Source organism: Bifidobacterium merycicum DSM 6492 (assembly GCF_900129045.1).
Lineage (GTDB): Bacteria > Actinomycetota > Actinomycetes > Actinomycetales > Bifidobacteriaceae > Bifidobacterium > Bifidobacterium merycicum.
Window position 1 is genome coordinate 1 of sequence record NZ_FQTX01000004.1, and the last position, 57671, is coordinate 57671.

Annotated in this window: 48 protein-coding genes, 3 tRNA genes and 1 other RNA gene (1 of these 52 running past the window's edge); 43 read left to right on the forward strand and 9 right to left on the reverse strand. The window is 62.2% G+C overall.

Annotation, left to right across the window (positions count from 1 at the left end):
- From BUB29_RS09840 to BUB29_RS06700, 4 genes are all read left to right on the forward strand, one after another.
- A partial coding sequence (locus tag BUB29_RS09840) for a hypothetical protein (protein ID WP_200784150.1) occupies positions 1–357 on the forward strand: 357 nt, incomplete at its 5' end.
- A gap of 251 nt (positions 358–608) precedes the next feature.
- On the forward strand, positions 609–1043 hold the full coding sequence (locus BUB29_RS06690) for a hypothetical protein (RefSeq protein WP_193349165.1): 435 nt from the start codon (positions 609–611) through the stop codon (positions 1041–1043).
- Between the two features lie 150 nt (positions 1044–1193).
- Positions 1194–2624 (forward strand): tyrosine-protein kinase domain-containing protein, encoded by a 1431-nt coding sequence (locus BUB29_RS06695; protein WP_033523871.1) that lies wholly within the window; start codon positions 1194–1196, stop codon positions 2622–2624.
- A 202-nt stretch (positions 2625–2826) separates the two neighbouring features.
- On the forward strand, positions 2827–4377 hold the full coding sequence (locus BUB29_RS06700; RefSeq protein WP_052109198.1) for an FIVAR domain-containing protein: 1551 nt from the start codon (positions 2827–2829) through the stop codon (positions 4375–4377).
- 201 nt (positions 4378–4578) lie between these two features.
- Here the strand turns inward: BUB29_RS06700 and BUB29_RS06705 are convergent, their stop codons facing one another.
- Positions 4579–6402: an AMP-dependent synthetase/ligase gene (locus BUB29_RS06705; RefSeq protein WP_034249896.1), complete on the reverse strand. Its 1824-nt coding sequence runs from the start codon at positions 6400–6402 to the stop codon at positions 4579–4581.
- 300 nt (positions 6403–6702) lie between these two features.
- On the opposite strand from BUB29_RS06705, the gene pdxS reads away from it, so the two are divergent.
- The 17 genes from pdxS (at position 6703) to BUB29_RS06790 (ending at position 29364) form a co-directional block, all read left to right on the forward strand.
- Complete coding sequence (pdxS, locus tag BUB29_RS06710) at positions 6703–7578, forward strand: pyridoxal 5'-phosphate synthase lyase subunit PdxS (RefSeq protein ID WP_033523875.1); 876 nt, start codon at positions 6703–6705, stop codon at positions 7576–7578.
- 83 nt (positions 7579–7661) lie between these two features.
- On the forward strand, positions 7662–8282 hold the full coding sequence (gene pdxT / locus BUB29_RS06715) for a pyridoxal 5'-phosphate synthase glutaminase subunit PdxT (RefSeq protein ID WP_033523876.1): 621 nt from the start codon (positions 7662–7664) through the stop codon (positions 8280–8282).
- 137 nt (positions 8283–8419) lie between these two features.
- Positions 8420–12013, forward strand: coding sequence for a thiol reductant ABC exporter subunit CydD/CydC (locus BUB29_RS06720; protein WP_033523877.1), 3594 nt, complete (start codon positions 8420–8422; stop codon positions 12011–12013).
- Between the two features lie 163 nt (positions 12014–12176).
- A complete protein-coding gene (locus tag BUB29_RS06725) occupies positions 12177–14294 on the forward strand; it encodes a beta-galactosidase (protein ID WP_033523878.1) in 2118 nt (705 codons plus the stop codon).
- Positions 14295–14368: 74 nt separating this feature from the next.
- Complete coding sequence (locus BUB29_RS06730; RefSeq protein ID WP_033523879.1) at positions 14369–15421, forward strand: LacI family DNA-binding transcriptional regulator; 1053 nt, start codon at positions 14369–14371, stop codon at positions 15419–15421.
- A 114-nt stretch (positions 15422–15535) separates the two neighbouring features.
- On the forward strand, positions 15536–16405 hold the full coding sequence (locus BUB29_RS06735) for an aldo/keto reductase (protein WP_033523880.1): 870 nt from the start codon (positions 15536–15538) through the stop codon (positions 16403–16405).
- A 70-nt stretch (positions 16406–16475) separates the two neighbouring features.
- Positions 16476–17216: an HNH endonuclease family protein gene (locus BUB29_RS06740; protein WP_033523881.1), complete on the forward strand. Its 741-nt coding sequence runs from the start codon at positions 16476–16478 to the stop codon at positions 17214–17216.
- 89 nt (positions 17217–17305) lie between these two features.
- Entirely contained in the window at positions 17306–18685 is a 1380-nt protein-coding gene (locus BUB29_RS06745) for an Nramp family divalent metal transporter (RefSeq protein ID WP_234356059.1), read from the forward strand.
- A gap of 97 nt (positions 18686–18782) precedes the next feature.
- Positions 18783–20012 (forward strand): 3-deoxy-7-phosphoheptulonate synthase, encoded by a 1230-nt coding sequence (locus tag BUB29_RS06750; RefSeq protein ID WP_033523882.1) that lies wholly within the window; start codon positions 18783–18785, stop codon positions 20010–20012.
- 131 nt (positions 20013–20143) lie between these two features.
- Entirely contained in the window at positions 20144–20854 is a 711-nt protein-coding gene (gene mtnN, locus BUB29_RS06755; protein WP_033523883.1) for a 5'-methylthioadenosine/S-adenosylhomocysteine nucleosidase, read from the forward strand.
- A 187-nt stretch (positions 20855–21041) separates the two neighbouring features.
- Positions 21042–22379 carry a sensor histidine kinase gene (locus BUB29_RS06760; protein WP_081888444.1) on the forward strand — a complete coding sequence of 446 codons (1338 nt, stop codon included), beginning with the start codon at positions 21042–21044 and terminating at the stop codon, positions 22377–22379.
- Positions 22380–22402: 23 nt separating this feature from the next.
- The gene (locus tag BUB29_RS06765) at positions 22403–23107 is read left to right on the forward strand and encodes a response regulator transcription factor (protein ID WP_033523884.1); all 705 of its coding nucleotides are present in this window, start codon (positions 22403–22405) and stop codon (positions 23105–23107) included.
- A gap of 232 nt (positions 23108–23339) precedes the next feature.
- A complete protein-coding gene (gene pstS / locus BUB29_RS06770; protein ID WP_033523885.1) occupies positions 23340–24461 on the forward strand; it encodes a phosphate ABC transporter substrate-binding protein PstS in 1122 nt (373 codons plus the stop codon).
- A 116-nt stretch (positions 24462–24577) separates the two neighbouring features.
- Entirely contained in the window at positions 24578–25528 is a 951-nt protein-coding gene (pstC, locus tag BUB29_RS06775; protein WP_033523886.1) for a phosphate ABC transporter permease subunit PstC, read from the forward strand.
- Entirely contained in the window at positions 25528–26517 is a 990-nt protein-coding gene (pstA, locus tag BUB29_RS06780; RefSeq protein ID WP_033523887.1) for a phosphate ABC transporter permease PstA, read from the forward strand. The genes pstC and pstA overlap by 1 nt, the downstream gene beginning before the upstream one ends.
- Before the next feature lie 41 nt (positions 26518–26558).
- The gene (pstB, locus tag BUB29_RS06785; protein ID WP_003827576.1) at positions 26559–27338 is read left to right on the forward strand and encodes a phosphate ABC transporter ATP-binding protein PstB; all 780 of its coding nucleotides are present in this window, start codon (positions 26559–26561) and stop codon (positions 27336–27338) included.
- A 637-nt stretch (positions 27339–27975) separates the two neighbouring features.
- Positions 27976–29364, forward strand: coding sequence for an NCS2 family permease (locus BUB29_RS06790; RefSeq protein WP_033523888.1), 1389 nt, complete (start codon positions 27976–27978; stop codon positions 29362–29364).
- A gap of 255 nt (positions 29365–29619) precedes the next feature.
- Here the strand turns inward: BUB29_RS06790 and BUB29_RS06795 are convergent, their stop codons facing one another.
- Entirely contained in the window at positions 29620–30537 is a 918-nt protein-coding gene (locus BUB29_RS06795; RefSeq protein WP_033523290.1) for a metal ABC transporter solute-binding protein, Zn/Mn family, read from the reverse strand.
- Between the two features lie 215 nt (positions 30538–30752).
- Between BUB29_RS06795 and BUB29_RS06800 the strand changes: the two genes are divergently transcribed.
- From BUB29_RS06800 to BUB29_RS06830, 6 genes are all read left to right on the forward strand, one after another.
- Complete coding sequence (locus BUB29_RS06800) at positions 30753–31394, forward strand: alpha/beta hydrolase (protein ID WP_033523289.1); 642 nt, start codon at positions 30753–30755, stop codon at positions 31392–31394.
- A 296-nt stretch (positions 31395–31690) separates the two neighbouring features.
- The gene (rplJ, locus tag BUB29_RS06810; protein WP_033523288.1) at positions 31691–32212 is read left to right on the forward strand and encodes a 50S ribosomal protein L10; all 522 of its coding nucleotides are present in this window, start codon (positions 31691–31693) and stop codon (positions 32210–32212) included.
- A 107-nt stretch (positions 32213–32319) separates the two neighbouring features.
- A complete protein-coding gene (gene rplL, locus BUB29_RS06815) occupies positions 32320–32700 on the forward strand; it encodes a 50S ribosomal protein L7/L12 (RefSeq protein ID WP_003827592.1) in 381 nt (126 codons plus the stop codon).
- A 178-nt stretch (positions 32701–32878) separates the two neighbouring features.
- Positions 32879–34396: an FHA domain-containing protein gene (locus BUB29_RS06820; RefSeq protein ID WP_033523286.1), complete on the forward strand. Its 1518-nt coding sequence runs from the start codon at positions 32879–32881 to the stop codon at positions 34394–34396.
- A gap of 8 nt (positions 34397–34404) precedes the next feature.
- A complete protein-coding gene (locus BUB29_RS06825; protein ID WP_033523297.1) occupies positions 34405–38004 on the forward strand; it encodes a helicase in 3600 nt (1199 codons plus the stop codon).
- Complete coding sequence (locus tag BUB29_RS06830; protein WP_167332715.1) at positions 38001–38237, forward strand: hypothetical protein; 237 nt, start codon at positions 38001–38003, stop codon at positions 38235–38237. The genes BUB29_RS06825 and BUB29_RS06830 overlap by 4 nt, the downstream gene beginning before the upstream one ends.
- Before the next feature lie 225 nt (positions 38238–38462).
- On the opposite strand, the gene BUB29_RS06835 is transcribed toward BUB29_RS06830, so the two are convergent.
- The 7 genes from BUB29_RS06835 to BUB29_RS06860 form a co-directional block, all read right to left on the reverse strand.
- On the reverse strand, positions 38463–39833 hold the full coding sequence (locus BUB29_RS06835; RefSeq protein ID WP_159430616.1) for a hypothetical protein: 1371 nt from the start codon (positions 39831–39833) through the stop codon (positions 38463–38465).
- Entirely contained in the window at positions 39773–40681 is a 909-nt protein-coding gene (locus BUB29_RS06840; protein WP_143155176.1) for a hypothetical protein, read from the reverse strand. The genes BUB29_RS06835 and BUB29_RS06840 overlap by 61 nt, the downstream gene beginning before the upstream one ends.
- Positions 40682–40759: 78 nt before the next feature.
- Positions 40760–40936 (reverse strand): hypothetical protein, encoded by a 177-nt coding sequence (locus BUB29_RS09845; RefSeq protein ID WP_159430617.1) that lies wholly within the window; start codon positions 40934–40936, stop codon positions 40760–40762.
- Positions 40906–41790, reverse strand: a complete 885-nt coding sequence (locus tag BUB29_RS06845) for a metallopeptidase domain-containing protein (protein WP_052109192.1) — start codon at positions 41788–41790, stop codon at positions 40906–40908. The genes BUB29_RS09845 and BUB29_RS06845 overlap by 31 nt, the downstream gene beginning before the upstream one ends.
- Positions 41791–41897: 107 nt before the next feature.
- Positions 41898–42563, reverse strand: coding sequence for a flagella basal body P-ring formation protein FlgA (locus BUB29_RS06850; RefSeq protein WP_051915192.1), 666 nt, complete (start codon positions 42561–42563; stop codon positions 41898–41900).
- A 164-nt stretch (positions 42564–42727) separates the two neighbouring features.
- Positions 42728–42907 (reverse strand): FmdB family zinc ribbon protein, encoded by a 180-nt coding sequence (locus tag BUB29_RS06855; RefSeq protein WP_033523282.1) that lies wholly within the window; start codon positions 42905–42907, stop codon positions 42728–42730.
- Between the two features lie 109 nt (positions 42908–43016).
- Entirely contained in the window at positions 43017–43610 is a 594-nt protein-coding gene (locus tag BUB29_RS06860; RefSeq protein ID WP_081888448.1) for a 5-formyltetrahydrofolate cyclo-ligase, read from the reverse strand.
- A 100-nt stretch (positions 43611–43710) separates the two neighbouring features.
- Here BUB29_RS06860 and BUB29_RS06865 point away from each other — a divergent pair, with 100 nt between their 5' ends.
- The 16 genes from BUB29_RS06865 to BUB29_RS06940 all read left to right on the forward strand — a co-directional run.
- The gene (locus BUB29_RS06865; RefSeq protein WP_033523281.1) at positions 43711–44391 is read left to right on the forward strand and encodes a GNAT family N-acetyltransferase; all 681 of its coding nucleotides are present in this window, start codon (positions 43711–43713) and stop codon (positions 44389–44391) included.
- A 229-nt stretch (positions 44392–44620) separates the two neighbouring features.
- A complete protein-coding gene (locus BUB29_RS06870; RefSeq protein ID WP_143155177.1) occupies positions 44621–45622 on the forward strand; it encodes a hypothetical protein in 1002 nt (333 codons plus the stop codon).
- Positions 45623–45844: 222 nt separating this feature from the next.
- The gene (gene groES, locus BUB29_RS06875) at positions 45845–46138 is read left to right on the forward strand and encodes a co-chaperone GroES (protein WP_003827611.1); all 294 of its coding nucleotides are present in this window, start codon (positions 45845–45847) and stop codon (positions 46136–46138) included.
- Between the two features lie 194 nt (positions 46139–46332).
- A tRNA-Tyr gene (locus tag BUB29_RS06880) sits at positions 46333–46414 on the forward strand.
- Between the two features lies 1 nt (position 46415).
- A tRNA-Thr gene (locus BUB29_RS06885) sits at positions 46416–46487 on the forward strand.
- Positions 46488–46491: 4 nt separating this feature from the next.
- Positions 46492–46565: transfer RNA gene (locus BUB29_RS06890), tRNA-Met, on the forward strand.
- A gap of 55 nt (positions 46566–46620) precedes the next feature.
- Positions 46621–46788, forward strand: a complete 168-nt coding sequence (gene rpmG / locus BUB29_RS06895; protein WP_033508889.1) for a 50S ribosomal protein L33 — start codon at positions 46621–46623, stop codon at positions 46786–46788.
- 64 nt (positions 46789–46852) lie between these two features.
- On the forward strand, positions 46853–48046 hold the full coding sequence (locus BUB29_RS06900; protein WP_267895164.1) for a UDP-N-acetylmuramate dehydrogenase: 1194 nt from the start codon (positions 46853–46855) through the stop codon (positions 48044–48046).
- A 185-nt stretch (positions 48047–48231) separates the two neighbouring features.
- Positions 48232–49797: an APC family permease gene (locus tag BUB29_RS06905; protein WP_033523279.1), complete on the forward strand. Its 1566-nt coding sequence runs from the start codon at positions 48232–48234 to the stop codon at positions 49795–49797.
- A gap of 33 nt (positions 49798–49830) precedes the next feature.
- Entirely contained in the window at positions 49831–50148 is a 318-nt protein-coding gene (gene fdxA / locus BUB29_RS06910; RefSeq protein WP_033523278.1) for a ferredoxin, read from the forward strand.
- 68 nt (positions 50149–50216) lie between these two features.
- The gene (dapC, locus tag BUB29_RS06915; RefSeq protein WP_033523277.1) at positions 50217–51407 is read left to right on the forward strand and encodes a succinyldiaminopimelate transaminase; all 1191 of its coding nucleotides are present in this window, start codon (positions 50217–50219) and stop codon (positions 51405–51407) included.
- Between the two features lie 78 nt (positions 51408–51485).
- An RNA gene (gene ffs / locus BUB29_RS06920) (signal recognition particle sRNA small type) lies at positions 51486–51582 on the forward strand.
- Between the two features lie 82 nt (positions 51583–51664).
- A complete protein-coding gene (locus BUB29_RS06925; RefSeq protein WP_033523276.1) occupies positions 51665–52789 on the forward strand; it encodes a phosphatase PAP2 family protein in 1125 nt (374 codons plus the stop codon).
- Positions 52790–52899: 110 nt separating this feature from the next.
- Entirely contained in the window at positions 52900–55929 is a 3030-nt protein-coding gene (topA, locus tag BUB29_RS06930) for a type I DNA topoisomerase (RefSeq protein ID WP_033523275.1), read from the forward strand.
- 14 nt (positions 55930–55943) lie between these two features.
- Positions 55944–56600, forward strand: coding sequence for a dTMP kinase (gene tmk / locus BUB29_RS06935; RefSeq protein ID WP_033523294.1), 657 nt, complete (start codon positions 55944–55946; stop codon positions 56598–56600).
- 13 nt (positions 56601–56613) lie between these two features.
- Positions 56614–57671, forward strand: the 5' portion of a protein-coding gene (locus BUB29_RS06940) for a DNA polymerase III subunit delta' (RefSeq protein ID WP_033523293.1). Its footprint extends 94 nt past the window's final position; only the first 1058 of its 1152 coding nucleotides appear in the window; it begins with the start codon at positions 56614–56616; its stop codon lies beyond the right edge, outside the window.

Consider the following 57671-nt stretch of genomic DNA (forward strand, 5'->3'; position numbering starts at 1 on the left):
GACACCGTGACCGTGACCGTGGCGGGCGCCGCGGCCCAGCCGATGACGGTGTGGTACAGGCCGTCGTCCGTGTGGAAGAGCGCGAGGGTGTACTACAAGGTCGCCACGTACCCGGCCACGTCGGGCAACGCGTCCATGACGGAGGTGTGCGGCGGCTGGTACCGGTTCACGATCCCGGACACGAAGGGCAAGGCCGTGAAGGCCTCGTTCACGAACGGCACGTCCTGGGACGGCAACGGCAAGGCCGCGGACGGCACGCTGCGCGGGTACTGGGCGTCCGGCTCGAGCATGGCCGTTGCCAGCGGCCAGGTCATCTCAGGAGTCATGCCTGGCTGCGCGGTAACCACCAAGCAGTAGCCGATGTGTGCGTATAGGGGGCTTGTACTCGTTCCATGGGACTGGTGCAAGCCCCCTATGCATATCATCGGTAATTTCTCGTCGAATTCATGCATTGTGATGAATGCGAGAATGTACTGTGAATTTCACAAGTAGAGAATTTGATTTATCTACCCATGATGTTGTTAAATGCAGACGGAAAAAGTTGTGTAAAACTGCGCTATGCGGCTGCATAACGTGATGCAAAAAGTTATACGTCAAGGTAAGGAATAATCATGGCATTGCTCCAGGGATTTGAGGAAATCAATATGTCCGTGCCGACCGGAAAGTCGATTATGACGGTTACCGATTCCGTCGTCCGCTTCAATAAAGCCACCGCCGCCGATCTGGGCTACCCGGCATACGTCAAGATTCTCATCAACGACAAGACCAGGCAGATCGCGCTGCAAGTCTGCACCGCGAAGAACGGCAACGCCGTGAAGTTCAGCAAGCCGGAAGGTAAGCAGACCACCTCTGTGAACATCAAGGATGCCGTGGTGCTTGATGCACTGCACAAGTATTTCACGCTGCCGGAAGCCCCCGAAGGTGAGGTCGCCTACCAGTCCGTGCCCGGTGTCGTGTATGTCGAGGAGAAGACCATCATCTTCAATGCGGATGCGGCGACGTCCGGCACCATGAAGAAGCGCGGTCGCAAGAAGAACGCTTGAGTGTTCGTTCTATGAACAGGCAATGCCCCCCCGAACTGTTATAGTTCGGGGGGCATTGCTATGCTCGTTTGCAGAAGAAGACGCCACTAAGGGGGAAGAGTGAGTTCTGAAGAGATGACGGAAGGCCAGCCTTCCTCCTCTGATAATCAAATGAGAAAAGTGTACACCTTTGCGGATTTGCTGGCGACCATCCGGAAACATCTCATAGCGGCTCTTGTCGCGTGTGCGGTAGTAATCGCCTGCGTGGGTGCCTATGTTTTCCTGGCGCCTCCTGAGTACACTTCGACGGCGCAGGTCATCGCCACGTTCAACGCAGCACAGGAGAACGGTGAATCGACCGATATCTCTCAGCAGAATACCGGTGGTACGTATATCTCGAGCCAGATCAAGTCCTATCCGACGCTGACGACGACCGAGAAGGTGCTAAGTCCGGTTATCAGCAAGTTGGGATTGAACGAGTCCGTTTCGGAGTTGGCAAAGCAGCTGGTCGTCACTAATCCAAGCAATACGGCATTCGTCAATATTTCGGCAAAGAGTGGAGACGCCCAGAGATCCGCTGACATCGCCAATGCGGTCGCCGAATCACTGCGAACCGTCGTGCAACAGGATCTGTACGGCGGAAGCAAAGGGCAGTCGCCCATCAAGCTCACCGTTGTGCAGAAGGCCACGGTTCCGCAAAGCCCAAGTTCCCCGAAGAAAGGACTGTACTTCGCCATCGGCGTGGTACTCGGCATCATCGTTGGCGTATTCGCCGCGGTACTGAAGGAACTGCTGAGCACCAAGGTCGAGGAGACCTCCGACGTGCGTGGCATCGTCAAGGCATCGGCCCTCGGTTCCGTGCCGAAGAACGAAGTCCTGTCGGGAACCAGACCGATTATCATCACCGAGCCAAACGGCCCGGTGGCCGAAGAGTATCGCCGTATTCGCGCGAACATCAAATTCCTGCAGGCCGATAAGGTCCCCGATCGCGGCCAGCTGCTGGTGATCTCCTCCACTTCGCCCAGCGAAGGCAAGACCACCACGGTCATCAACGTCGCGGCGGTGCTGGCCGAGAATGGTGCGAAGGTGTTGCTCGTCGATGCTGATCTTCGGCATCCTTCCGTGGCCCATCATCTGGGCATCGAAGGCAGTGTGGGGTTGGCGCATGTGTTGTCCGGCCAGATGTCGCCGGTCGATGTGGTGCAGAGCTATTGGAAGCCGAACCTGCATATCCTGCCCGCGGGCAAACGCCCAGCCAACGCCAGTCTGCTGCTGAACTCCGACATGATGAAAATGCTGATTGAGCAGGCGCTCATGCAATACGATTACGTGCTTATCGATACCGCGCCGCTTGCGGTTTCCAATGATGGCATCGTATTCGGCAGCTGGGCCAAGGGCGTGGTGCTTGTCGCTGCGAACGGTATTTGCCGGAAGAAGGATCTTGAGGAGTCAATGGACGCGTTGCGCACGGCCAAGGTACCTGTGCTGGGATTTGTGTTCAACTTCGCCAACCCGAAGAAGGAACACAAGAACGCGTACTACTACTATTACGAGGACGGTGCGAGACGCAGTACCCCTCGAAGGAACGGACGAAAGCACTGATTCCGCTACAGGCATAAGACGACGCCCGCCCGCGCGAGCGTCGTCTTCGCATTACAAGGGGCTTTTCGGGCAATCGCCGGGACCCGTATGTTTCGATATGTGAAGAGAATGCCGTGAGGTGGGAAAAGGGCGTGGTCTTCAAGTAGACTGTTCCACGCTATATGCCATGAGGTGTGATTGAGAAGAGGGTGTGAAGCGATATATGGACGAGCAGAAATTCACGGGCGATTCCTCGAATCTCAGTTTTCCGGCGGCGCAGGGGCGTGAAGCGTCCGCCGATGCTCCCGGCGAGCGCAAGTCTTCCCCCATTTTCCCCGGCGATATCGTCGATGGTTCCTGGGATTTCGAGCCGCTTACCTTCCCGGATTTCGCGGCGGAAGCGGAGAAAGGACCTCGTCATGCCGCTCCGAAGCGCAATATTCTGAGCGTGATTGGCGGGGACGCCTCGGATTCGTCGGAGACGGGCGAATCGGCGGCACAGCAGGGCGCAACGGGGGAGTCCGCTTCGCAGGAAAGCCCCACCGTGTTCCTGCCGGAAGGGGCATCTTCGGAAGGGGCGCATCCCCTCGATCACATGTCTGCGGCACCGGTGGCCGTGGATCAGCCATCGACTCGGACGGAAACCGCTGGCGGCGAACAGACCGTTACCTTGCCGCCGGTGAGCGGTAATGCCGAGAACCCGTTGGACTTGGATGAGTTGGCGGATTCCGATTCGGACTCACGACGTTCCGCTTCCGGCAAACGCGCCGGTACTGCCGGAAAGAAGAGAATCATCATCATTGCCGTGGTTTTGGCGGTTGTGCTGGTGGCGGGTATCGGCGGCTTCATGCTATGGAAAGGCAGCCAGTCCGGAAAGCGTGACGATGCCGTGGCAGCCTGCTCCAGGGCCGCCGAACAATACAATAAGGCGAGGAAGGCGTTGGATGCCGCGTTGAAGGATGCCAAGAGCGCCCAGACGATCACCTCGGCGCAGGTCACGGATGCCGCGACCGTGCAGCAGCTGAAGCAGCAGGTGGACAACGCCGGGCGGTTCGGTGAAGCGCAAAGCTGTGCCACAAGCCGTTCACTGACCGATCTGAAGAACGGTGCCAAATTCATGCAGACGAAGTCCGACGATATGAGTAGGAGCGCCGCGGCAATCCGCAAGGCGGCTTCCGCGGTGAACGTCAGCAAGACCGCCAAGGACTTCGATTCGCTCAAGGATGCGGTCGCCACGGCGCAGGACCTGCTGGATAGCAGCAACGGGAACGTGGGCGACGAATCCGTGCGTGACGCGCTGCAGCAGGCCATCGATGCCGCGAACACGCTGATTGACGGGAACAGTGCGGATGACAAGGCCATTACGAACGCGCTTTCCGTGCTTGAATCCGCAAGCGGCAAGGTGCAGGATGCGATGAACGCCGCTTCGTCGAATACGGGTGATGATTCCGGCGCATCCGATACGAACGGCATCTATAATTCGACGAACGGCTACTCGAATGGTTATCCGTACGGTTATCAGAATACGAACCAGTATGGCGGCACGCAGGCGACGCCCAACAGCGACTCGAATGCCGATAACCAGCAGCAGGACAACAGCGATGCGAACGCATCCGGCTCCAACGGCGGTTCCGCGAATCAACAGCCGTCGAATCAGCCGTCATCCGGCGGTTCCACGGGCACCGGCGACAGCGGTTCCACAGGTAACGGCGGAAGCAATGGAACCGGTGCAGGGGCTTCCTCCAGTAACCAGCAGCAGAACAACGGCCAATAACGGTCTGAACGGTCCGAACGGTCCGAACGGGGCGCATGATGGCGTGCCGGCGCATCCGGTCGAGCGGCCATCCTGCGGCTATCCGCGGCCATTCCGGTGAGCCCTTCGCCCCGAAGTCTTCCAACGCAAGCGCCCCGCCTCGTATCCATGTGATCGGATACGAGGCAGGGCACCTTGTTATGCGCTGACGCTAAGCCAGCTTCAGCGCTTGCCGCCGTACAGATCGCGGTCGATCACGTCGGCGAACACGCGGTTCACCGCCGGGCGTACGATCTTCAGACTCGGCGTCAGGCACTTGTTCTCCTGCGTGAACTGCGTATCAAGCACCACGAACTTGCGCACCGATTCGGCGCGGGAAACCGTGGCGTTCGCCTTGTCTACATACGCTTGGATCTCATCATGCACGGCCGCGTTCAACGCCAGGCGGTCCAACGGCGTATCCGCGGAGAGATCATGCTTCGGCAGCCACTGCGCCAACGCCTCGGGGTCGAGTGTGATCAGAGCGCCGATGAACGGACGCTGATCACCCACCACCACGGCATGCTCCACGATCGGGCACTTGGAGATCTCCTCCTCCAGTGGAATGGGGGAGACGTTCTTGCCGCCCGCGGTGATGATGATGTCCTTCTTGCGACCGGTGATGCTGATGCGGCCGGCATCGTCGATATTCGCCAGATCGCCGGTGCGCAGCCAGCCGTCCTCGGTGAACACCTCGGCGGTCTTCTCCGGCAGATTGTGATACCCGCGGAACACGTTCGGCCCCTTGACCTGCAGCTCGCCGTCCTCGGCGATACGCACCGAGGAACCCGGTGCTGGCTGGCCGACCGTGCCGATCGCATTGTCGTTGACGCGGGTTGCTGCGAACGGCGCGGCGGTTTCCGTCATGCCGTAGCCCTGGATCATCGGCAGTCCGATGCCTGTGTAGAAGTGCGCCAGGTCGAGGGAGAGAGGAGCGCCGCCGCAAGCCACATAGCGGATGTTCGGGCCCAGTGCGCTACGCACGGTGCGGTATACGAGCGCCTCGTACTTGGCATGTTCGGCGATCTCGCCAATGGTGTGCGATTCGCCGGCCTGCTCCTTGCGGCTCCATACGCGCGCCGCCTCGGCGGCTTTGAGGAACAGGCGCCCCTTGAAGCCCATGCCGGCCTTATGCGAGGCGGCGTTGTACACCTTCTCGAACACGCGTGGAACGCCCAGCAGGTAGGTCGGGCCGAAGCTGCGCAGATCGGGCAGCAGCGTCTTCGTGTCCGGCAGGTAGCCGACCACGCCGTCATCGGAGGCGATGGAAGCGTACTGAATAAAACGGGCGAAGCAGTGGGCGAGCGGCAGGAACAGCAGCAGGCGCGGATGATCGTCGAGGACTATCTCGTGCAATGCTTCGCTTGCGGAAATCGTGATGCTGACGAAGTTGCGGTGCGTGAGCTCAACGCCTTTTGGCAGGCCGGTGGAGCCGGAGGTGTACACGATGGTCGCCAGATCGTCTACATGCACCGAGGCGACACGTTCGGCAAGCTCCTCGTCGGACACCGCCACGCCAAGTCCTTCCAATGCGCCCAAGGCGTTGCCGTCGATCATGAGGATCTGACGCAGGCTCGGGCAGTTGTCCTTGACGGAATCGAGGCGGTCATAACGTTCGCGGTTGTCGGCGATGGCAAGTTTGACCGCGGAATCGTTCATGATGCGCTGGGCCTGGGGGGCGGAATCGGTGTCGTAGATCGGCACGTTCACCGCGCCGACGGCGGCCAGTGCGAAATCGAGGATGCCCCATTCGAGGCGGGTGGAGGAGAACAGCGTCACCGCGTCGCCTTTGGCGATGCCCAGCGCGATCAGGCCTTTCGCGGCGGAGACGACGGATGCATGGAATTCGCCGGCGGTGATGTCCTGCCAGCGGCCGGGACCGAGCTTCTTCGCCGCGATCACCGTGTCCGTGCCGGTGCGTTCGATACGCCGGGTGAGGAGGGAGTAGATGGTCTGATTGTCGTCCAATTCGATGGAGACGCCGGGGGTGGTGTATTCGGAGAGCATAGATAGCCGCACTTTCTTTGTGTCATAGGCGATTTTGCCGCACTTCCTTCAAGGTTACGCTCGCGTAGGTTGCGACACGTTGTAGGGCACTCCAAAAACCGGCTGTTTCTTTTGTGCGGCGCGGCATGGACCGCGCGTTCCACGACCTTGGCAATGAGGAGGCCCGTATGACTCGGAGAGAGGAAGTACGTAACACAACGGTGCCTTTGCGAATTACAATGTGGTCGTGATGCTTGCTAGGGGCGTCGTTTCCCCTAGCATGAGGAAGGAACAGCCATTCAGGAATCGAAGGGAACGATTGTGGCCGAAAACCGAACCGAACTGAACAAGAATCTTGCCCAGATGCTCAAGGGCGGCGTGATCATGGACGTCACCACCCCCGAGCAGGCGCATATCGCCGAAGACGCCGGTGCCTGTGCGGTCATGGCTCTGGAACGCATCCCCGCCGACATTCGCGCGGCCGGTGGCGTGAGCCGTATGAGCGATCCCGCGATGATCCGCGGCATCCAGGAAGCCGTGTCCATCCCGGTGATGGCCAAGGTTCGTATCGGCCACATCGCCGAAGCCCGCATCCTGCAGGCTATCGACATCGACTACATCGATGAGTCCGAAGTGCTTTCCCCGGCCGATGATGTGTACCACATTGACAAGAACCAGTTCGACGTGCCGTTCGTGTGCGGTGCCAAGAACCTGGGCGAGGCTTTGCGCCGTATCGCCGAAGGCGCCGCGATGATCCGCACCAAGGGCGAGCCGGGTACCGGCGACGTGATCCAGGCCGTGCGCCACATGCGCACCATGAACAAGCAGATCCGTGAACTCGTCTCCCTGCGCGACGACGAGGTGTACGAGGCCGCCAAGCAGCTGGCCGTTCCGTACGATCTGGCCAAGTACGTGCACGACAACGGACGTCTGCCCGTCGTGAACTTCGCCGCCGGTGGCGTCGCCACCCCGGCCGACGCCGCCCTGATGATGGAACTCGGTGCCGAAGGCGTGTTCGTCGGCTCCGGCATCTTCAAGTCCGGCGATCCGGCCAAGCGCGCCGCCGCCATCGTCAAGGCCACCGCCAACTGGCAGGACGCCGATCTGCTGGCCGAGCTGTCCGCCAACCTGGGTGAGGCCATGGTCGGCATCAACGAGGACGAGATCGAAACCATCATGGCCGCACGCGGCGAGTGACGCGTCGTCCACGGCAATTCTCGCTAGGACGGGCAGCGGAAACGCTGCCCGCTCGTTTTACTTAGCAACATCGGGAGCGACTTATGGTTGTAGCTGTTGAATACATTTCCAAGGAACAATCCGAAAACGTGGAGTCCGTCAAGCATGGCGTGACCGGCATCCTCGCGGTGCAGGGCGCCTTCGCCGAGCATGCGGCCATGCTCGACAAGCTGGGTGCACCGTGGAAGCTGCTGCGAGCGGCCGAGGATTTCGACGAATCCGTCGATCGTGTGATCCTGCCCGGCGGTGAAAGCACCACGCAGGGCAAACTGCTGCGCTCCACCGGCCTGTTCGACCCCATCGCGAAGCATATCGCCGAAGGCAAGCCGGTGTTCGGCACCTGCGCCGGCATGATTCTGCTGGCGAAGAAGCTTGATAACGACAGCAACGTCTACTTCGGCGCGCTTGACGCCGTGGTGCGTCGCAACGCGTACGGTCGCCAGCTGGGATCGTTCGCTGCCAACGCCGATTTCGGCGACGTCAAGGATTTCCCGCTGGTGTTCATCCGCGGACCGTTCGTGGTGTCCGTCGGGCCGGACGCCACCGTCGAAACCGAAGTCGACGGCAATGTGGTCGGCTTGCGCCAAGGCAAGATCCTCGCCACGGCGTTCCATCCGGAGCTCACCGAGGACACCCGCATCCACGAGCTGTTCCTCAGCTTATGAGATGCTTGTGAATCCAAAAGCGGATTCTTGCTCGCAGCGCCCGTCTTCATTACAGTCAGAGACGGGCGCTGCGTTTTTCATGACGATGCGGCTGCCGGCCATCATGGATGGCGCCGTCACAACAGAAATAGGTTGATATGTTCGATAAGCGGTTGTTTCGACTGGTACCGGGTATCGGCCGGCTGATCGCCGGCAAGGTTGCCTGCCTATGGATCGGCCTGCTGTGCAATGTCGTGTTCATGGTCACGGTGGTGGCATTGTTCGGCGACGTGCTCGCCCCTTGGCTGCAAGGTGCGGATAATCCGCCTTTCGCCTGGATCCTCACGATCTGCGTCGTGTTGCGGTATATCTCCACGACCGTCGCCGCGCATTTGGGCACCGAGGCCTCCGAACGCGTCAAACTCGCCCTGCGCGGCAAGCTGTATCGCAAAATGCTCAAACTCGGCCCCTCATACTCCACGCGCGTGAGCACTTCGGACATCGTGCAATCCGCCGGTGAGGGCATCGAACAGATACAAAGCTTCTTCGAACTGTTCCTGCCGCAACTGTTCTATGCGGTGCTGGCACCCATCACCCTGTTCTGCTTCGTCTCCCCGCTGAATACGCCGGCGGCGTTGACGCTGCTCATATGCGCGCCGCTCATCGTGCTCATCGTCGGCATGGTGGCGATGAGCGCATCACGCGCCTTCAAACAATACTGGGGCAAATACACCGATATGGGCGCCGCCTTCCTCGATGATCTGCAGGGCCTGGAGACGTTGAAGGCCTTCGATGCCGACGATCGCGCCGCCCGCGATCTGGATGAGAAGGCGGAACGATTCCGCGTCATGACCATGAAGGTGCTGCAGATCCAGCTGCGTTCGCTGTCCGCGATGGATCTGGTGGCGTATGGCGGCGCGGCGACCGGCATCGGCGTGGCGTTGTGGCAGTTCGCGACCACCAAATCGTTGAGCGTGGCATCGGTGGTGCTGATCGCATTGCTGTCCGCCGAATTCTTCATCCCGTTGCGACAGCTGGGATCGTATTTCCACGTGGCCATGAACGGCATGACCTCCAGCAAACGTATTTTCGCGCTGCTCGACGCCCCGGAGCCCAAGCATGGCGAGGGGACGCTCGCCGGTGTGGGCAAATCCATCGTCGCCATCGCCTTCGATTCCGTGAGCTACACCTATGACGGTGATCGGCGCGGCGTGAAACGTGCGCTCGACGAAACGTCCTTTTATGCGGCCCCAGGCCAGCTCACCACCATCGTGGGCGCATCCGGCTCCGGAAAATCCACGGCAGCGGCGCTGCTTGCCGGGGCGCGTTCCGGTTACACGGGTTCGATCATCATCAACGGCACCGAACTCGCCGACCTGTCCGCGGAGACGCTGTCGCGTACGGTCACTCTGGTCGGCGCTCACAGCCACCTGTTCGCGGGCACGTTGCGCGAGAATCTGCTTATGGGTAATCCAAAGGCCGATGACGCGGCGATGTGGCGTGCGCTGGTCGAGGCGCGTGTGGCCGCGTTCGTGCACGGGCAGCCGGGCGAACTCGATATGGTCATCGAACCGGATGCGGCGAACCTGTCGGGCGGGCAGCGCCAACGCATCGCGATTGCGCGTGCGCTGCTGCATGACAGCCCGGTGTATGTTTTCGACGAGGCGACCAGCAGCGTGGATGTGGAAAGCGAGAATCTGATTCTCCAAACCATCTACGATCTGGCGCACGGGCAGCATAAGACGGTGATCATGATCACGCATCGCATGGTCAACGCCGAGCGTGCGGATCATGTGGTCGTGTTCGAGCGCGGCCATGCCGTGGAATCGGGAAGCCATGTCGGATTGATGGCCGTCGGCGGCGCGTATGCGAAGCTGCATGAGGCGCAGCGTTCGGTGGAACGGTTCGCGGATGTGAGCTCCGTCGCGAACGATGCCATCGCCGCGCCATCCGATTTCGAAAGCGCCGGATCGCGCAGGCGTGCCGGCGGCGCTCCTGCGGACAAACGCGACGGGTCGGATGAATCGAAGGCCGAGGGGTTGTCCACGTCGAGGGTCGTGCAGCGTCTGCTGCACGAGGCCCGTCCGCTCGCCGGTCTGATGGCCGCCGCCTCCGCCGCCGGAACGGTCGGGCATCTTGCGGCGACTTTCATGCCGGTGTTCGGCGTGGTCGCCCTGTCCGATCTTGCGGGCAAACCCGTCTGGGGCGTGAACGCGACGGTTGCGGTCATCGCCATGGCGGTGTGCGCGTTGACGCGAGGCGTGCTCAGGTATGTGGAACAGTATCTCAACCACAACGTCGCTTTCCGGCTGCTCGCGCTGTTCCGTTCCAGGGCGTTCGCCGCGCTGCGCAGGCTCGCCCCCGCGAAGCTCGCCGGACGTGGCAAGGGTGGGCTGATCGCCATGCTCACCACGGACGTGGAACTGCTGGAGATCTTCTTCGCCCACACCATTTCGCCGGTGGTGATCGCGGTGGTCATCACCATCGTGACCGTGGGCGTGGCCCTTACGTTGAGCTCGTGGATGGCGTTGCTGCTGCTCGCCGCGCATCTGGTCATCGGTGTGGCGGTGCCGAGGTTCTTCGCGGTCGGCGTACGCAATCTCGGGCCGAGCATCCGCGGCCAGGCAGGCGAACTTGACGAGGCGATGCTGGACGATATGCGCGGACTGGGCGAGATCATCCGCTTCGGCCGTGGCGAGGAGCGCGCCGCACGCATCGAGGAACGCACACGGAACCTGTGGCGCGAACATGCGAAGCTCAGCAGGAAGAACGGCATGTTCTCCGGCATCGGCGAGGCTCTGGTCATGCTGTTCACGTTGGCTGCGGCCGGTGTGGCGCTGATGCTGATCTCCCAAGGAACGGGCACCCAACTGATGCTGACCGCGTTCGTGCTCATCGCCAGCTCCTTCGGACCGACGCTGGCACTCGCCGCATTGCCGGCGAACCTCAGCCAGACCTTCGCCTCCGCCCGTCGCCTGTTCGCGCTGATGGACGAGACCCCGGCCGTGGTGGAGGAGGGAACCGAGAAGCCGAAGTACAAGGGCATGAGCATGCGGAACGTCACCTTCGCGTATACGCAGGATGCGGGGCCGGTGCTCAACGGGCTGTCGCTCACCGTGCCGAGGCATGGCGTGCTCGGCGTGCAGGGCGCTTCCGGCAGGGGCAAGTCGACGATGGTCAAACTGCTGATGCGGTATTGGGATCCGCAGTCCGGTTCCGTACGGCTGTCCGACTGCGATCTGCCGCAGGTGGACGCGCGTCATCGCCGTCGCGTGCAGGCGCTGATGAGCCAGGAGACGCATCTGTTCGACGGAACGATTCGCGACAACCTGCTTATGGCGCTTCTCGACGGCGTGGCGGTACCCGATGCGAACGATCATCCGTCCGACGCGTTGGAACATCGATTGCGCGAGGCGTGCCGCAAGGCGTCCGTGCTTGGTTTCATCGACTCGCTGCCCGAAGGGCTCGATACGCCGGTCGGTGAGCTTGGCGACCGGCTGTCCGAAGGCGAGCGCCAGCGTATCGGATTGGCCCGCGTGTTCCTGCGCGAAGCCGATGTGGTGCTGTTCGATGAGCCGACCAGCAGGCTTGATGCGTTGAACGAGGCGATCATCCTCCGCTCCATCGATGAGCTCGCTCATGGTGGTCGGCATTCCTCCAAGCGTGGGCATTCGGGTGGTGGCAAGGCCGTGGTGCTTGTGTCCCATCGCGCGTCCGCCATGCGTATCGCCGACAGGGTGCTCAGGATGTAGACGCGGGCGGCGCCGTTTGGCGGTTTTGCGTATGTGGGCCGGTTCCGACGGGATGTCGGGGTCGGCCCGCGTCGTTTGACACCAAGTGGTACAACTGTGTATCATTGCCGATTGATACACAGTTGTACCACTTGGGCGCAATGAGATTGCAAAGGACGTACTCATGGCAAATCGCAGAACTTTCCGCTGGCCGTCGCTGCTGACCGAAGGAGGCCGAGGCATTGCGTTCGGCGGCGACTACAATCCCGACCAGTGGTCGGAGGATATATGGGACGAGGACATCCGACTGATGAAGCAGGCCGGTGTCAACACCGTCGCCCTCGCCATCTTCAGCTGGGACCGCATCCAGCCGGAGGAGCACCGTTGGGAATTCGGCTGGCTCGACCGCATCATCGATAAGCTCGGCAAGGCCGGCATCGCCGTCGATCTGGCATCCGCCACGGCGACCGCGCCGCTATGGCTGTACGAAACCCATTCGGAGGTATTGCCGCACGACAAGTTCGGGCACCCCATCAACGCCGGTTCGCGCCAGTCGTGGAGTCCGACCAGCCCGGTGTTCAAGGAATACGCGCTTACGCTGTGCCGCAAACTGGCCGAACGTTATGGCGACAACCCCACCGTCACCGCCTGGCATATGGGCAACGAATACGGCTGGAACAACCGTTACGACTACTGCGACAACGCTTTGCACGCCTTCCGTGCGTGGTGCGAGCGCAAGTACGGCACCATCGGGGCGCTCAACCAGGCGTGGGGCACCACGTTCTGGGGGCAGGAGATGAACGGCTTCGACGAAGTGCTCATCCCACGCTTCATGGGCGCCGACTCCATGGTGAACCCCGGCCAGAAGCTTGATTTCGAACGTTTCGGCAACGATATGCTGCTCGACTTCTACAAAGCCGAGCGTGACGCCATCGCCGAAATCTGCCCCGACAAGCCGTTCACCACCAATTTCATGGTCTCCACCGACCAGTGCTGCATGGATTACGCCGATTGGGCCGGGGAAGTGGACTTCGTCTCCAACGACCACTACTTCCACGAAGGCGAATCGCATATCGACGAACTGTTCTGCTCCGACGCGCTCATGGATGCGCTGGCGCTCGGCAAGCCCTGGTATGTGATGGAGCATTCCACCTCCGCCGTGCAGTGGAAGGATCTCAACACCCGCAAGCGCAAGGGTGAAACCGTGCGAGACTCCATCGCCCACGTGGCCATGGGCGCCGATGCGATCAACTTCTTCCAATGGCGTGCCTCCGCGTTCGGCGCGGAATCGTTCCACTCCGCGATGGTGCCCCACGCCGGCGAGGACACGCGCCTCTACCGCCAGGTGTGCGAATTGGGCGCGGCATTGAAAACCCTCGGCGACGCGGGCGTGCAAGGCACCGAACTGGTGCCCTCCGGCACGGCGATCCTGTTCAGCGCCGAATCCGAATGGGCCACGCGCAGCGAAACCCTGCCGAGCAAGAAACTCAACCATTGGCATGATGTGCGCGACTGGTACCGTGCGTTCCTCGACGCCGGCACGCGTGCCGACATCGTGCCCCTGAAATACGACTGGAGCGGCTACCGGACCGTGGTGCTGCCGACCGTGCTGATACTGAGCGGCGAGGACGTTAATCGGCTGGAACGGTTCGTGCGCGGCGGCGGAACCGTGGTGGTCGGCTACGCGACCGGCCTGATCGATGAGAACTTCCACACGTGGCTCGGCGGATACCCGGGTGCCGGTGACGGCGTGCTGCGCGGCATGCTCGGCATCCGCGGCGAGGAATTCAACATTCTCGGCGCCGAAGCGGCGGGGGAGCCGTGCGAGATCCACCTGTCCAACGGCATGACCACGCGCCTGTGGCAGAACGATATCAACGTGGACGACGACGGCGTGGACGTGCTGGCGACCTACGCCGGCGAGGAAGCCGACGAGTGGGATCTGGACGGCACCGCCGCGATCACGCGAAACGCGTACGGTGAAGGCAGCGCCTATTTCGTCGGCTGCGATTTGGACGTCGCCGACCTCGCCATGTTCATCACGACCGGCCTCAATCCCGCCGAACGCGGTGATCGGAACGCTTCGCAGGAGTCCGGCCCGCATTACGATCCGATTACGACGCTGCACACCGAACGCGCAGGCGCCGAAGTGGCCTTCGACTTCTACCTGCCGCGCGGCAAGCACGAGGTCAAGATCGACGGCGTGGAAGGCGAACCCGTGTATCGTTTCCGCTGCGATGAGGGAACGGAACCCGGATCGTATGCCATCCACCGCAACGGCGTGCTCGTCATCAAACGATAGGTTCACCATCAAACGATAGAATCGGCAAGGAGTGACCGGCAAAAAGCCGGCATCGGACGAATTCGGAGGCGGCATTGAGCGAGACGGAACCCGGCAGGAAACGCGTCACCCTGCGTGATGTCGCGCAGGAGGCCGGCGTCTCCCTCAAAACCGCCTCCAACGTCATCAACGACTCCGGACGCATGTCCGCCGAAACCCGCACCCGCGTGCAGGAGGTCATCGACCGGCTGGGATACCGGGTCAACATGTCGGCGCGTAACCTGAACCGCAACAGCACCGGTGTCATCACGCTCGCCGTGCCGAAACTCACGCCGCCCTACCTGGCCGAGCTCGCCAACCGAGTGATCGACCAGGCGCGATCGGACGGTTATCTGGTCTACGTCGTCACCTACGCGGGCGGGGTGGCGGGCGGTGCACGCGAACTGCTGCGCGGCTTCAACACCACCGTGTCCGACGGCCTGATCCTCTCCATGTCGGAGGACGAGACCCTGAGCGCGGCGGATCTGAACGTGGATTACCCGCTGGTCGCGGTCGGTGCGCGTGACGTGTGGGGCGTATGCGATCACGTGACCTGCGACGACGTGCAGGCCTCGCGTGAAGCCGCCTCGTACCTCATCGAACGCGGTTCACGCCGATTGGCGGTGATCGGCAGCCGTGGAACCTACGATGAGACGACCGCCGCACAGGCCACGGACGGCAACGCCGGCTTGCGTTTGCGCGGCGTGATCGAAGCCTGCCGCGAACATGGGGTGCGGCTCGACCCCGATCTGGTGGTGGACGGTGGAGACTGGGCCATCGGATGCGGATACAAGGCCATTCAGCAACTCATCGACGCCGGTCGCGACTTCGATGGCGTGGTGGCGTTCAACGATCAGCTGGCCATCGGCGTGCTGTCCGCGCTCGCGGCCAACGGCATCGACGTGCCGGGCCAAGTGCAGGTGATCGGATTCGACGACATCGAGGAAGCCGCCTACCTACAGCCGCCGCTGACCACCATGGATCCACGTTTCGACGCCATCGTGCCCACCGTGGGTGAGCGCATGCTCATCCGCATCGCCGGGCGGAGCGTCGCCCCCGAACTCATCCGCATCCCCTCGCGGGTGATCGCCAGATCCACCACGCGCTGAGTGGCCCGGCCGGATGGGCATCCTCCCGGCTGTGGCATACACTCACAACAGAACGAGATGAACACGCTTTACCGGATCGCGGCCCGCGATCCCATTGCGAATAAAGGAGCATCGATGACGAACCAGCATCCCAATCCGAACGCCGTACCGGACATCACCCTGAGCGATGGCAACGCCATCCCGCAGGTTGGACTCGGCGTGCTGCGCATCGACGACGAAGGCGTGGCGCCGGTCGTCGAAAGCGCGTTGGAAGCCGGATACCGCCACATCGACGGCGCGGCGGGCTACAACAACGAGGGCGGCGTGGGGCGTGCGCTCGCCGCGACCGGGTACAACACCGGTGAGAAGCGTGCGAGCCTGTGGGTCACCACCAAGCTGCGCGATTCCGAGCAGGGCTATGATTCCGCGTTGAAGGCCTTCGACCGTCAGCTGGGGCTGCTGCGTCTCGACTATGTGGACATGTACATGCTGCACTGGCCCACGCCGTTCGATTGGCGCAGCGGGGAGACGTGGAAGGCATTCGTCCGTCTGCGTGAGGAAGGCCGGGTGCGTACGCTCGGCGTGTGCAATTTCCTGCCCGAACATCTGGAACGTCTGCATGAGGAGACCGGCGAATACCCGGCGGTGAACCAGATCGAACTGCACCCCACCTGGCAGCAGCGCGAAGTGGTCGCCTACTGCAAGGAGCATGGCATCGCGGTCGAGGCGTATTCGCCGATGGCCCGTGGCGCCGATCTCAATGCGGGCAGCGGCGCCATTGAACGCATCGCCGCCGCCCACGGCGTCTCCCCGGCGCAGGCGATTCTGCGCTGGCATATCGAAAACGGCACGATCATCATCCCCAAGTCCGTGCACGCCGAACGCCAGCGGGAGAACCTCGACCTGTTCGGCTTCGAACTCACCGCCGACGAACACGCCGCCGTCGACGCACTGGACGGGCCGACCCGCGCCGGGCATGATCCGCTGACCTTCACCTACGCCTGATTCCCGCCTTGCGGGTCCCTGCCCGAGTAATCCATAACCGACCTCCCCACGACCGGATGACGAGGATGCCATGAGCCGACGTTCACATTTCCCACGACGATTGATCGACACCACCACGGGCTGGTTCCGGGTGCTGGTGATGGTGGTCGCCGCCGCCATCATCGGCATCTGCGCCGCGGTCCTTCTGACCAAACTCAGTCCGGGTGTCGCCGAAATCACCGGCGAGCACACGGCCACGGGGCAGGCGGCGGATGTGCTCGCCACCCTTGAGGTCAGCGATGAGGCCAATCCGGGCGGTTACGACCGTGACCTGTTCGGCTTCCGCAAAGTGGACGCCAACAATGACGGTTGCGATGTGCGCGAGGATATCCTCGCCCGTGACCTGACGGACGTGACCTACAAATACCGCGGGTCGTGCACGGTGGCCAGCGGCGTGCTGCACGACCCTTACACCGGCAAGACCATTACGTTCACACGCGGCGTGAAAACCAGTTCGGCCGTGCAGATCGACCATGTGGTGGCGTTGGAGAACGCGTGGCGTTCCGGCGCCCACGCCTGGGATACGAGCAAGCGGTACACCTTCGCGAACGACCCGTACAATCTGCTCGCCGTGGACGGCCCGACCAACCAGTCGAAGGGATCGGCCTCCGCCGCATACTGGCTGCCCACCAACAGCGCCTACCGGTGCGATTACGTGGCACGGCAGATCGGTGTGAAGGCGAAATACTCGCTCAGCGTCACCTCCAACGAGAAACGGGCCATACTCGCCGTACTGCACACCTGCCCCGCCCAGGAGGTCCCGCAATCCTGACCGTGCCGCTCCGGTAAGCCCGCCTGCGATTGCACGTTCCCCCGTTAACATGACCGCGCTATACCGTAATCGGTTCAAAGCGAGGCGGTATGGAACGCGAGAAGGAACGCGAGAAGGAATGTGAATCGGGCGTGGTGATCGCACCGGCACGGCAGGATAATCAGAACGAGCAGAACGTTCGGAATGCTCAGGACGGTCAAAACGGGAACGTTCGGGCGGCACGGCATGAGGGCGGTCCGCACGGCGGCGGGGAATCGCGCGGCCATGCGCTCGCCGGCATCCTGGGACCGGCCTTCGTCGCCGCGGTCGCCTACGTCGATCCGGGCAATGTGGCCGCGAACATCACTTCCGGCGCACGCTACGGTTATCTGCTGGTATGGGTGCTGGTCCTGGCCAACGTCATGAGCGTGTTCATCCAATACCAATCCGCCAAACTCGGCGTGGTCACCGGCAAATCCCTGCCGGAATTGCTGGGCGAGCGCATGAGCGACGCCGGTCGGTTCATGTTCTTCATGCAGGCCGAGGTCATCGCCATCGCCACCGATCTGGCGGAGCTCATCGGCGGCGCCATCGCGCTGAACCTGTTGTTCGGACTGCCGTTGTTCGTGGGCGGGCTCATCATCGGCGCGGTGTCGACGGTGCTGCTCCTGCTCGAAGGCGGTCACACGCAACGCCTGTTCGAAAAGCTCGTCATCGCCATGCTGCTCGTGATCACCTTCGGGTTCATCGCGGGCCTGTTCATCGACCCTCCCGACCCGTTGCACGTCGTGCAAGGTCTGGTGCCGAGATTCACCAATCGTGATTCCGTGATGATGGCCGCCTCCATGCTCGGCGCGACCGTCATGCCGCATGCGATTTACCTGCATTCCACGCTGGTGAACGACCATTACGCCGGCGGGCAGGAGAAGCCATCCGTGCCGCGCCTGCTGCATGGCGCGAAAATCGATGTGGCGTGGGCGCTGCTGCTGGCCGGCACGGTGAACCTGTGCCTGCTGATCCTCGCGGCGAACTCCCTGCACGGCATGTCCGGCACGGATTCCATCGACGGCGCGCAGCATGCCATCGTCACCGTGCTCGGCCCCACGATCGGCACCATATTCTCCATCGGTCTGCTCGCCTCGTCGTTGAGTTCCACGTCGGTGGGCACGTACGCCGGTTCGGAGATCATGCACGGACTGCTGCGGATCAAAGCGCCGATGTGGGCGTGCCGTGTGGTCACGCTGGTGCCGGGGCTTGTGGTGTTGTGGTTCGCGCCGAACCCCACCGAGGCGCTGGTGATCGGCCAGGTGATCCTGTCAATCGGCATTCCGTTCGCCATCATCCCGCTGATGCGGTACACGCATGATCGCCAGCTGATGGGGGACTGGACGGACGGTCCGGTCAGCCGCGTGTTCTTCCTGCTGATCGCCGTGCTGATCATTGCGCTGAACGCGCTGCTGGTCGTTCTGGTGTTGTGTGGCGAGGCGTGAACGGTATAGGTTCCCTCGGTCTTCTCGCCGCCGTCGTGGGAGTCAGCTGCGGGTTCGGCTATTGTGTGTGGGAGAAGAGTTTTCGAGGAGGCATCTGATGCAGCAGCAGGATGGGACGTCGCGGGCGCTGGACGCGGGCGGTACACCCACACCGTTGAACCGTCCGGAGGAGATGCGGGCGATCCGTCAGGCGATGGACGAGGGCAAGAACCCATTGACGGCCACCGACGTGCCGCGCTGGGAGGATCAGGTGGGCGTCAGCCGCATCGTGAACCGTCGCGTGTTGGAATTCGAAGTGCTTCCCACCCCCGCCCAAGTGTTGTCCGAACTGCCGTTGAGCGAGCAGGCGCAGGAGATCGTCGCCTACTCCCGTGACGAGATCAGGGCCTGCCTGTACGGGCAGGACGACCGTCTGCTGGTCATCGTCGGCCCATGTTCGGTGCATGATCCGGCCGCCGCGTTGGATTACGCGCGTCGCCTCGCCGCGTTGAAGGACGAGTTGGGCGGGCAATTGCTCATCGTCATGCGCGTGTACTTCGAAAAGCCGCGCACCACGGTCGGATGGAAGGGCCTGATCAACGATCCGGACATCGACGGCAGCTGCAATATCCGCAAAGGCCTGCTGCTCGCGCGTCACACCCTGTTGGACGTGTTGGGCGAAGGGCTCGCCTGCGCCACCGAATTCCTGGAACCGACCAGCCCACAGTATATTGCCGATGCAGTCAGCTGGGGCGCGATCGGCGCGCGCAACACCGAAAGCCAGGTGCATCGTCAGCTGGCCAGCGGCCTGTCCATGCCCATCGGTTTCAAGAACGCCACCGACGGTTCCATCACGGCTCCGGCCGACTCCTGCTTCGCCTCCGCCCAACAGCACACCTTCTTCGGCATCGACCATCTCGGCCGCGCCGCCGTGGTCAAGACGCTCGGCAACCCCGACTGCCATGTGGTGCTGCGCGGCTCCACCAGCGGCCCGAACTACGGCGCACGCGACGTGGCCGACGCGTTGAGCGCCATCAGGAAGCGTATGCCCGCTGATTCCGCCGCCGCGCACGGGCTCATCGTGGACTGCTCGCACGGCAATTCCGACAAGGACGAACACAAGCAGGCCCAGGTCGTGCGCGATATCGCCGCGCGTATCGCACAAGGGGAACGCGGCGTCACCGGCATCATGATGGAAAGCTTCCTCGAAGGCGGCAACCAGCCGGCGGCACCGCTCGGCCAACTGGTGTACGGCAAGTCGATCACCGACCGCTGCCTGAGCTGGGAGGATACCGAACGGCTGCTGCGCGAACTCTCCGAAGCCGTGGCCACGCGACGCTGGAACTGATTGCGGGGCGGTTGTGTGAGCAATCGTGCGGTCGATCGGGCCGAAAACGGCCATACGCCACGGCTGTGTAAGCTGACTGTGCAATCCGTTTGCGTGATTCGATCACGCAAACGCGGAACGAAAGGAACATCGTGACCAGAACCATCGCCATCATCGGCGCGCTGAACGAGGAGGTCGAGCATATCGCCGCGGCGCTCGACAATGCCATGCACACCAAGGCGGCGAGCCTCGACGTGATCGACGGCACCCTCACCACCAACGCCGGCGAACGCATCGCCGTGGCCGCCACCGTGGGCGGCATGGGTCTGGTCGCCGCTGCCGCCACCACGCAGCATCTCATTGACGTCTACCATCCTGAGGCGATCATCTTCTCCGGCATCGCCGGCAATCTCAACAAGAACCTGCATATCGACGACGTGGTGCTCGGCGGCACGCTGCGCTATCTCGACACCGACATGCGTCTTGTGGGCCAGTGGAAGCCCGGCACCGAGCAGGAACCCATCGAGGAATTCCACAGCGACCCGCATCTGCTGGACGTGGCGAATCAGGCATTGGACGATGCGGGCATCACGCATATCACCGGCATCATCGCCTCCGGCAACTATTTCGTGGACGATCCGGCGAAGGTCGAGGAGGTCATCCGTTCCACCGGCGCTGACGCGGTGGAAATGGAAGGCACGGCGGTCGCTCAGGTGGCCGCGCGCAACGACGTGCCCGCACTGGTCATCCGCGCGTTGTCCGACAACGCGGATACCGACTACGAGGAATTCAAGGGCTTCGACATCAGCGAATACGCGAACACCGCCGCTGATCTTGCCGTCGACATCCTCAAGCGTCTGTGAATCGTAAACCTGCGGTCCGCAGGCTTACGGACCGCGGGCCGAGTGCGCGTGAACAGGCCGTTCGTAGGTGAACAATAGCTGAACTTCCGGCATATAACGGGGTATCGCCGCCTTGGCTTCGCTACTGTGGTGAAGCGAACGTGTCCTTTGGGCAAACTCCGACGGTCGAAGAGGCGAAGAGCAGCGAATGCAGTGGTGGCAGATTCTCCTGATGGCAGCGGTGGCGGCGTTTGCCGCGCTCGCCGCATACCGGGTGGTCAGCGAGCGCGGCGAGCGTCTTGCCCGCGACGAACGGCCGAACCGGGGTGCGGGCGGTTCCGATGAGCCGCTGTTCGCCGTGGACGGGTCGGTACGTGCCGGTGAGGAATCGTTCGTGCATGCGTTGCCCCAGGCGGTGGCGTTGACGGACGGCAATGGTGCCGTGCGATATGCGCGTGACGATATCGAACCGTATGGTTTCGTCGTTTCCGGGCGTGTGCGCGACGATGAGATCCTTGACATGCTCACGCAGGTCGAACATGATGGCGTGACGCGCGAGCGTGAGATCCGGATCGCGGCGGCGCGGGACGCCGAGGGGCTGCATTCCGGCAGGGGAGTGCGGGCCGGGCAGGTCGCGCCTGCGAACGAACGCTATCTGAGTGTGCGCGTGAGTCGTATCGGGGATGATCTGTATGCGCTGCTTGTCGTCGATGTGAGCGAGCGCCGTCATTTCGAGGAGATGCGACGCAATTTCACCACGAATGTGGCGCATGAGTTAAAGACGCCGACCGGTGCGATAGCGTTGCTGGCCGAAACCATCACCGATGCGGCGGACGATCCGGATGCCGTGCGGTATTTCTCCGGGCGTGTGAGCAAGGAGTCCGCGCGTCTGACCGAACTGGTGCGGCGGCTCATCGATCTGCAGAAAATGCAGGATGCCGGGCGCACGCTCGAACCGAAGCGTTTGTCCGCATTGGCCGTGGCTCGGGCCGCGATCGACGCGAACCGTGTGCAGGCGGGGCAGCGGCATATCGATATCGTGCTGTCGTTCGGCGGCACGGTGCTGGGGGCAGAGCCCACGGAAGGTGAACCGGATGCGTGGATCGAATGCGATGAGAGCGCGATCGTCACCGCCGTGAAGAACCTGGTGGAGAACGCCATCCACTATTCGCCGGAACGCACCACGGTGCGTGTGGTGGTGGATGAGGACGGGGATGACGTGCGCATTCGTGTGATCGATCAAGGCATCGGCATTCCGGAATCGGCCATCGGGCATATTTTCGAACGGTTCTACCGTGTCGACCCGGCCCGTTCGCGGCAGACGGGCGGCAGCGGCCTGGGACTCGCGATCACCAAGCATTGCGTGGAGGATTGCGGCGGCACGATCTCCGTATGGTCGCACGAATCCGAAGGCTCCACATTCACCATCGAACTGCCGGCCGTTGCGGGCGACCCGGCAACCGCGCAAACTACGCAACCCGCGCAAACTACGCAGGTCGCGCACATCGCGCAGGCGTCTGCGCAGGCGGTACAGCCAGCGGAATAACCAAAGGAAAGAGAGAAAAATCCATGACGCGCATTCTTATCGTGGAGGACGAGGAATCCTACCGGGAACCGCTGGTGTACCAGCTGACCCGTGAAGGCTACGAGGTCTCCGCGGCGGCCACCGGCGAGGAGGGACTCGAACTGTTCACCCACGGCGGCATCGATCTGGTGCTGCTCGACCTCATGCTTCCCGGCATCGACGGCACCGCGCTGTGCCGTCGCATCCGCGAGCAGAGCCGCGTGCCGATCATCATGCTGACCGCGAAAAGCACGGAAATCGACAAAGTGGTCGGATTGGAGATCGGCGCCGACGATTATGTGACCAAGCCGTACTCCTTCCGCGAACTGCTGGCACGCATCCGCGCGGTGTTGCGCCGCAATCAGAACGTCCAGCAGCAGGGGCCCGCCGGCGAGGATGATGTGCCGCTGACGTGCGGCGACATCGTGATGCAGGTCGGACGCCATCAGGTCACCGTGCGCGGCGAATCGGTGTTCTTCCCGCTCAAGGAGTTCGAACTGCTGGAATACCTGATGCAGAACAAGGGCCGTGTGCTCACGCGCCATCAGCTGATCGACCGCATTTGGGGCGCGGACTATGTGGGCGACACCAAGACGCTGGACGTGCATGTCAAGCGTGTGCGCGCCAAGATCGAGGAGGAGCCGGGGCACCCGAAATACCTGAGCACCGTGCGCGGACTCGGCTACAAGATCGACGAGCCGGCCGCCTGACGTGCGTTGGACGGTGGCAGACTGGGTGGTCCCGGGGCATTTTCGGGGCGTTTCCGGGGCGGCTTTTGGGCGTTACGCCGGGCGCGTTTCGGAAGGACGGGAAGTGTTCATCTTCCGTTCATCTTTTTTGGCATTCAGGCCCCCGGTGGTTCCCTAGGCTTGTAAGTGTCCGAAGTACGGCCGCCTTCCGGTAGGGCCGTCAAGACAGATGACATGAGGAATTAAGAAGATCATGAACAAGAATCTCATCGTTCGTTCGCTGGCCGCCGTTTCCGGCCTCGCCATGCTGGCCTCCCTTGCCGCTTGTGGCGATAACACCGCAGCTTCCACCGACTCCGCATCCACCAAGGATTCCAGCGTGAAGATCTCCGGCGACTACGCCGGTGCCGGCGCTTCCTCCCAGCAGGCCGCCGTGGAAGCCTGGGTCGCGGGCTTCAAGGGCAACAACCCGGATGCCAACATCGCCTACAACCCCTCCGGCTCCGGCGCGGGCGTTACCACCTTCCTGCAGGGCGCAACCGCGTGGGCCGGCTCCGACAAGGCGCTCGCCGACGACGAGGTCGAGCAGTCCAAGAGCGTGTGTGCCAAGGGCACCGCCTTCGACGTGCCGGTGTACGTCTCCCCGATCGCGGTCGTGTTCAACCTCAAGGGCGTGTCCGATCAGGGCAAGCACGTCAACATGGATGCCTCCACCATCGCCAAGATCTTCGACGGCAAGATCACCAAGTGGAACGATGACGCCATCAAGTCCCAGAACCCGGACCTCGACCTGCCCGACACCGACATCACCGTCGTGCACCGTTCCGATAAGTCCGGCACCACCCAGAACTTCGTGAGCTACTTCAAGGACGTCGCCCCGAACGACTGGACCTACGGTCTGTCCGAGAACTGGCCGAACGAGGTCGGCCAGGGCGCCAAGGGCACCTCCGGCGTGATCTCCACCGTCAAGCAGGCCGACGGCACCATTGGCTACGCCGACTTCTCCCAGATCGGCGAGCTGGGCACCGTGGCCGTCAAGGTCGGCTCCAAGTACACCGAGATCTCCGCCGACGCCGGTTCCAAGGTCATCGAGGATTCCGAGCTTGCCGACGTCAAGGGTGACAACCGCGTCGTGGTGAACATCAACCACAAGACCGAAGCCGACGGCGCCTACCCGATCGTGCTGGTCTCCTACGACATCGTCTGCCCGGCGTACAAGGACACCAAGACCGCTGAATTCGCCAAGTCCTGGCTGACCTACGTCACCAGCGACGAAGGCCAGAAGACCGCCCAGCAGGCCGCCGGCACCGCGCCGCTGCCGAGCACCCTGACCTCCAAGATCGCCGACTCCATCAAGACGATCTCCACCAAGTGACAGGCCGCTAGCCTGCCGTTCCGAGCGAAGTCGGAGCCCTCCGATCCCATGTAGGATGGGAGGAATCCGGCTTCGCTCAATCTGCTGAGTACACCCATTCGTTCCAAGGAGAGCTTGTGAGTTCGCAAGACAACACGGCCGAACGCCACAGCAGCAAAACCGCCGACAAGGTTTTCAGAGGCGTCGCCTATGGCTGCGGCATCCTCATTCTGCTGGTGCTGGCCGCAGTGGCGCTGTTCCTGCTGTTCCGCGCATGGCCGCTGATCGGCGGCGATCAGAAAGCCAACAGCGACACGATTTCCAACCTGACCGGCGGCAAGGCCACCAGCTTCTGGCAGTACGTGGGGCCGTTGCTGTTTGGCACCGTGCTGGTTTCCGCCCTGGCCCTGCTGATTTCATTCTTCATCTCCGTGGGCATCGCGCTGTTCATCTCGCATTACGCCCCGAAGAAGCTCGCCACCGTGCTGAGCTACGTGGTCGACCTGCTGGCCGCCATCCCGTCCGTCATCTACGGCCTGTGGGGCGGCCTGGTGCTCGTCCCCGCCATCTACCCGTTCTGGAACTGGATGTCGAAGACGTTCGGCTGGATCCCGCTCTTCGCGGGTCCCGCCGCCAACCCCTCGCGTACCGTGGCCACCGTGGCCGTGGTGCTCGCGGTCATGATCCTGCCGATCATCACCTCCATGTCCCGCGACATTTTCCTGCAGACCCCGCGCCTGCAGGAGGAAGCGGCGCTCGCGCTCGGCGCGACCCGGTGGGAGATGGTCAAGCTCGCCGTGCTGCCGTTCGGCAAGTCCGGCGTCGTATCCGCCTCCATGCTCGGTCTCGGCCGTGCGCTCGGCGAGACGATGGCCGTGCTGATGATCCTGTCCCCGGGTCTCAACTACTCGTTCAAACTGCTGCAAGCCTCGCAGAACCAGACCATCGCGGCCAACATCGCCGCGCAGTATCCGGAAGCGAACTCCCTGGGCGTCTCCGTCCTCATCGGCACCGGTCTGGTGCTGTTCCTCATTACCTTCGTGGTGAACTTCATCGCACGTAAGATCACCGAGAAAGCGAGCGCATAATGTCCGCAGCTGAAGAATCGCCCATGAGCGGCGCACCCGTCATCGATTTCGACAAGTTCAAGCCCACGCGCTCCTTCATCGCGGCGCGCAAGCGCAAGAACGCGGCCATGAGCCTGCTTATCTCGCTGGCTTTCGTCGTCGCGCTCGCCCCGCTGATCTCCGTGCTGTGGACCACCATAGCGAACGGCATCAAGAGGCTGAACCTCAACTTCCTGAGCTACAACATGACCGGCGTGGTCGGCGGCAACCCGACTCCATCCGGCGGCTATGGCGGCGTGCTGCACGCTATCATCGGCACGCTGGAGATCACGCTCGGCGCCATGGTCATCTCCCTTCCGATCGGCCTGATGTGCGCCGTGTATCTGGTGGAGTATTCGAACCGTGGCAAGCTGTCGCGCGCCATCACCCTGCTGGTGGACGTGATGAGCGGCATCCCGTCCATCGTGGCCGGCCTGTTCGCTTTCTCGATGTTCACCGTGCTGATCGGCCCCGGCACCATCAACGGTTTCGAAGGCTCCGTGGCGCTGTCGCTGCTCATGCTGCCGACCGTGGTCAAATCCAGCGAGGAGATGCTCAAGATCGTGCCGAACGATCTGCGTGAGGCCTCGTACGCGCTGGGTGTCACCAAGCATCGCACGATCACCAAGATCGTGCTGAGGACGGCCCTGCCTGGCATCGTGTCCGGCTGCATCCTGGCCATCGCGCGTGTGATCGGCGAGACCGCGCCGCTGCTGATGACCGCCGGCTTCATCGTCTCCACGAACGTGAACCTGTTCTCCGGCCAGATGACCACCCTGCCGGTGTATGTCTATCAGGAGTATTCCAAGCTGAACGCGAACTGCCCGGTCGGCGCGGACGCCTCCTGCGTGACCACCATCCCGATGGAACGCGCCTGGGCCGCCGCCCTCGTGCTCATCGTGCTGGTGCTCATCCTCAACCTCATCGGCCGTCTGGTGGCGAAGGTGTTCGCCGTCAAGACCGAACGCTGATCCGTGAAGTCGTAACCCAACAAACTCATAAGGAAAATCACATGGGACAACGCATTGATGTCAACCATCTGAACATCTACTACGGCAACTTCCTGGCCGTGGAGGACGTGAACCTCAACATCGAGGCGAACAAGGTCACCGCGTTCATCGGTCCGTCCGGCTGTGGCAAGTCCACCGTGCTGCGCACGCTCGACCGCATGCACGAGATCATCCCCGGCGCGCATTGCGAGGGCGAGGTGCTGCTGGAAGGCAAGAACCTGTACGCCAAGGACGTCGATCCGGTGGCGGTCCGTCGTGACGTTGGCATGGTGTTCCAGCGTCCGAATCCGTTCCCGACCATGTCGATCCGCGAGAATGTGCTCGCCGGCGTGAAGCTCAACAACCGTAAGATCTCGAAGTCCGATGCGGATGATCTGGTGGAGTGGGCGCTGCGTGGCGCGAACCTGTGGAATGAGGTCAAGGATCGTCTGGATAATCCGGGCGTCGGCTTGTCCGGCGGCCAGCAGCAGCGTTTGTGCATCGCCCGCGCCGTGGCTGTGCACCCGCAGGTGCTGCTCATGGATGAGCCGTGCTCCGCGCTTGACCCGATTTCGACGCTGGCCGTCGAGGATCTGATCAACGAGCTGAAGAACGACTACACGATCGTGATCGTAACGCATAACATGCAGCAGGCCGCCCGTATCGCCGACTACACGGGTTTCTTCAACCTGAAGGCCGTGGGTCAGCCGGGCCATCTGGAGTACTTCACCGACACCACCACGATGTTCAACAACCCCCAGAACGAAGAGGCCGAGCGCTATGTATCGGGACGTTTTGGCTGATCTATCAGACAAAACGTAGCGGCAGCCCAGTGATCTGTCGCATCGCCCCTGCGGGGCCAATCAGAGAAAAACCTCGCGCTGCCGCGCGGGGTTTCATTCGCTCACTCATCTCCGTTTTTCCAAAGACCCCTATCGCTGGCGTTGTTCCGTCGAATGGTCTTTCACGGAGCCCGCAATGCCACTACTTCGCTTATCTGGTGCAGATTCCGCCCTCTCGAAACAACCAGGTGGCTTATATATGGCACCCAAGAGCGGATATCCGAAGTATCGCCGTTGGAGTTCCGCGGCCCATACTCGCGATATCCCGTTTTGGGTGCCATATATAAGCCACCTGGCATGATCCACTCCGCCGAATCTGCCATATATAAGCGAGATATGAGCGGGATATAGGTGGGTTGGCGTGTCTGTCGGGCAATGGGAACGATTTTCCGGTTCGCCGCCGAGCCCTCGAACCGTCTTCCGGCTGTCCCGAACCGTGTTCGAACCCCCGAACGCTGCGCCGCAACCTCCATGACCCATGCCGGTGCTAGTGTGGGTGCGTCCGGAACTTATGTTCCACGGCGAGTCGCGATTCTCGCCGGGCGTCGGCGTGATGCCGGTGCCCTATCAACCCAAGAAACAGAGATAGAGATAGATAATGGAAAAGTTCTTCCATCTGAAGGAGAACGGCACCACCGTGTCCACTGAGGTCATGGCCGGTTTGACGACGTTCTTCGCCATGTCCTACATCATCATCGTCAACCCGCAGATCCTGTCGAGCACCGGCATGCCGTGGGGCGGCGTCTTCCTGGCCACCATCGTCGCGGCCATCATCGGCACCCTTGTCATGGGTCTGTTCGCCAACGTTCCGTACGCCCAGGCCGCCGGCATGGGATTGAACGCGTTCTTCACCTACACGGTCTGCTTCGGCTTGGGCTTCTCCTGGCAGCAGACGCTGTGCATGGTGTTCCTGTGTGGTCTGATCAACATCATCATTACGGTCACCAAGATCCGTAAGATGATCATCAAGGCCATCCCCGAGATGCTGCAGAACGCCATCGGCGGCGGTATCGGCCTGTTCGTGGCCTATGTGGGCTTCCTGAATGTCGGGTTCTTCACCTTCACCACCAAGTCCGATGCCAAGAACGGTGACACCGTGCAGGCCACGCCGGGCCTGGCCGTGATGAACAATCCGACCATCTGGCTGTTCCTCATCGGCCTGCTGCTGGCGGTCGTGTTCACGGTGCTCAAGGTGCGTGGCGGCATGCTGCTCGCCATCGCCATCACCGCTGTCGTCGGCATTCCGATGGGCCAGACCACTATGGCGAATTCCGTGTCCATCGCCGACACCTTCGCCCAGTTCCCGCAGACCTTCGGCGTGATCTTCACCGCTGACGGCTTCCCCGCGCTGTTCTCCGACGTGTCCAAGCTGCCGATGATCATCCTGACCATCTTCGCGTTCTCCATGTCCGATACGTTCGACACGATCGGCACGTTCATCGGCACGGGCCGCCGCACCGGCATCTTCTCCGCCGAGGATGAGAAGGCTTTGGAGAACGGCTCCGGCTTCTCCTCCAAGATGGATAAGGCCCTGTTCGCCGATTCCATCGCCACGTCCATCGGCGCCATCTGCGGTACTTCGAACACCACCACCTACGTGGAGTCTTCCGCGGGCATCGCGGCCGGTGGACGTACAGGCCTGACTTCCGTGGTCGTGTCCATCTGCTTCGCCGTGTCCATCTTCCTGTCCCCGGTGATTTCCGCCGTGCCGTCCGCCGCGACCGCCGGCGTGCTGGTCGTCGTCGGCTGCATGATGGCGTCTTCGCTCAAGGAGATCGAATGGGGTGATATCTCCGAGGCCATTCCGGCGTTCTTCGCGTCCGTGTTCATGGCGTTCAGCTACTCCATCTCCTATGGCATCGCCGGCGGTTTCATCACCTACTGCATCGTGATGACCTGCAAGAAGAAGGCCAAGGAGGTCCATCCGGTGATCTGGGTCGTGGCGATCCTGTTCATCCTGGACTTCGTGGTGACCGCCATCCTGTGATGACGGCCGGCCGGCTCGCCTCCTGCACGGTTGTGCACACCGCGTGATTCGTATGTTTCATGTGATTCGTATGATTCGCGCGGTTCGTGCGGGAGCGCGGTTTCCGGTTCTCGTATACGAGACGCGGCGCGTCCGATTCCCTTGGTGGGGGAGTCGGACGCGCCGCGTCTGTTGTTGTGGACTATTGTGCCGTTTGGCGTTGCCTTGATGTTGCCCTGGCTGATTTGGCTGATTTGGCTGGCTTGGCTGTCGTGCTCAGCTGGTGTGGCCGATGGCGCTGACGAGGGCGCTCATCCAGTCCAGCAGGCTGCTGTAGGAGCTGGGCATCTGTTCGCTGACTTCGATGATGGGCACGTCCGCCTGCTTCGCGGCGGCGGTGATTTGTTCGGTGGTGGCGTTGGCTTCCTGCGCGTTGAAGATGAGCATGGAGATGCGCTTGTTCTTCAGCGCGTTGATGAATTGCGTGATTTCGCCGGGGGTCGGTTCGCTGTCGTTGGCGATGGATCGCGCGTAGCCGGTGGGCGTGCGGTCGGTCATGCCGAGGTCGTCGGCGAGGTAGCGTGCCACGGATTCGGTTGCGCCGTACGACATGCCCTTGGTCGCTTCCTTGATTTTGGCGATGCGCTGTTCGAGTTCGGTTTCCTTGGCGTGCCAGGATGTGTTGAGTTTGGTGAATTCGTCGGCTTTGCTCGGCATCGCCTTGCGGTAGGCGTCGGTGATCGCGTCGGCGGTTTTCGTGCGGACTTCGGCGGAGAACCATACGTGCGGGTTGTCGCCTTCCTTCTTGCCGCCGGCTTCGGCGGCGTTCACCACGGTGGCTTTGCCGTTCGCGGCCGCCTTGACGGCCCAGGCGTCGTAGTCGGCGCCGTTGACGATGTCCACGGTGGCGTTGTGCAGGCGGTTCACGTCCGCGGTGGTGGGTTCGTAGTCGTGCGCTTCCGTGTTCGTGGAGTTGATGATGCTGTTCACGTTCACCAGGTCGCCGCCGAGTTCCTTGGCGAGCGTGCCCCATTGGTTCACGGATGCCGTGACGGTGATGGCGTCGCCGTTCGAGCCAGTTGCGTTGTTCGTGTCGTTTCCGCCGTTCGCGGTGTTCGAACCGCATGCGGTTGCGGTCAGCAGCAGTGCGGTGCATGAGGCGATGACGGCGAGTGTTTTGTGTATGCGGGTCATGGTTCTCCGTTCTCCGTTCGTGTGGTGTGCAGCTGTGACGAATGGCGATGTCTGCCTGGTTCGCGCAGCGACTTATGCCACCATAACACAGAATGAGAATCGTTATCAATAATGACGTGCCAATGCGTGTCGGCCGGGCGCGCGGGAACCGGTTGGGACCGAGGCCTAGAGTGAATGCCGTCACAAACCGGATAGGAAGGAACGGGGGAGAGAACATGGCCAAGCCGCTGGTCGAAGTCAGCATCACCACGTGGAGAAAGAACCGCGTCTCCGCGGGTAGCGAACACGGGCGCGTGCTGCTGATGCCGGGTACGGGCTACAACTGCGACCGACCGTTGCTGTACTGGTCGGCGCAGGCTCTGGTGGAGGCCGGATGGCGCGTGGATCGCATGAACGTGCGCAACGCCTCGGACGACCTGTCGGTGGTCACGCCGGTGATCAACGACGCGATCGACGGATGGGTGGAGCGCGTGCGCAAGGAGGGCTGGTCCGGCAGGCTGATGCTCATCGGCAAATCTCTGACCACCCTGACCTACCCGCATGTGGCGCGCAAGCATGGGCTGCCGTTCGTGCTGCTCACGCCGGTCATCAATCCGGCCGACTTCGATCCGACCGACCAGATCATCCCCATCGAAAGCACCGAAGGCGACGTGGCATACCCCGGCCCGGATCCGCTGATCTGCGCCGGCACCGCCGACCCCTTCTATGATCGGGCCAAGGCCAACAAGCTCACGTCCCACGTGCACGAATACCCCGACGCCAACCATTCCATCGAAGTGCCGGGCCATTGGCGCCGCTCCCTCGACTATCTCAAGGAAGTCACCGCCTCCGTCGCCCAGTACGCGGCCACACTGTAACCGCCGGGCGGCTGCCGGCACCCGTCCGTCTTGCGCCCGCCCCATGCGACACGCCGAATCGCCGCAAGTCGGGGCGGGTGCGTATTCTGTCAACTCGTAAACCACAGACCGTTGGTTGAAGCGCGTGCGAACGTGTTTCCGAAGTTTGGTTCGCCAAGCCAGCGCAGGTTGAGAGATATAAGCCCATTTGCGGGCTGCCGGAAACGGCCTTATGTTGCTCTGCCTGTGCGCAGGGTTTTTTATTGCCCAGCATGGCGACGAACCTCAAGTCAACGGCCGACTTAGGAAGGAACGCCATGAAGAGGCCCGAAAAGGAAGCGGTGGTCGCTCAGCTGACGGACGAATTCCGTTCCGCTGACGCTGTCTACCTGACCGAGTACCGCGGGCTTACCGTTCCGCAGATCTCCGATCTGCGCGAAAAGCTAGGCCGCGATACTTCCTACACTGTGGCAAAGAACACGCTGGCACGCATCGCCGCCAAGGAAGCGGGCATCGAGGGTCTCGACGAGATTCTCTCCGGCCCGACCGCCATCACCTTCGTGCATGGTGACTTCATTGCGGCTGCCAAGGTCATCCGTGACTTCGCCAATGACAACAAGGCCCTCGTCATCAAGGGCGGTTTCGCAGACGGAACCGTGTACGATGCCGAAGGTGCCAAGCAGCTGGCAGATCTCAAGTCTCGCCCGCAGCTGCTCGCGGAATTCGCCGGCGACATCAAGGCTACGATGTCCAAGGCCGCGTACCTGTTCAACGCTCTGCCGACCAAGGCCGTGCGTACGATCGATGCGCTGCGCGAGAAGCAGGAAAAGGCTGCCTGATTCAGTTGCGGCTTGCCGCATGAATCGATAATTGCAAAGAAAACAAATTTTTAGGTGACGGTCACCTCTTCAATTCAGCCCGTCACCAAGATTGAAAGGAAGCCATTATGGCTAAGTACACCAACGATGAGCTGCTCGAAGCTTTCGGTGAGATGACCCTGGTTGAGCTCTCCGAGTTCGTCAAGGCCTTCGAAGAGAAGTTCGACGTCGAGGCTGCTGCCCCGGTCGCCGCTGTTGCCGCTGCTGCTCCGGGCGCTGCTCCGGCTGCTGAGGAGAAGGACGAGTTCGACGTCATCCTCTCCGCCGTTGGCGACAAGAAGATCCAGGTCATCAAGGCCGTCCGCGCTATCACCTCCCTGGGTCTGGCTGAGGCCAAGGCTCTGGTTGACGGCGCTCCGAAGGCTGTCCTGGAAGGCGCCAAGAAGGAAGACGCCGAGAAGGCCAAGTCCCAGCTGGAAGAAGCTGGCGCTACCGTCGAGCTCAAGTGATTCGCGCGGCTTCAAGCCGCTTATCACAGCTTTCCGCGAAACCCCGTACCTGGTTCCAGGTGGCGGGGTTTCGCCGTTAATGGGAGAAAGTTGTTAATTCCTGAGCTGTAATCCCTCAAAAGGGATTGCTCCATGACACAATAGGAATAGTGTCTAATCACGAAAAGGAGGCTATGCGGTGAGCGCTGAAACGGCATGCCACTGGCAGGTAAAGGTCAACGGTGGCCAACAGATCACTGTCCATCCTGGGGAAAACGTTGAGATTGGACGTAAACCATTAAGGCCGCTGCCGGATGATGGCACGAAGCGCATGGAGATACCGGATCCCACCAAATCCATGTCGAAACGCCACGCGCGTTTCTCGGTGCGCGGCGATGGGCAGGGCATCCTGCATGATCTTGATTCGACCAACGGCACGTACGTCGTGCGTGACGGCGGCGATTTGATGCGGCTGCCCGGGGACGACGACTACATTCTTCCGTATTCGCCGATGCACATCCAGTTCGGTGACGTCGTGGCGGATTTCGAGCGCGTGGATGCGCCCGAACAGAAGCCCGACACTCCCGTTTCGAACCTCTTCGACTATTCGACGCCCATGGCTGCGCATCAGGAGCCGGACGCGACCGACATGTCCGTCGACCAGATTCTCGATCTGCGTGCCGGCGAACCGACGGCCACCTTCCAATCGCAGCGTCCCAAGACGTCAAGGAAGCCCGTGCTGAACGGCAGCGAAACCGTCGCGCCCAAGCAGCCGCAGTATCCGTCGTCATACCCGGTGCAGCCGGACCAGCAGTGGCGTACCCAGCCAGTCGACGTGGATGCGGCCGATGCCCAGCAGACCGTCGAGCCGAAGCCCATCGTGCAGATGCCGGCCCAGCAGCCCGTTGAGATGCAGCAGCCGGCCGAACCTATCGAACAGGCCGAACCGATTGAACAGGGTGGAATCGAGCAGCAGTCCGATTCGCTGCAATCCGCTGATTTCGCGCAGGAACAGGCGGAATCGGTGCGTCCGCTGTTCCCCGATGCCCATACGCCCCAGCAGGATCAGCCGGTACGCAACCTGTTCGAAGGCGTCGGCATTAACCAGACCGAAGCGCAGCAGCACAGTGACGCCGTCCCCGCGTGGGGTGCCGGTCTTCCTGGCGGCGCTGGTGACGCTGGCGATGCGGAAGACGCCGCCCGCGAAGCCGTGAACGCCGAACCGCGGACGAACGCCGGCATCGTACGGCAGGAATCCGTCTCCGGCCAGGATTTCGGGCGTACGGAGCCCGAACCCGAAACGGCGGTATTCCACGAGGCCAGGCCCGTCGTATTCACCCCGCTGTCGGGCGGCGGCGACAGGCGCGATGCCACAGGCTTCGCCGGAAACATGGCGCAGACCGACGTGAACGGCGGATTCACCCCCGCATTCGAACCCGGATCCGTATTCGACAAAGTCGCCCGTGGTGAATTCGACAAGGCCCCCAAGGTCGTCGAGGTCGATGGTCTGAGCTCCGAGGACGCCCGCCGCACACCGGATATGACCAAGCAGTTCGAAATGGCCCGTCATGCCGAATTGCTGCCGTTCCTGGCCATGAATCCCTCCCTATACGACGACCTGTACGCGTGGCTCGCGGCCCAGGGCGACAAGGATATCGATGAGGCGCTCGCCAATAATCCGGGCTATCAGGATTACCGCAAAGCAGTAGGAAAGTGATCGGATACATGAGTACGCAATCCATGCTTGACCAATTCCAAAAATGGCATGACGATTACCGTGCCTCCCTGGCGCCGTCCCCGTTGGAGGACATCAACCAGCTCAGCGCCCAGCTCGACATGACGCACGCGCATCCTTCGGGCGTGGCCCAGCTGTTCGCGGCCGGTCATGTGACACTGGAATCGATGTTCCGTGACAACGGCATGCTTCGTGCAGCGGAGCGCCGTCTCGGACGTGTGCTGGACAGTCAGGCGGCCAAGAAGCGCGTCAGCGGTGTGGCGGAACTGTCACTGATCGTCGGCGTCGCGACATGGAGGGGCAGTGCGCTGCCGGTGCTGCTGTACCCGGTCGAGGTGAGCCGCAGCGAGCAGCTCGGCCACTCGTCCCTGAGGTTCACCGGCAAAGTGTCGCTGAACTCGGCGCTCGTCTCCCGTCTGCACGCGTCCGGCGTCTTCATCGATGAGGATCGTCTGTTGGACAGCTCCAACTACCGTTCCGGTTCGCCGGAAACGTCGGCCATCTTCACCTCCATCACCAATGAGGCCAAGACGCGCATCGATGACTTCTCCGTCGAACGCCGCATCATCCTCGGTTGTTTCATGGAACCGTCTGCGCTGATTCTTGCGGAAACGCAGCGCATCATCGACAGACTTGGCGGCGGTCCGAGCGGCAACGTGCTGCTCGACGCCCTCGCGGGCGACGAACGCTCCCGTGCCGAATTGGGCAAGGCATCCATCCCCGAATACAGCCCGTTCGACGCCGACCCGCATTCGGAATACGAGGTGGGCGATGTCGACAACACCGTGCGTTACGCCGCGCAGCTGGCGGCATCCGGCCGCAGCATCGTCGTGGATTCCGCATCCGGCAACGATACCGCCGAACGTGCGGCGGCCATCGCCTCACGATGCGTGATGAACGGCCGTTCTGTGCTCTACGTGCCTGGCATGGCGGAGCAGAAGCGGCGCTTCCTGCAGGCCATGCACGCCAATGAGATGACGGGCATGGTGCTGGATATCGCCGACGAGGATTCCAGCACCAGCATCGATAGGCAGCTTATCGCCGCGGTCGGCTTCCAGGCCGGAGTGGCCAGCCAGCATTTCGACCAGTTGTCCGATGAATTGGTCGGTGTGCGTTCCCGTCTCACACGCTATTTGGGAGACCTGCACGGCGTCAACGAGAAGTGGGGCGTCTCCGCCTACCAGACCATCCAGAACCTGGCATCGATTTCCATGTATCCCACCCATCCCGCCACGCATGTGCGCCTTTCCGAAGCTTCGGCGCGTCAGATCGGCGACAATCTGGACGAGTGGGCGGCCAAGCTTCAGCGTGCCGGCGAGCTCGGCGAATATACGCTCGGACCGGACGACACCGCCTGGTATAAGGCTTCGATCACCAACGAGCAGGACGCCGTGAACGCCTACCAGCGTGTGGTCGATCTGCTGCAGAAGGTATTCCCCGCGGTGCGCGAGCATGTGAGCATCACCGCACAGACCTGCGGATTCCCCGTGCCGACCACAGCCCGTGAATGGACGCGCCAGATCACGGTGCTCAAGAATCTGAGGCGCGTGCTCGACGTGTTCCAGCCGGAGATCTTCGAACGTGACATCGATGCGATGATCGAGGCGAGCAAGTCCAAGGAGCAGCGCAAGGCCGAAGGCGCGAGCATGGGCTTCTGGGAGCGTCGCCGCCATGTGCGCGAAGCGAAATCCCTGCTGCGCGTGGGCGCCCAGGTCGAGAACCTGCATGATGCGCTCATCGTCGTGAAGAAGCAGGGTGAACAGTGGCATGCGCTGGTACCGCACGGCGGATGGCCCGTGCTGCCGCAGCGCCTCGACCAGATGATCTCCATCCAGGAGACCATGTCCGAAGACATCACCGCGCTCGACACCGTGCTGAGCACCACGCCGCGTGGCGGCGAACTTGAGGCGAAGGACTTCAACGACGTCGAAGCCAGACTCAAGGGACTGTACGACGATCACATGTCCCTCGACACCCTGCCCGAGCGTTGCTGCCTCGAAAACGAATTCCAGGCGGCCGGACTGAACGATCTCGTGGCCGATCTGAGTGAGCGTCGGGTGGGCATCGATGCGGTCGGTGCCGAACTGCAGCTCGCGTGGTGGACCACCGTGTTCGAGGATATCGTGCACTCCTCGCCGATCATCTCCAATCAGGATGGTTCCGCGCTCGCCTCGGTGACCGAACGTTTCGAACAGGTCGATGTGGAGCATGTGCGTTCCATCGGCCCGATGATCGCGCAGGAATCCATGCGCCGACTGTGCGATCTGCTGTTCTCTCGTACGCAGGAAGCCAACATGCTGCACACACAGCTGGCCGGCCAGACCAAGGTGACATTGGACAACCTGCGTCGTGAACATCGTGAGATCCTCTCGACATCGAAGCCGATTCTCATGGCCACGCCCGACACGCTCGCATCCCTGACCGAGCCGACCGTGCTCGCCGACGTCGCCATCGTCGACGCATGCGCGCACATCCCGGCCATCCAGCTGCTGAGCATCGTCTCGCGTGTCAAGCAGATCGTGATCATCGCGCATCGCAACACCGTCACATGCGAAAGCCTCAAGCAGATGATCGACGTGCTGCCCCAGATCAAAGTCAAGGCGCGCCCGACCAAGCGTTCCCTCACTCTGGCCGCCTTCCTCGAATCCGCAGGCTACGGCGAAGTACATTACGACGCATGCACCGAACCGGTTCGCGGCCACGTGACCTACCACGGGTTGGACGCCAACGGCACCCCGGCGCTCAACACCGGCCTGGTGGAATCCAGCCAGCAGGAAATCGCCGAGGTCGTGCGCATCATCACCGAACGTGCGGCCGGTTTCGCCATCGTCCCGACCACATACATGCTCACCGTGGTGACGCTCACCGATTCCTTCCGCATCCGGCTCGGCGCCGAGCTGAAGGCGCTCGCGGCCAAGGACAAGGCCATGGGCACGTTCCTGCGCCATGTGCGGCTGATCGGCATCCACGAGGTCGCCGGCGCGCAGGCGACGGATGTGATTCTCTCGCTGTGCTATGCGAAAACCGCGCACGGACGTCTGCTGCAGCAGTTCGGTGCGTTGGAGGAGCCGGGCGGCCGTGGCATGCTGCTGGATGCGTTGGCGTTGGCCGATCGCAATGTCGATATCGTCAGTGCCTTCGGTCCGGCGGATATGGATGATGAACGCATCCATCAGCCCGGTGTGAAGCTGTTGAAGACCATGCTGACCTGGGCCGAACGCCTTGACGGTGAGGATATTCGCCCGGCCGAATCCGAGTATGGGCGCAACGTGCTGCTTAACGATCTGGCGGATCGTATTCGCAACCGTGGCCTGAACGTCGCCGTGAACTACGGGTTCAAGCGCGGCATCACCATCCCGATGGTGGTCGGTCTGAAGGATAAGCCGTATGCGTTGGCCGTGCTCACCGATGACATCGACTTCATGTCGATCCAGTCCACGCGTGAACGTCATCGCATGCTGTCCGCCGACCTGATGACGCTGGGCTGGTCCGTCGCCTCCGTGTGGAGCGTCGGCGCATTCGTCAATCCTGAGAAGGAAGTCGACCGACTGGTGTCGCAGCTCGCCGACCTGTACCGGGGGCTCGAATGAGCGAGGAAATGCGCGACGAGGGCGAAACGCCACAGGTATACAGTGCGACGCGGCGCACGCCACGCAAGCATAAGCGCGTGGTACGGCAGGGGACGGAACTGTTCGATGCCGATGGCGTCAAACTCGAACCCTCCGACATGATGACCGAACGCCAGCGCGATGCGGATGACGACAAGCGCATTCTCACCGAGCTGCCGCCGCATTGGGCGCAGTTCAGCGAGCGAGGGCACTGAGCCTTGTCTCGCCCTTGCCCTGGCCTCGCTTCGATTCGCTGCGTGGCGCATGGCATGAGGCATAGTGCGACGCAATGGCAAAGCCTCCCGCTTGCCGCTCTCAACAAGTTGAGAACGGCAAGCGGGAGGCTTTTTATGCACCGTCACCTGTAGTCGGGGAGGGGGTATCGGTCCATCGGACAATCAACCGACGAACCGATACCCCCGAACGGCGCCATTCACCTGCTACTTGCGTTGGCGCCGCGACGAGGCTTTGGCCACGGTCAGCACCGTGACTCCCGCCAAGGCGAGTGCGATCGCCAGCATGAAGGGCACTGCGGTGCCGGTTCTCATCAGCGCCTTCGTGGCGGTTGCGGCGTTACCTTGCTGCCGGCTCTCCGGTGCTGAGGGCTTGTCGGGCGTGCTCGGGTCGCTGGGGGGCACCGGCGACGGGGAAACGTCGAGGATCTTCGTCATCGCGTAGTTGAGTCGCATTCCGGCTGTTTCACTCGTGGCAGGGGTGACGTATGCCCAGCGGCCGTAAAGCCATCCGATTGCCTGTTGCCGGGGATCGATGCCGGTTACGGACACTGTCTTCATGTCCGAGGAAATCAGGGTGGTGATGGTCCGCAGTATTTCCGTTCGATCGTGAATCTGCCGGCACACCAGTGCCAGATAGCCATTGGGAGCCGCTTGAAGATTGAATGTTTTGGAATAAGAATCGTCGAATAAGGTTGGATCGTTCAGTTGCACGCGTCCGTTCTGCTTGCCCTTGGCATCGAATCGGGTGATGAAATACCGTGCTTCGGCGTTTTCCGGTTTATCTTCCAGTTCGACGGTGAGCATGTATGCCGCATTATCCATGACGGTCGCCGCCATAACGTCATGGGTCTGCGCCACGAGGGTCGAGCGCGTGGCGGGCACGACCTTGTAGGTCCATGGCTCCTGCGCGGTTGAAGATGTGCCTGATGATGTACCGCTGTGCGTCAGAATCGCCTGCTCCAACGTCTTTCCCTGTACGAACAGTGCGGAACGTCCCTGCTTGCCTGTTACGGGGTCAGTGAAATACCCCTCGCCGGTTCCGGAGAGCGGGACGATGACCGGCGTACCACTTTGGGTTTCAAGCAGTTGCGCGGTGCCCTTGGAATAGGTGACCTGTACCGTTCCGTCGCTTTGCGGTGTCAGCATCGTCAGTTCGGAACCGGTGTAGTCGTATTTCGTCACATACAGCATGCTGTCGCCCGCACGAAGCAGCGATTGCGCCGGTCGTGCCGTATCGGTGTAGGCGATCATGCTGTTCGATGCCATGTCGATCCAATAGGTCAAGTAGGAATTCGTGGATTCGAAGGTGTTGAAAGTCGCTTCGAGGATATTGTTCCGCAGGCTGATATGGGCAAAATCGGAAATCGACGACGTTGTCCCGGCGAGCGGTATTTCCTTGACGGTGGGTTCGGCGGTAGCCGTGTCGCCGAAGCTCACGACGTGCAGTGTCGCACCGACTCGGAACACCATATATTTTCTGCCTTGCTCATCGGAGAGCATATTCGTCGCGGTGGCTAGCACGTAGGAATGATCCCCATGCCATGAGTAGGTTCCGGTCTTCTCGATGTTCTCCACGGGGCCACTTTCACCGGTACGGTGATTCTCTCGGAGGTGACCGTTTTGCCATCCTTGATCCCGAGGATGAACGTTCCTTTGGGGAAGGTGAAGGAACATGATAAGGAACATGATGATGTCGTGGTGAGCGTTCCAACGGGCAGTTGATAATCCAGCGTGATGATATCGCCATCGCCGTTGATGTCGAAATCGACATCGAAATCCTTGCCGTTGACGGTGAGGATCGCCTGGGAATAGGGATCCGTCTTCGCCACCCGTGCGCTGGTTTTGAGCTTGTAGGCGTCTGCGCCGATGATGCCTCTGCTCATCAATGTGTCGGTGATGGTGAATGCCTGGGGAATCTCATGACCGCTGTCGTTGTAGGAGATGGCAACGGTGGCGCCGAGCGCGTTGATGCTGGTCACGGTGATATCGATGCCGGTGAAGCCCGAGGCGGCCAGATCATGGAAATTCGTCGACGGCGTGGTCGAGCCGTTGATGTGGTCGCCTTGTTTCAGATCGGTGGAGCCATCATGATTGGGTGCTTGGGTCATGTCCACAAGTTCGATGACTTGGTTGTGCGCTTCGGTGGAAGAGATATTGGAATGGGTGAACACCCGCGAATCATTCAGCTCGGCCTGTACACGGTACAGACGCAGCATCGGACGGCTCATCACGGATTGATTGCCTACGGCATCATCGTATTGCAACACATAGTATGACGAGAACCTGCCTTCGCTCCCCAGCAATGCCGGGGCGGCGGAAATCGCCACGATGCTGCCCTGCTGGCGCATATCCTCGTAATCAAGCGAGGTGACCGCCTGACTCACTGAAGCCATGTGCTCGGCGTCGGCGTTGTCGCGTTTCACCGTGACTCCGTCCTGATTCACCACGATGCGCGTCACATGGTCGTCGTCGATCCATCCCAGCAGCCATTTCGAGAACCCTCAGTGGTCGCCGATATTGTCATTCATCATGTCATTGGTGTTCATGCCCTTATTGGGCGTGAATGTTGTCGGGTTGGAGTAATAGTCGATCAGACCAGGCGCATGGCCGGTTTCATGGATGATGGTCTGCGCCCCGCCTACGGTGTTTAAGGCGAGCGCAACGTGACGATGTTGCACAGCTCCTTGCCATCGAATATCAGTCCCTCGTTGGCATTGGACTCGTAACTCCACCAAGTACCGCCCCATCCGCTGTCCGGTCCGGCGAAATGCATGTACACCAAGTCGATGCGACCGTCGTTATTGCCGTCGAACTGGCTGAAATCGACGGTGGTGTCAAGGGCGCGCAATGCCTCCACGGTCACATCGCTGGTGTCGTTGTATTCGCCGCGGTTATGTGTGGCATGGTAGTCGAACGCCTGACCGGTGAAGCTGAGCTTGCCGTAGGAGGACCGCTGATAGTAGGAATTGAGGCTTTCATAGGGGTGGAAGTCCTGATTCGTGCCGTCGATCAGCGTCTGCAACGCCTCCAGACTGTCGCCTTGCGCGAACTTTTCGTCGGGGAAATCCACGCGGAGGGCGACCACCTTGGCCACACCGGTACGGCCCAGGCCAATCCGCTGGCCGAGCCCGATGGACTCGGGGCTTTTCTCATTGGGATCCTGCGGATCGAACGAAGTGTTGAGCGGCGCGTCGGATACCAGCGTCGATGCGTTCGACTGGCTTGTGGCCTGCCCGGTTGTGTTGTGATCGGTTGCGGCTGCGCTCTGACCGGCCTGACTTGCCTCGGTCTGATGAGCGCCGCGCTGTTCCGTTGCATCCTGTTCCGCCGTGCTCTGTTCAGCGGCGGTCTGCGCCAGCTGCGTCGCCTGTGAAGCCGCGACAGCCTCATCTGACGTGGTGCCGTTCATGCCATCCTGTGCCATGGCCGGTACGCTTGTCAGCGCACACCCGCATATCAGCAGCGCCGTGGTCGTGATCATTGCCGCGATGCGTCTGATACGCGCGGCACCGGTACCGTTTCCTGTTTCCATGGGTTTCCCTCTTTCATTTCCTTGAAGGCCCCCGAATCAACATTGATACCGGACATGCGGGATCGATAAGGCACTACGGTAGTCCATGCGACGAATGGGTTGTGTCGCTATCGATATACCGCGACGATCACCCCCGTTTCCGCGGCCATCATCACCCTCATCGCCACGGTCGGCTCCAGTATGAGCGACAGTGTTCTCCTCCCATGTCCGCCTTGTCCGCTGTGTTCGTCATCGTCGTTGCTCCCCGTTCCCATCACGATTGCGTGCTCCGCCAAAGTGCAGGCGACGGGTTCCGCCGGATTCGGTTGTGCTTGGTCGCAGCCCGCCGAGGACATGAGCGATACGGTGTCTCCGGGTATCAGTGTGTCGACGCTGTTCGCCACGGTGATGTCGAGCACGGTGTGCCCGGATGCGACCGATGGGGCGTTGCCCACGTCGGCGGCGTATAGCGGTTGCCCGGTTTCGATATGCGACTGGGCGATGGCGCCCTCCGCTTCGGATGCGGCGTGGAGAGCCCTGTTGGCGATGGATGATGCGGGAACACGTGTCAGGGCGACGTCGCCCTGACGGATGGTCGCGCCGCGTGCGATGGACGAGACGGCCGTGACGACCGTATCCGTGCCGGTGATGGCATCCAAGGCATGCAGGAAACCGAATGCGGCCATGCAGATGCAGACCACGGTGGCGATTCGCGCAAGCTTCGCGCGTCGCCGTCGAGCCCCCAGCGTGGGGGCGGTGAGCAAGGACCATGGCGGTGCGTTGACATTCTTCATACCGCCATGGTCAGGGAGGGAAGGTGCGTGCGCAAGCCCAACGGGCATTGTGGATTGCACCCTCCCGTTTCTTCACCGTTCGTTCACGAGACGTACCCGGAAATCGGGAATCGGAACGACCGGAACAAATCGGGACGAATCGGAATGCGAACTGAAGGTACGCCTCAGCTCTTGTCGGTGCGGTAGAAGCCGGATCCCTTGAACTCGATCGGCACCGCGGAATACACCTTGCGGACCTGCTCCTCGCCGCATTCGGGGCAGACGGTGATCGGGTCGTCGTTGAAGGACTGGTACTTCGTGAAGTCGTAGCCGCAGTTCTTGCAGCGGTAATGATAGGTAGGCATGTCACTCCTCCTGAAAAGACGTCTTACTCGGGTTGCAACCGTTCATATCCTAGTCATTGTCCTGACACGGTAGGCGGTCGTTCCGGTCGGCGGTCATCCCGTGCGGCGGTCATCCGACGGACGTGGCGATGGGCGTATAGCCGTCCGGGGTGAGCGTGGCGGTCACGGGAACGTCATGCGGTTCACGCGGCAGCGGGGGAGCGCAGACTTCCCAAGGCCAGCACACGGCCACAAGCGGGGCTCCCGGAACGCAATGCGTCAGCGCCCGGTCATACCAGCCGCCGCCCCTGCCCAAACGGTTCCCCCACGCATCGACGAGCAGGGCGGGAAGCAGGATCAGCGACGCGGATTCGAGAATGTTCGCGGGCAGCGTAGCGCCTGACGGTTCCTGTGGTCGGCGCTCGCCGTAATCCTCGAACGGCGCATCGGAGTATTCGCCCCAGCCGATTTCCAGCCCCGCCCCGAGCCGCGGCAGCAATATGCGGTGCCCATGTTCGGCGAGCGTATGCAATAGTGGCCTCGTCTCGACCTCCGACCCCATGGAGACATAAGCGGCCACGGTGCATCGGCGGTCGGGCAGCGGCAGTCCGCCGATGCACCGTGCGATGGTTTCGCCGGCGTGCAGCCGTTGCGCGGCGGTGGTGGTTTTGCGCCGTGCGATGGCGTTCTTACGCAGCGCCTGTTTCGTTTCATTCGCTTCCATGTCTGCCAGCATACCGACGCCGCTTGCCGCCTGCCGTTCGACTGCTCGGCTTGCGGCCATCGGTCCCGTTTGTCGTGCGAACGATGGCACAATAGGGGGCGTGTCATTGCTTCAGACTCTTCGTGGCATGTTCGGGGCGACGTCGCCGAACGCCATCCACGTGCCGGTCGAACTGCATGCGCCGATAGGTGGCGTGCCGATCTCACTGCGCACCATGGATATGGACGATGCCGACGAATGGAACGATGTCCGCTGGCGGAATACCGAATGGCTCAGGCCTTGGGCCGCGGGCGATCCGATGCATGGTTCCGGACTGACTTTCGAACAGTGGGTTCGCCGTCAGCGCAATGATGAGGCGCATGGCGGCGGTGTGGTGTTCCTCATCGAATACCGCAAGCGCATGGTCGGGCAGATTTCGCTTGGTGCGATCAACTATGGCGCGATGCGCAGCGGTGTGGTCGGTTATTGGGTGTCGCAGGATTACGCCGGTCACGGCATCGCTCCGATGGCGCTCGCCATGTTGGCGGATTGGGCCATCGGCAGTCCGGACGGGCCGCAGCTGCATCGTCTGGAAATCGCCATTCTGCCGGAAAACCAGCGTTCCCTTGCCGTGGTGCGCAAGGTGGGTGCGCGTGACGAGGGGGAGCGGGCCAATTACATGTACGTCGATGGGAACTGGCGTACGCATCGGACGTTCAGCCTGCTCGCCGAGGACATGGGTGACGGGTTTGAATCCCGTCTCATATCACGACATGCCGAATGGGAAACGCGAATATTGTGACGGCGTTGTCCTATTCTTAAACGTTATGGAATACGATTCGCTGAGCACGGTCATCGTGGCGGTAATCGTACTCTTGGGAATCGCGGTCTGGCTGCCCTTACGAACGTCCACCAGCATGAAACAGGTGCTGGAACATCGTGCGGACAAGTTTTCGACTTCGTTGCATCTTGTGGATGAGCACAGCGGAACACGGTTCAGCGATGGCCGGACACATATGGAAGGGGTTGGGATGCAGCCGAACACGAGGCGGCCGGGCGTGCCTACGGCGGAACGTATCGCTCAGGTGCGCAGTCTGCGTCGGGCGGCGATCAGGCGTCGTCGCATCATCGTCGTCACGTTGGCGCTGGTCACGGTGGTGGTGCTGGTTTGCGCGTTCTCGCTCCGGTTCAGCCCGTTGTACGCGTTGATCCCCGCGGCGGCATTGGGCATCGTGCTGGCGTTGGGCGTCCACGCTTCCAGACAGGCGCGTGAATGGGAGCATGAATTGTCGCTTGCCCGTAAGCGTGCTGCCGGCAACAAGACCGTCACCGACGCGCAGAAGCGCGCCATCGCCGAGCGTAAGGCGAAGCAGAAGGCTCTTGCGGATCATAAGTCGCAGCGTGCCGTGGAAGACCAGGAGTCGAAGACCGCCGAGAACGAGCCTCCGACCTATGAGATGGAGCAGCGCGAAATCCGTCAGGTGCTGCACAAGGCGCAGATGGAGCAGCGCAAGGCGTTGCAGGAACATGCCGCGCAGAAGAATCCGGAGCCGCAGGCGCAGGAACCGGTGCAGGAGCAGTCGAAGACCATCGTCGAAGCGGCGGAGAAGCCGTTGCCTGAACCTCATTCCGAGTCCGAGGTGACCCGCGAGGCCGGGTCCCAGGATCTCATCTCCTTCTCGTTGGGTGCGCCGCGTGAATCCGATGCAAGCAACGCCGAAACCGTTGAGGATCCGCAGAGTCTGGAGATCAAGTCCGCACGTCAGGTGGCCAAGGCCGAGCCGGTGGATACCGAGGAGCGCAAGGCGTTGGCGGCCGAGGCGAAGATGGAGACGGTGCCCGCGTCGGAGGCGAAGCAGTCCGATGGCGACGAGAAGGCCATGAACGCGGCTGATGCCGAGTCGCAGACCTCCGCCATCGATTCCTTCCATAAGGCAGAGCAGGAGGCGCAGGTCGCTGTTCCCGCAGCCACGTCCGATTCCCTGGGCAATGGTCTTGAGGAGATTCTCGCGCGTCGCGTCGCGGCCAAGTGATCGCCGAGCGATCGCCGGATGACCGCCGGGCGGCCGTTGGGCAATCGTCAAGTATGGTGCGGGGAATTTCTCTCACAGCGTTAGCACTCGAGTTGGCAGAGTGCTAAAAATCGCGCTACGATATGTTCCAGTGCTTGAAACCACTCAGGTGATCGTCAGCCTCTTGGGTCCGTTTCTTGGCGCAGAAACACTGAACTACTAACGAATACGAGGTGACCCACAGTGTCGATTAAGCTCACACCGTTGGAAGACAAGATTATCGTCAAGCAGGCTGAGGCCGAGACCCAGACCGCGTCCGGTCTGTTCATCCCGGACAACGCCAAGGAGAAGCCGCAGCAGGGTGAAGTCCTGGCCGTTGGCCCGGGCCGCCGCAACGATGCCGGCGAGCGTATCCCGGTGGACGTCAAGGTCGGCGACAAGGTGCTGTACTCCAAGTACGGCGGCACCGAGGTGCACTACGAGGGCGAGGACTACCTGATCGTCGCCGCCCGCGACATCCTGGCCATCCTCGGCTGAGACAAGATTTTTTTGAGAAAACCCCGCATTTTTTGCGGGGTTTTTCCGTTGCATGGCGCATTTGCGCACCCGCTCAGGCCGCTTATTTCCTTGCAACACGCCGTAAAGACGCGCCGAGTTGCGAAAGGCTGCGAGACGTGGCATATTATTCGAGTTGCCTGTTGAGGTTCAGCCAAGACAGGGAGCAGAGACCTGGCGGATTTCCCAAGCGGTCAAAGGGAGCTGACTGTAAATCAGCCGCTTCGTGCTTCAGTGGTTCGAATCCACTATCCGCCACGCCCCGATAGCTCAGTGGTAGAGCACTTCCTTGGTAAGGAAGAGGTCGTGAGTCCAATTCTCACTCGGGGCTCTCTGGCGGGGTAGCTCAGCTGGCTAGAGCGTACGACTCATAATCGTAAGGTCAAGAGTTCGAGCCTCTTCCTCGCTACAAATTGCGCCCGTTAACCGACGGGCGCTACTAATGACTACAGAGGTGAATGAACATGGCTAAGAGCGCCGACATCCGTCCCGGCATCACGCTGGCATGCACCGAGTGCAAGGAGCGTAATTACATTACGACCAAGAACCGTCGTAACACTCCTGATCGTCTTGAACTGAAGAAGTTCTGCGCTCGCTGCGGCAAGCAGACCGTGCACCGCGAGACCCGCTGAGTACACAATGCTTTTCAAAGACCCGACCGATTCGGTCGGGTCTTTTTGTATGCTGGCAGACTGTATGCTGTCAAACATGACTTCTTTTGCAGACATCACCACCATTGCGGTCGGCGGCGAAATCGACCGTTTCATCGAACCCACCACACGCGTCGGCGTCATCGAAGCCGTGGAGGATGCCGATTCCAAGGGTTTGCCGTTATTCGTGATCGGCGGCGGTTCCAACGTCCTCGTTTCGGATGAGGCGTTCCATGGCGTTGTGGTGCGTGATGCGCGGCGTGCGATCACGGTTCCGGACGAGGCGGCTCCCGTCGAAGGCGACGACCGCACCGTGCATGTCAACGCCGAAGCCGGCTGCAACTGGGATGATTTCGTCGACTTCTGCGTCGGCCTCGGCTTGGAAGGTGTCGAGGGCCTGTCCGGCATCCCCGGCACGGTAGGCGCGTCCGTGGTGCAGAACATCGGCGCGTACGGCCAGGAGGTCGGTTCCAGCGTCGAATCGGTGGAGGTTTGGGATCGCGCCGACAAAACCACCAAGGAGCTGCATGCCGCCGACCTGCGGTTCGGGTACCGTATGAGCGCCCTGAAGGAAAGCATGTACCGGGCTCCGGCGGTACCGGCGGATGAGTTCTTTCCCACGCCGCGCTACGTGGTCCTGTCCGTCACCTTCGCGCTCAAGCACAGCGCCACGGGTGCGGTCGGGTACGGCCAGCTCGCCAAGGCGCTGGGCGTCGAGATTGGCGATCGCATGGCCACCAGGGATATCAGGAACGCGGTGCTGAAGGTCCGTGCGGCCAAGGGCATGCTGGAGGACGCCACGCGCTACGCCGAACCCGCCATGCACGGGGCCAAGCGGGACGAACTCGTCGACGTTGCCTTGCAGGTCCAAGGAGCTGCCGACCCCGACAGGCACAGCTGCGGCAGCTTCTTCATGAATCCGATCCTGACCGCCGAACAGGCGGCTACCTTGCCGGATGATGCGCCACGCTTCGATGTGACGCTGCCGGACGGAACGCCCGGAATTAAAACCTCCGCCGCGTGGCTCATCGACCATGCTGGTTTCCACAAGGGCTTCAAGGTCACGCCGGATGCCAAGGCGGGTCTCTCCACGCTGCACACGCTCGCCCTGACCAATAGGGGTGGAGCGGGCTCGCACGACATCGAAACGTTGGCGAGAACCGTGCAGGACGGGGTGGAACGCGCCTTCGGCGTGCGATTGGTCCCCGAACCGGTGGTCGTGGGCTTCTCGCTGCGCTGACGGCCGACCTGGGACGGGCGACGGGTCGGGGCAGTGAGCCGCGGTAACGTGAATCTTGGCGGCTGGCTGTAGCGGTCTGCGGTGCTATGTTGCGGACATAGCTGCGCCTGGGTTACGCGGTGGTGCTACAGTCGCTATCCGTTCGTATCGGAACGAGAGGGAAAGTTTCGGAAAAGAGGCCGTCAGTGAACATATTTCGTAAGAAGTCCGTCGAGCAGACGCTCGCGGAAACCGAGGAATCGGGGCATAGCCTGAAACGCGACCTCACCTGGTGGGATCTGGCCATCATGGGCGTGGCCGTCGCCGTGGGCGCGGGTATCTTCTCCATCGGCGCGCAGGCCGCGGCGTTCCATGCCGGCCCGGCCGTGATCATCAGTTTCCTCATCGCGGGCATCGTGTGCGGCGCGGCGGTCATGTGCTACGCCGAATTCGCATCGATGATCCCCGTGGCCGGTTCCGCATACACCTTCACCTATACGACGGTGGGCGAGGTCGTGGCATGGATCATCGGCTGGGATCTCATCCTGGAGATGCTTATGGCCGGTTCGGTCGTATCGAAATATTGGGGCGTGTACCTGAACGACTTCTTCCGGCTGGTGGGGTGGAACATCAACACCACTATCGCCGTCGGATCGTTCCATATCGATTTCGCGCCGCTCGTCATCGTCGCGTTCTTCACCGCATTGCTCGTATTCGGCACCAAGATCGGTGCCCGTGTCGACGGTGCGTTGACCATCCTTAAGATCGCGATCGTGCTGTTCGTGGTCGTCGTCGGTTTCTTCTATGTCAAGGCCGACAACTTCACTCCGTTCATTCCCCCGAGCGAGCCCGCCGCAACCGATGGTACGTCCGGCGTGAGCGCCGCCATGAACCAGCCGCTGTGGCAATGGGTCACTGGCATGACCCCGACCATTTACGGCGTGACCGGCATCCTCTCGGGCGCGGCGCTCGTGTTCTTCGCGTTCCTTGGTTTCGACGTCGTCGCCACCACCTCCGAGGAGGCTATCAACCCGCGCAGGAACGTGCCGCTGGGCATCGGCGTGGGCATGGGCATGATCATCGTGCTGTACACCCTCGTTGCCATCGTCACCACCGGCATGGTCTCCTACAGGGATCTCGCCAGACAGGACAGCCCCTCGTTGGCCACCGCATTCGAGATGGTGGGCGCGAACTGGGCGGCCAAGATCATCAGCTTCGGTATCGTGATCGGCTTGGCCACTGTGGTCATGGTGCTGCTGCTGGGTGTCACCCGCGTCGTGTTCGCCATGAGCCGTGATGGCCTGCTGCCGCGTGTGATGAGCCGGACGGGCAGCAAAGGCACCCCGGTCGGTCTGCAGATTGGTGTGGGTGTGGTCATGGGTCTGGTCGCGGCATGCTCCGACGTGGACGTGCTCGCAGACATGGTGAACATCGGCACCCTGTCCGCTTTCACCCTGGTCGCCATCTCCGTGCCGATCATGCGCCGCAAGCGTCCCGATCTCAAGCGCACGTTCAAGATGCCGGGCAACCCGTGGGTTCCGATCCTTATCGCGGCGGCGAATCTATGGCTTATGGTGAACCTGAGCGTGCTCACCTGGATTCGTTTCGTGATTTGGCTGATTGTCGGCTTCGTCATCTACTTCGGGTACGGCTACCGTCACGCGCGTCTCGGCACCGGTGAACTGGCCTCGGCCGTAACCAAGAGGAGTGAACCCGACGAAACCAGCAATGGGGGAGTGACGGGATCGGAACTTGCCCAAGCCGGGGAGTAACCTAGAATACAGCGTTTTTCCAAGGAGGTAGCCATGCCATACGTTATCGCCCAGCCTTGCGTGGATGTCAAGGACAAGGCGTGCGTGGACGAGTGCCCGGTCGACTGCATCTACGAGGGGTCCCGTTCGCTGTACATCAATCCGAACGAATGCGTCGACTGCGGCGCATGCGAGCCCGTGTGCCCCACCGAGGCCATCTTCTATGAGGATGACCTGCCGGATGAGTGGGCCTGGTACAAGGATGCCGCGGTGAGCTTCTTCGCCGAAGTCGGTGACCGTGGTGGTGCCGGCGGCGAAGCCATCGGCAAGGATCCCGAACAGGTCGCGGTTTTGCCCCCGCAGAACCAGTGATTCGGCTCCACGAATCGTAAACGCCTTTCCTTCGGGAAAGGCGTTCTGCTACCCAAGGAAGGAAACACATGGGCTTTCACGAATTCTCCTCGCCCTACGACTGGTCCCGCATCGCCGCATACAAAGCGACCGCCGCTGAAGCGGACGGTGGCATGATCAACCTGTCCGTCGGCTCGCCCGTCGACCCCGTCCCGGCAAGCGTGAAGCAGGCGCTCGCCGCGGCCTCCGACGCGCCGAACGCGCACGGCTACCCCGTCACCGTCGGCAGCACCGACCTGCGCGACGCCATCCATGCATGGTTCCGCGACCTGCGCGGCGTGGATCTGGGCGCGGTGAATGCCGGCGTGGTGCCCACGGTCGGGTCCAAGGAGGCCGTAGCGCTGATGGCGAGTCTGTTGCGGCTCGGCCCCGGCGACGTGGTCGTGCAGCCCAAGGTCAGCTATCCGACCTATGAGATCGGCACGCAGCTGGCGGGAGCCACCGTGCTGAAGGTCGATGATGTAGCGGATATCGACTCCTGGGTGGATGTCCCCGGCGTCAAGGCCGTCTGGGTCAATTCGCCGTGCAACCCCACGGGCGAGGTGCTGGGCACGGATTGGCTCGCCGGCGTCGTCGCCGCGGCTCGTCGCATCGGCGCGGTGGTGCTGTCCGACGAATGCTATGCGCTGATGGATTGGTGTCAGGCCGGTTCCGAAGTCCGCCACGAGTGTGTGGGGAAGAACGGCAAGGAACGCACGTACGGGCTGTCATCCACGCCGTGCGCGTTGCACCCCGCCGTCTGCGAGGGTACCGCCGACAACATCCTCGTACTGTATTCGCTGAGCAAGCAGAGCAATATGGCGGGCTATCGCACCGCGTTCATCGCCGGTGACCATCATCTGGTACGGCGCATGAGCGATTATCGCAAGCAAATCGGGCAGATCATCCCGGGACCCGTGCAGGCGGCCATGGCGGCCGGTCTGCGTGACATCGAAGCCGTTCACGTGCAGCGTACACGCTATCGCGGGCGTCTTACGCGCTTGGTGGAGGCGCTTACGGCGTACGGCTATCAGGCGTCCATGCCTGACGGTGCGTTGTACGTGTGGGTCAGGGCGTTGAACGGCGACTGCTGGGCGGATATGGCCGATCTCGCTGAACTGGGCATCGTACCCAGTCCGGGTGAATTCTACGGAGCCCCGGAATATCTGCGTTTCTCCGCCACGGCCGCCGACGAGGCCATCGACGCCGCATGCTCGCGTCTCGTCTCGGCCAAGCGCTGACCACACACCGGTGTCTCGCAGGATCATGTGGGCGGCCGGTTTCGCGAATCGCCGAAGTCCGGTCATGGTGTAAACTAGATTAAGCCTCTACGTGGCGCTATGTCACCGAACTCCCCCAGGGCAGGAATGCAGCAAGGGTAAGTGGCCTCTTGCGGGTGCGTAGGGGTTTTCTTTTGCCCACGCGCGACGATGCGCCCCGCAGTCGTTCCCAAAGTCGGGTGCATACGCTGTTCCGCTGATGCACTACTCTTAAAACCATGACCGACGAACATATTCCCATGCAGCCAGAAATCCGAGATCCCCAATCGCCCGTGAACATGCTTGGCGGTTTCGGGCAGATCGGAACCGAGGCGCCCGTTCCCGGGGCGCCGGCTCCGGCACCGGGATTGTCGCTGTCCGACTTCGAGGATGATGGCGGGCGGGACATCGAACCCGAGGAATTGGATGCGATCGGGTACGTCGATCCGTTGAACGTCCGTCCGCGCACCTCCAGCAGGGTGCTGTGCGTGGTGTTCGGCGTGCTGATGCTGATCCTCGCCGCCGTGGCATGGTGGCTGGGCGTGCGCACGGAATCCGGCCAGTCCTACGACGACATGGTCGAAAGCACATTCGCCACGATCATTCCCGGCTGGCTTTCCGCCATGCTCGGAATCGGCACGCATCTCATGGTGCTCATCGTCTCCGTGATCATCTCGGTGGCCGCGCTGGCCATCGCGGCGGTGCGCAAGCGCTGGTGGCTGATCGGGCAGATGGTGGTATTCGCGGCGATCTGCGGATGCGCATCCCTATTGAAATACGTGTTGCCCCGCCCGTTCATCATCAAAACCGTCATCGATAACGCGCATAATTCCGCGCCTTCCGGGCATACCATCATGGGCATGGTGTGCGGTGTGATGCTGGTATGCGCCGTTCCCGTGGCATGGCGTTGGGTGGCGTCGCTGGTCGCCATGCCCTGGGGCTTGTTCGTCGGCTTGGCGGTGGTGTGCGGCAAATGGCATCGTCCGACCGACGCGGTGATGTCCATGCTGATCGTGGGCGGTGTGGCCCTGATCGTGCTCGCGTTCACGCGCACGTCCGGCATGGATGCCCTGGGCACGCGTCGTTCCTCCGCCGGTGTGCAGATCATCGCCAGCGTCGCGGTCACCGCGGGCCTGTTTGCCTGCGTGTTCGCCGGGTACGTCATCTGGCAGGTGATTCCGGGCCTGACCATCAGCGCGGCCTGGGCCAAAACCGATGCGGTGTATTCCGCCATCCTGCTCATCGCCGGCATGAACGCCGTGGTGCATGGCGTGGTGCTGGCATTGCGTCAGCTCACCGCATCCCCGCTGAGCAGGATCGGCCTGGTGGGCGAGCCTCCGGCACCGCCGAAAACCCGGGGCTGACACGCGGAGCGAACGGCATGGGCCGAGTGGCGTGGGGAAGCGTGATGCGCGGGCTGACCACATGTCGTGAGTATTATGGCTTCACGAAAGCAGAGTAATAAGGAGAGGGAATGGCAGACGGCAGCAAGCTTGTGATCGTAGAGTCTCCTACCAAGGCGCGCAAGATCGGCGGATACTTGGGGGACGGCTATACCGTCATGGCGTCGGTGGGGCATATCCGTGACCTCGCGCAGCCCAGTCAGATACCCGCGGCCGACAAAGAGAAATACGGCAAGTTCGGTGTGGACGTCGAAGACGGGTTCAAACCGTACTACATCGTCGGCAGCGAGAAACGCAAAACCGTCACCGATCTGAAATCCGCCCTGAAGAAGGCCGACGAACTCTACCTCGCCACCGATGAGGATCGCGAAGGTGAGGCCATCGCATGGCACTTGGTGGAGACGCTCAAGCCGAAGGTGCCCGTCAAGCGCATGGTGTTCCACGAGATCACCAAGAACGCCATCAAACAGTCCCTTGAACAGACCCGCGACGTCGACGCCGATATGGTCGATGCCCAGGAGACCCGTCGAATCCTCGACCGTCTGTACGGCTATGAACTGTCGCCGGTACTGTGGCGCAAGGTCGGCCCCGGCCTGTCCGCGGGACGTGTGCAGTCCGTCGCCACGCGACTCATCGTCGAACGCGAACGCGAACGCATGGCCTTCGTCCGCGCCTCGTATTGGGATATCGTCGCCACGCTCGTCGCGCCGGACGCGCAAGGGTCCAACGTCGACTTCGATGCGCGCATGGTGTCGTTGGGTGGCAAGCGACTGGCCGGTTCCAAGGATTTCAGCCCCGAAGGCAAGCTCATCGCATCCGGTGAGGCGAACGGTGTTCGCCAGCTGGACGAGACGGGCGCCGCAGCCGTGGCGGAAACGCTGAAGCATGCGCGGTTCACCGTGATGTCGATGGAATCGAAGCCGTACCGTCGCCATCCCCAGGCCCCGTTCACCACATCCACGCTGCAGCAGGTCGCGGGCAATCGTCTCGGCATGAGCTCCCGCGCCACGATGCGTGCCGCGCAGGGCCTGTACGAGAACGGCTACATCACGTATATGCGAACCGATTCGGTGGTGCTGTCCAGCGAGGCCATCGCGGCGGCCCGAGTCGCCATCGAACAGCATTTCGGCAAGGCCTACCTGTCCGGCGCGCCCAAACAGTACGTCACCAAGACGGCCGGCGCGCAGGAGGCGCACGAATGCATCCGCCCGGCGGGTTCGCGTTTCCATGATCCCGCCGAACTCGCCACCAAGCTGCCGAGCGATCAGCTGAAACTGTACACGCTGATCTGGCAGCGTACGCTGGCCTGCCAGATGGCCGACGCCACCGGTTCCACCGCCACGGTGAAGATCTCCGCCCCTGCGGGCGAGGCGGGCGAGGCCGTGTTCCAGGCGTCCGGTACGGTCATCGACTTCCCCGGCTTCATGAAGGCCACCGGTGAAGGCCGTACGTCGAAGGGCGACGGTGCGAAGGGCGAAACGTCGGCATCCCTGCCGCCGATGCGCACCGGCCAGGTGCTGGATGCCACGGATGTTCAGGCCGACGGCCATGAGACCCAGCCTCCGGCACGATACACCGAAGCCTCGCTTGTCAGGGAATTGGAAAAGAGGGAGATCGGCCGTCCGTCCACGTATGCGTCGATCATCTCCACCATCATCGACCGTGGATACGTGTACGAACGCGGCCGTGCGCTCATCCCCAGTTGGCTGGCGTTCGCTGTGATCAAACTGTTGGAGACGAAGTTCCCCAAGCTGGTCGACTACCAGTTCACCGCCGACATGGAAGCCGGACTCGACGAGATCGCGCATGGCAAGCAGACCGGCCGCGAATGGCTCACACGCTTCTACTTCGGTGATGGCGACGGAGCCGCCGCGAACGCCGACGAGGTGCATGAAGGCCTGCAGCGCCAGGTGGCGCAGCTGGGTGAAATCGACGCCCGAGCCATCAACACCATCGAAATCGGCGGCGGACTGCACGTGCGCGTCGGCAGGTACGGCCCGTACCTTGAGGACACGGAGCATACCGACGAGAACGGCAATCCGAAGCGTGCCGCCCTGCCCGACACCATCGCGCCCGACGAGCTCACCGTCGACGTGGCCCGCGACCTGATCGAGAACCACGCGGGAGGCCCGCGCGAACTGGGCCGCGATCCGAAGACTGGCAGCATGGTGGAGGTGCGCAACGGCAGGTTCGGTCCGTACGTGGCCCTGCTGCCCGTCGAAGGCGCCGAACCGGCGGATCAGGGTGCGTCGGCCAAGGGCTCGAGGAAATCCGATGCCCCGCGCCCGAAGATGGCCAGCCTGTTCAAGACGATGAGCCCCGAATCCATCACGCTGGATGACGCGTTGCGGCTGCTGAGCCTGCCGCGTGAAGTCGGCTCCTACGAGGAGACGAACGCCGAAACCGGTGAGATCTCCACGTCCACGGTCGCCGCGAACAACGGCCGTTACGGCCCGTACCTGACCAAGACGAAGGCGGACGGATCCACCGAGACGCGCTCGCTGAACTCCGAGGACGAGATCTTCACCGTCGACATCGAGACGGCCAAGAGCCTGTTCGCGCAGCCGAAATACCGTGGCCGTGGTCGCGGTGCCGCCAAGCCGCCAGTCCGCGCGATCGGCACCGATCCGGAAAGCGGCAAGCCCGTGGTGATCCGCGAAGGCCGCTTCGGCATGTATCTGACCGATGGCGAGACGAACCGCACCCTGCCAAGGCAGTACGATCCCGCGACGATCAGCCCCGAGGACGCGTACCGCATCCTTGCGGAGAAGCGCGCGATGGGACCGGCGAAAAAGCGCGGCGGACGCCGTGGCACCAAGAAAGCCGCATCCGGCAAGGGTTTGGCGGGCAAGAGCACGTCCAAGAGATCCTCGTCCAAATCCTCGTCCAAGAAGACGGGTGCGGCGAACGGCGTCGAGGCGAAACGCGCCGAACGCCGCGCCAAGGTGAAGGAACTGGCCAACCGCGGTTGGGCGAACACCCGCATTGCCGAGGAACTCGGCTCGACGCCGTCCACGGTGAAGTCCGACATTGTTTGGCTGACCGAGAACGAAGGCTATGAGCGCCCGACCGTAGTGCCCAAGGGCTCAGCGAGGAAGTGACGGATTCCGAACATATGCGAGGCGTATTCATCACCTTCGAAGGCGTGGACGGCGTAGGCAAGACCACGCAGGTCGAACGGCTGCGCGATTGGCTCGAATCGTCCGGCCATGAGGTCGTCGTGACCCGCGAACCGGGTGGCACGCCGCTGGGCAAGGCCATTCGCGGCCTGCTGCTGCATGGTGTTCCCGTTGATTCCGCCGATTCCAGCGATTCCGCCGATATCGCCCCGCGTGCCGAGGCGCTGCTCTTCGCCGCCGACCGCGCCCAGCATGTCGCCGAGGTGATCCATCCGGCGTTGGAGCGTGGAGCGGTTGTGATCAGCGACCGCTATATCGACTCCTCACTGGCCTATCAGGCCGGCGGGCGCGAGCTCACCGCCGAGGAGATCCGTTCGCTGAGCATGTGGGCGACGAACGGGTTGCTGCCCGACCGCACATTTCTGCTGGACATGGACCCCGCGCTGTCGCATAGGCGTCTCGGCCGCGCCGAGGACCGTATGGAGGCCGCGGGCGATGATTTCCAGCATCGTACGCGCCGCGCCTTCCTGGATCTCGCCGATGCCGAGCCGGATCGGTTCCGTGTGATCGATGCGTCAGGTACGGTGGATGCGGTGGAACTGGCCATTCGCACCGATATCGAACGTGCGTTGGCGGAACCGCGCAACCCGTGAGAAGGGCGGATTCATGAGCGTTTGGGATGACATCATCGGACAGAAGTCGGTATGTGACATGCTGTCCGCGATCGCGACGGGCGACCCGTCCAAGCTCGCGCAGTCGTGGCTGATCTGCGGTCCTCCCGGATCGGGCCGCTCCAATCTGGCGCGTGCGTTCGCCGCCGCGCTGGAAAGCCCCGATCATGGTCTTGGCAGCGAACCGACCCGTGTCACCTCCCAGGTGCTCGCCGGAACGCACCCCGACGTGAGCATCCTCGCCACCGACAAGGTGACCATCGGCATCGACGAGGTGCGCGAGCTCATCACCGTATCCGAGCAGATGCCGAGTACCGCACCGTGGCGCATCATCATCATCGAGGATGTGGACCGCATGCTGGAACGCACCACGAACGTGCTGCTCAAGGAGATCGAGGAGCCGTCCGAACATTGCATCTGGCTGTTGTGCGCCCCCAGCGCCCAGGACGTGCTGCCCACCATCCGTTCCCGTACGCGCATCGTGAACCTTGCCGTACCGCAGCCGGCGGCCGTGGCCAAGTGGCTCGAACAGAGCAACGGTATCGACCCGAACATCGCCAAGCAGGCCGCCCGTCTCGCCGAAGGGCATATCGGCATCGCGAAACTGTACGCCACCAACGAGCGCGTGCGTACCGAGCGTGACGAACTCGTGGCGGGTGTGCTGAACCTGCATCGCGCCTCCGACGCCGTGCTGCTCGCCGACCGGTTGAATACCGACGCCAAATCGCAGGCGGAGGATGATGTGGAACGTGAGGCGGCCAGGGCGCAGGCCGATTTCCGGCGCATCAACGGGTTGGGGGAGTCGGATCGCATTCCGCCCAAGCTGCGCGGCGCCTACAACGCCATCGCCAAGAAGGATGAGATCAAACGCAAAGCCACACGCCGCAGCCGTGACGTGCTTGACCGGGCGTTGACCTCCGTGGCGAGCATATACCGCGACATCGCGGTGCTGCAGAACGGTGCCGAGGATTCTGTGGGGTTGATCAACCTGGAGAACCGCGCGGCCATTACCGAACTGGCGACCCGTATGCCGCGTTCCGGCGCGGTGGAACG

Bases quoted from the DNA above. Each gene is read 5' to 3' on its own strand.
- BUB29_RS06695 (WP_033523871.1), top strand. From the start codon at position 1,194: ATGAGAAAAGTGTACACCTTTGCGGATTTGCTGGCGACCATCCGGAAA.
- BUB29_RS06700 (WP_052109198.1), top strand. From the start codon at position 2,827: ATGGACGAGCAGAAATTCACGGGCGATTCCTCGAATCTCAGTTTTCCG.
- BUB29_RS06705 (WP_034249896.1), bottom strand. From the start codon at position 6,402: ATGCTCTCCGAATACACCACCCCCGGCGTCTCCATCGAATTGGACGAC.
- pdxT (WP_033523876.1), top strand. From the start codon at position 7,662: ATGGTTGTAGCTGTTGAATACATTTCCAAGGAACAATCCGAAAACGTG.
- BUB29_RS06720 (WP_033523877.1), top strand. From the start codon at position 8,420: ATGTTCGATAAGCGGTTGTTTCGACTGGTACCGGGTATCGGCCGGCTG.
- BUB29_RS06725 (WP_033523878.1), top strand. From the start codon at position 12,177: ATGGCAAATCGCAGAACTTTCCGCTGGCCGTCGCTGCTGACCGAAGGA.
- BUB29_RS06735 (WP_033523880.1), top strand. From the start codon at position 15,536: ATGACGAACCAGCATCCCAATCCGAACGCCGTACCGGACATCACCCTG.
- BUB29_RS06740 (WP_033523881.1), top strand. From the start codon at position 16,476: ATGAGCCGACGTTCACATTTCCCACGACGATTGATCGACACCACCACG.
- BUB29_RS06745 (WP_234356059.1), top strand. From the start codon at position 17,306: ATGGAACGCGAGAAGGAACGCGAGAAGGAATGTGAATCGGGCGTGGTG.
- BUB29_RS06750 (WP_033523882.1), top strand. From the start codon at position 18,783: ATGCAGCAGCAGGATGGGACGTCGCGGGCGCTGGACGCGGGCGGTACA.
- BUB29_RS06760 (WP_081888444.1), top strand. From the start codon at position 21,042: ATGCAGTGGTGGCAGATTCTCCTGATGGCAGCGGTGGCGGCGTTTGCC.
- BUB29_RS06765 (WP_033523884.1), top strand. From the start codon at position 22,403: ATGACGCGCATTCTTATCGTGGAGGACGAGGAATCCTACCGGGAACCG.
- pstS (WP_033523885.1), top strand. From the start codon at position 23,340: ATGAACAAGAATCTCATCGTTCGTTCGCTGGCCGCCGTTTCCGGCCTC.
- pstA (WP_033523887.1), top strand. From the start codon at position 25,528: ATGTCCGCAGCTGAAGAATCGCCCATGAGCGGCGCACCCGTCATCGAT.
- pstB (WP_003827576.1), top strand. From the start codon at position 26,559: ATGGGACAACGCATTGATGTCAACCATCTGAACATCTACTACGGCAAC.
- BUB29_RS06790 (WP_033523888.1), top strand. From the start codon at position 27,976: ATGGAAAAGTTCTTCCATCTGAAGGAGAACGGCACCACCGTGTCCACT.
- BUB29_RS06795 (WP_033523290.1), bottom strand. From the start codon at position 30,537: ATGACCCGCATACACAAAACACTCGCCGTCATCGCCTCATGCACCGCA.
- BUB29_RS06800 (WP_033523289.1), top strand. From the start codon at position 30,753: ATGGCCAAGCCGCTGGTCGAAGTCAGCATCACCACGTGGAGAAAGAAC.
- rplJ (WP_033523288.1), top strand. From the start codon at position 31,691: ATGAAGAGGCCCGAAAAGGAAGCGGTGGTCGCTCAGCTGACGGACGAA.
- rplL (WP_003827592.1), top strand. From the start codon at position 32,320: ATGGCTAAGTACACCAACGATGAGCTGCTCGAAGCTTTCGGTGAGATG.
- BUB29_RS06825 (WP_033523297.1), top strand. From the start codon at position 34,405: ATGAGTACGCAATCCATGCTTGACCAATTCCAAAAATGGCATGACGAT.
- BUB29_RS06830 (WP_167332715.1), top strand. From the start codon at position 38,001: ATGAGCGAGGAAATGCGCGACGAGGGCGAAACGCCACAGGTATACAGT.
- BUB29_RS06845 (WP_052109192.1), bottom strand. From the start codon at position 41,790: ATGGAAACAGGAAACGGTACCGGTGCCGCGCGTATCAGACGCATCGCG.
- BUB29_RS06850 (WP_051915192.1), bottom strand. From the start codon at position 42,563: ATGAAGAATGTCAACGCACCGCCATGGTCCTTGCTCACCGCCCCCACG.
- BUB29_RS06855 (WP_033523282.1), bottom strand. From the start codon at position 42,907: ATGCCTACCTATCATTACCGCTGCAAGAACTGCGGCTACGACTTCACG.
- BUB29_RS06860 (WP_081888448.1), bottom strand. From the start codon at position 43,610: ATGGAAGCGAATGAAACGAAACAGGCGCTGCGTAAGAACGCCATCGCA.
- BUB29_RS06870 (WP_143155177.1), top strand. From the start codon at position 44,621: ATGCAGCCGAACACGAGGCGGCCGGGCGTGCCTACGGCGGAACGTATC.
- rpmG (WP_033508889.1), top strand. From the start codon at position 46,621: ATGGCTAAGAGCGCCGACATCCGTCCCGGCATCACGCTGGCATGCACC.
- BUB29_RS06900 (WP_267895164.1), top strand. From the start codon at position 46,853: ATGCTGTCAAACATGACTTCTTTTGCAGACATCACCACCATTGCGGTC.
- fdxA (WP_033523278.1), top strand. From the start codon at position 49,831: ATGCCATACGTTATCGCCCAGCCTTGCGTGGATGTCAAGGACAAGGCG.
- dapC (WP_033523277.1), top strand. From the start codon at position 50,217: ATGGGCTTTCACGAATTCTCCTCGCCCTACGACTGGTCCCGCATCGCC.
- BUB29_RS06925 (WP_033523276.1), top strand. From the start codon at position 51,665: ATGACCGACGAACATATTCCCATGCAGCCAGAAATCCGAGATCCCCAA.
- topA (WP_033523275.1), top strand. From the start codon at position 52,900: ATGGCAGACGGCAGCAAGCTTGTGATCGTAGAGTCTCCTACCAAGGCG.
- tmk (WP_033523294.1), top strand. From the start codon at position 55,944: ATGCGAGGCGTATTCATCACCTTCGAAGGCGTGGACGGCGTAGGCAAG.